The sequence below is a fragment of the Mastigocoleus testarum BC008 genome, from assembly GCF_001456025.1.
Classification (GTDB): Bacteria; Cyanobacteriota; Cyanobacteriia; order Cyanobacteriales; family Nostocaceae; genus Mastigocoleus; species Mastigocoleus testarum.
The window spans coordinates 1-57509 of sequence record NZ_LMTZ01000158.1 but is presented as its reverse complement, the minus strand read 5'-3'; the positions used below and the strand labels follow the sequence as shown (position 1 = coordinate 57509).

Annotated in this window: 34 protein-coding genes; 13 read left to right on the top strand and 21 right to left on the bottom strand. The window is 38.1% G+C overall.

What is annotated here, in order from left to right; genetic code table 11:
* Positions 1 to 49: 49 nt before the first annotated feature.
* Together BC008_RS42560 and alaS are read right to left on the bottom strand one after the other, a co-directional pair.
* A complete protein-coding gene (locus BC008_RS42560) occupies positions 50 to 826 on the bottom strand; it encodes a hypothetical protein (RefSeq protein WP_027846539.1) in 777 nt (258 codons plus the stop codon).
* 508 nt (positions 827 to 1334) lie between these two features.
* Entirely contained in the window at positions 1335 to 3977 is a 2643-nt protein-coding gene (gene alaS, locus BC008_RS42555; RefSeq protein ID WP_027846538.1) for an alanine--tRNA ligase, read from the bottom strand.
* A gap of 543 nt (positions 3978 to 4520) precedes the next feature.
* Here alaS and BC008_RS42550 point away from each other — a divergent pair.
* On the top strand, positions 4521 to 4718 hold the full coding sequence (locus BC008_RS42550) for a heavy-metal-associated domain-containing protein (protein ID WP_027846111.1): 198 nt from the start codon (positions 4521 to 4523) through the stop codon (positions 4716 to 4718).
* Between the two features lie 1883 nt (positions 4719 to 6601).
* A complete protein-coding gene (locus BC008_RS42545) occupies positions 6602 to 7657 on the top strand; it encodes a GGDEF domain-containing protein (RefSeq protein WP_027846110.1) in 1056 nt (351 codons plus the stop codon).
* Positions 7658 to 7801: 144 nt separating this feature from the next.
* Here the strand turns inward: BC008_RS42545 and BC008_RS42540 are convergent, their stop codons facing one another.
* The gene (locus BC008_RS42540; RefSeq protein WP_027846109.1) at positions 7802 to 8470 is read right to left on the bottom strand and encodes a hypothetical protein; all 669 of its coding nucleotides are present in this window, start codon (positions 8468 to 8470) and stop codon (positions 7802 to 7804) included.
* Between the two features lie 1556 nt (positions 8471 to 10026).
* Between BC008_RS42540 and BC008_RS42530 the strand changes: the two genes are divergently transcribed.
* Both BC008_RS42530 and BC008_RS42525 read left to right on the top strand, forming a co-directional pair.
* Positions 10027 to 10977, top strand: coding sequence for an AAA family ATPase (locus BC008_RS42530; RefSeq protein WP_027846107.1), 951 nt, complete (start codon positions 10027 to 10029; stop codon positions 10975 to 10977).
* Positions 10978 to 11311: 334 nt separating this feature from the next.
* The gene (locus BC008_RS42525) at positions 11312 to 12637 is read left to right on the top strand and encodes a DUF58 domain-containing protein (protein WP_027846968.1); all 1326 of its coding nucleotides are present in this window, start codon (positions 11312 to 11314) and stop codon (positions 12635 to 12637) included.
* A gap of 30 nt (positions 12638 to 12667) precedes the next feature.
* On the opposite strand, the gene BC008_RS42520 is transcribed toward BC008_RS42525, so the two are convergent.
* Positions 12668 to 13075, bottom strand: coding sequence for a VanZ family protein (locus tag BC008_RS42520; protein ID WP_321170106.1), 408 nt, complete (start codon positions 13073 to 13075; stop codon positions 12668 to 12670).
* A 202-nt stretch (positions 13076 to 13277) separates the two neighbouring features.
* A complete protein-coding gene (locus BC008_RS42515; RefSeq protein WP_027846633.1) occupies positions 13278 to 13538 on the bottom strand; it encodes a hypothetical protein in 261 nt (86 codons plus the stop codon).
* Between the two features lie 722 nt (positions 13539 to 14260).
* Between BC008_RS42515 and BC008_RS42510 the strand changes: the two genes are divergently transcribed.
* Positions 14261 to 16411 carry a cytochrome-c peroxidase gene (locus BC008_RS42510; protein ID WP_321170107.1) on the top strand — a complete coding sequence of 717 codons (2151 nt, stop codon included), beginning with the start codon at positions 14261 to 14263 and terminating at the stop codon, positions 16409 to 16411.
* Between the two features lie 242 nt (positions 16412 to 16653).
* On the opposite strand, the gene BC008_RS42505 is transcribed toward BC008_RS42510, so the two are convergent.
* The 5 genes from BC008_RS42505 to BC008_RS42490 all read right to left on the bottom strand — a co-directional run bounded on the left by BC008_RS42505 (position 16654) and on the right by BC008_RS42490 (position 22721).
* Positions 16654 to 17334 (bottom strand): HEAT repeat domain-containing protein, encoded by a 681-nt coding sequence (locus BC008_RS42505; protein ID WP_027846632.1) that lies wholly within the window; start codon positions 17332 to 17334, stop codon positions 16654 to 16656.
* Between the two features lie 447 nt (positions 17335 to 17781).
* The gene (locus BC008_RS42500; protein ID WP_027846404.1) at positions 17782 to 19326 is read right to left on the bottom strand and encodes a hydantoinase B/oxoprolinase family protein; all 1545 of its coding nucleotides are present in this window, start codon (positions 19324 to 19326) and stop codon (positions 17782 to 17784) included.
* A gap of 258 nt (positions 19327 to 19584) precedes the next feature.
* On the bottom strand, positions 19585 to 19722 hold the full coding sequence (locus BC008_RS50115) for a hypothetical protein (protein ID WP_161938214.1): 138 nt from the start codon (positions 19720 to 19722) through the stop codon (positions 19585 to 19587).
* Positions 19723 to 19747: 25 nt separating this feature from the next.
* Positions 19748 to 20386 (bottom strand): histidine phosphatase family protein, encoded by a 639-nt coding sequence (locus BC008_RS42495; RefSeq protein ID WP_027846405.1) that lies wholly within the window; start codon positions 20384 to 20386, stop codon positions 19748 to 19750.
* A gap of 226 nt (positions 20387 to 20612) precedes the next feature.
* Positions 20613 to 22721: a hydantoinase/oxoprolinase family protein gene (locus BC008_RS42490; RefSeq protein WP_027846406.1), complete on the bottom strand. Its 2109-nt coding sequence runs from the start codon at positions 22719 to 22721 to the stop codon at positions 20613 to 20615.
* A 1039-nt stretch (positions 22722 to 23760) separates the two neighbouring features.
* On the opposite strand from BC008_RS42490, the gene BC008_RS52880 reads away from it, so the two are divergent.
* Positions 23761 to 24051 carry an acyl carrier protein gene (locus BC008_RS52880; protein ID WP_082650731.1) on the top strand — a complete coding sequence of 97 codons (291 nt, stop codon included), beginning with the start codon at positions 23761 to 23763 and terminating at the stop codon, positions 24049 to 24051.
* Positions 24052 to 24225: 174 nt separating this feature from the next.
* Here BC008_RS52880 and BC008_RS42480 read toward each other — a convergent pair whose 3' ends face one another.
* From BC008_RS42480 to BC008_RS42450, 7 genes are all read right to left on the bottom strand, one after another.
* On the bottom strand, positions 24226 to 24798 hold the full coding sequence (locus tag BC008_RS42480) for a protein-tyrosine phosphatase family protein (RefSeq protein WP_027844315.1): 573 nt from the start codon (positions 24796 to 24798) through the stop codon (positions 24226 to 24228).
* A gap of 26 nt (positions 24799 to 24824) precedes the next feature.
* Positions 24825 to 25343, bottom strand: a complete 519-nt coding sequence (locus tag BC008_RS42475; protein ID WP_027844316.1) for a GNAT family N-acetyltransferase — start codon at positions 25341 to 25343, stop codon at positions 24825 to 24827.
* A 97-nt stretch (positions 25344 to 25440) separates the two neighbouring features.
* Positions 25441 to 25776, bottom strand: a complete 336-nt coding sequence (locus tag BC008_RS42470; RefSeq protein WP_027844317.1) for a XisI protein — start codon at positions 25774 to 25776, stop codon at positions 25441 to 25443.
* Entirely contained in the window at positions 25764 to 26180 is a 417-nt protein-coding gene (locus tag BC008_RS42465) for a XisH family protein (protein WP_027844318.1), read from the bottom strand. The genes BC008_RS42470 and BC008_RS42465 overlap by 13 nt, the downstream gene beginning before the upstream one ends.
* A 150-nt stretch (positions 26181 to 26330) precedes the next feature.
* Positions 26331 to 27200, bottom strand: coding sequence for a DUF4437 domain-containing protein (locus BC008_RS42460; RefSeq protein ID WP_036266221.1), 870 nt, complete (start codon positions 27198 to 27200; stop codon positions 26331 to 26333).
* A 61-nt stretch (positions 27201 to 27261) separates the two neighbouring features.
* Entirely contained in the window at positions 27262 to 27900 is a 639-nt protein-coding gene (locus BC008_RS42455) for a Vat family streptogramin A O-acetyltransferase (protein WP_027844320.1), read from the bottom strand.
* Between the two features lie 193 nt (positions 27901 to 28093).
* A complete protein-coding gene (locus BC008_RS42450) occupies positions 28094 to 33355 on the bottom strand; it encodes an nSTAND1 domain-containing NTPase (RefSeq protein ID WP_027844321.1) in 5262 nt (1753 codons plus the stop codon).
* A gap of 900 nt (positions 33356 to 34255) precedes the next feature.
* Here BC008_RS42450 and BC008_RS52385 point away from each other — a divergent pair.
* On the top strand, positions 34256 to 34384 hold the full coding sequence (locus tag BC008_RS52385; protein WP_268768280.1) for a hypothetical protein: 129 nt from the start codon (positions 34256 to 34258) through the stop codon (positions 34382 to 34384).
* A 106-nt stretch (positions 34385 to 34490) separates the two neighbouring features.
* Here BC008_RS52385 and BC008_RS42445 read toward each other — a convergent pair whose 3' ends face one another.
* Positions 34491 to 39905: an nSTAND1 domain-containing NTPase gene (locus BC008_RS42445; RefSeq protein ID WP_027844322.1), complete on the bottom strand. Its 5415-nt coding sequence runs from the start codon at positions 39903 to 39905 to the stop codon at positions 34491 to 34493.
* Between the two features lie 879 nt (positions 39906 to 40784).
* Between BC008_RS42445 and BC008_RS42440 the strand changes: the two genes are divergently transcribed.
* The 3 genes from BC008_RS42440 to BC008_RS42430 all read left to right on the top strand — a co-directional run bounded on the left by BC008_RS42440 (position 40785) and on the right by BC008_RS42430 (position 44606).
* The gene (locus tag BC008_RS42440) at positions 40785 to 42038 is read left to right on the top strand and encodes a sigma-70 family RNA polymerase sigma factor (protein WP_027846424.1); all 1254 of its coding nucleotides are present in this window, start codon (positions 40785 to 40787) and stop codon (positions 42036 to 42038) included.
* A 499-nt stretch (positions 42039 to 42537) separates the two neighbouring features.
* Positions 42538 to 43716: a DUF1822 family protein gene (locus BC008_RS42435; protein WP_027846423.1), complete on the top strand. Its 1179-nt coding sequence runs from the start codon at positions 42538 to 42540 to the stop codon at positions 43714 to 43716.
* Between the two features lie 425 nt (positions 43717 to 44141).
* Positions 44142 to 44606: a DUF4870 domain-containing protein gene (locus tag BC008_RS42430; RefSeq protein WP_027846422.1), complete on the top strand. Its 465-nt coding sequence runs from the start codon at positions 44142 to 44144 to the stop codon at positions 44604 to 44606.
* Between the two features lie 300 nt (positions 44607 to 44906).
* On the opposite strand, the gene BC008_RS42425 is transcribed toward BC008_RS42430, so the two are convergent.
* Both BC008_RS42425 and corA read right to left on the bottom strand, forming a co-directional pair.
* Positions 44907 to 48653: an nSTAND1 domain-containing NTPase gene (locus BC008_RS42425; RefSeq protein ID WP_058184539.1), complete on the bottom strand. Its 3747-nt coding sequence runs from the start codon at positions 48651 to 48653 to the stop codon at positions 44907 to 44909.
* 1125 nt (positions 48654 to 49778) lie between these two features.
* The gene (corA, locus tag BC008_RS42420) at positions 49779 to 50945 is read right to left on the bottom strand and encodes a magnesium/cobalt transporter CorA (protein ID WP_027845593.1); all 1167 of its coding nucleotides are present in this window, start codon (positions 50943 to 50945) and stop codon (positions 49779 to 49781) included.
* Between the two features lie 149 nt (positions 50946 to 51094).
* On the opposite strand from corA, the gene BC008_RS42415 reads away from it, so the two are divergent.
* The 3 genes from BC008_RS42415 to BC008_RS42400 all read left to right on the top strand — a co-directional run bounded on the left by BC008_RS42415 (position 51095) and on the right by BC008_RS42400 (position 56521).
* Positions 51095 to 52792: a M14 family metallopeptidase gene (locus tag BC008_RS42415; protein WP_027845594.1), complete on the top strand. Its 1698-nt coding sequence runs from the start codon at positions 51095 to 51097 to the stop codon at positions 52790 to 52792.
* 139 nt (positions 52793 to 52931) lie between these two features.
* Positions 52932 to 53645 (top strand): glutathione S-transferase family protein, encoded by a 714-nt coding sequence (locus BC008_RS42410; RefSeq protein ID WP_027845595.1) that lies wholly within the window; start codon positions 52932 to 52934, stop codon positions 53643 to 53645.
* A gap of 743 nt (positions 53646 to 54388) precedes the next feature.
* Positions 54389 to 56521 carry a right-handed parallel beta-helix repeat-containing protein gene (locus BC008_RS42400; protein WP_027845596.1) on the top strand — a complete coding sequence of 711 codons (2133 nt, stop codon included), beginning with the start codon at positions 54389 to 54391 and terminating at the stop codon, positions 56519 to 56521.
* Between the two features lie 429 nt (positions 56522 to 56950).
* Here the strand turns inward: BC008_RS42400 and BC008_RS42390 are convergent.
* On the bottom strand, positions 56951 to 57509 hold a 559-nt coding region (locus BC008_RS42390), incomplete at its 5' end, for a cellulose binding domain-containing protein (protein ID WP_201026234.1).

Below are 57509 nucleotides of genomic sequence, written 5' to 3'. Positions count from 1 at the left end.
AAGTCCTCTTCTAATCCTTTTGGTTGGTCATGGATACCTGAGTAACTCCTTACCCCGGAATTTTGAGGGGATACTCAGGTTGTAAGTAAAAAAATGACACTATCTCATTATTCGCATTTAGAAGTAAAGGGATAAAGTTATCTCTCTTAACGACTTGATAATTTTCGTCAGAATATACAGGATGTTTAAATATAGCTTTATATATAAAATTGTTAGTATATTTCTGAAGAAAATTTCCTATTCCCTCTTTAATCTGAGGTGTAACATTTACTTGTTGACCAGTCTTTTTATTAACTCCCTGTAGAAATGGAAGAAAATCATACAGACTAGAAGTGTGACTGTTTAAATTTTCAGGCCCGTGATATCTTATTGATACAAGATGATATTCAAATTCCTCTGGGGAGGAAGCAAATACAACAATTACTGACTCTTTTTGAAATATATCCTTTAGTTGCTGTACCAGAATATTTGCACAAGGCGGTCTTGGATCAAAAATTGTTGCAGGATAGCTGCTTAAGAAAATTGTTTGTTCGCTTGACTTTGACACCTTTTGATGATGAGACTCGTCATATTTAATTGGTTCTTGTTCTTGTAAATCCACGATTACAATATCGTACTCGTGAAGATTATCTGGAAAATCACAATTTAATAGACAGGGATGCGAAGTATAATAATCTGAATTTGGTACTTCAATCTGAGAACCTAATGTACCAGAAAAACATTGCAACCCTCTCTTCTGTAAAGCTTCAATTATTTCTGGAGCTAAATCAATGGCACAAATTTTTGGTTTTTCCTTTGTTTGAATATCAGGAATTTCCTCAGTCATATTTCACTTGATTAACTGTATTTGTACTCAATGTTAGCGAATTTACCAAAATTCTAGGTGCGGTGAGACACAACAACATTTTATACTGAGAAAATTAATTCATCCTATTGCAAACCAAAATAAATATTGTGTTGCTCATTTAATATGCTAGATTACCCACTATCTAACAACACGGGTAAAGTAAAAGTTTTGGTTTTTATTCAAATTCAAAAAGTACACGAGGAAGACCTGACTGTCTTTTCTGTTTTATTTTTTCTCTTTGATTATTTTAAACAGTAGGGTGCTGTTAGCGACAGCGTAACGCACCACCTGAGATTCAAGGCGCGTGTTAATCTATTCATTGCTAACAATGCATCTTCACCAATTTGATTCTGGGAATCGGAAACAATAAATTAATCAAATAAATTATTCAATATCATTATTTTTGCGGACGGTGTGTTACGGCGCGGTAATAAAGGTAATCTAAAAAATAAATTCTCTTGCGCGCCTAACACACCCTTGTATCAAATCAACCCAAATTGGCTTGCAAATCGGCTTTCGCTTTCTCCAAAGCTTGGGGTAACTTACTTGCATCCCTTCCCCCAGCTTGGGCTAAGTTGGGACGTCCACCACCTCCACCACCGCAGACTTTGGCGATAGCACCGATGAATTTACCTGCTTGCAATCCTTTTTTATTCACTTCAGGGGAAAATGCAGCAACTAAACTGACTTTTCCACCTTCTGGTGTGGAACCGAGTACCACAGCTGCACCTTTACCGATTTTCTGTTGTAAGCGTTCGGCTGCAGTTTTTAAGGATTCGGGGTCTACCCCTTCCATTTTGGCGACGAGGTATTTAAATTCAGCGACGGATTCAACTTTTTCTAGCAAGCTGTCGGATTTTGCGATCGCAAGTTGTCCTTTGAGGTTATCAACTTCTTTTTGGGCGTTTTTGAGTTCGGTTTGCAGAGTTGTAATTCTGTCGGGAATTTCTTCGGGTTTGACTTTAAATCTGTCACTTAAGTCTTTGACTACATTATCCCGCACGTTTAAGTAATCCAAGATTGCAGGTCCGGAGACTGCTTCAATTCTTCTCACACCGGAAGAAATTCCGGCTTCGGAAATAATCTTAAATACGCCGATTTCAGCGGTATTGCTGACATGGGTCCCACCGCATAGTTCCATTGATACGCCAGGAAAGTCAAGAACGCGGACTTCATCGCCGTATTTTTCCCCAAACATTGCAACTGCACCTTTGGCTTTTGCTTGGTCTATGGGCAGAATTTCAATTACAGCAGAATGTGCTTCGGCGATCCAGGTGTTGATAGTTTCTTCCACCTGTTCTAATTCTTCTAGTGTGACAGCACGAGGACAGTTAAAGTCGAAGCGTAAGCGGTCGAAATCTACTAAGGAACCGGCTTGGGATATTCCTTCATCAACAACTTTCTTTAATGCTGCTTGCAGTAGGTGGGTAGCGCTATGGTTTGCTTGAGCGCGACGACGACAACTCCGGTCAATTTGGGCGGTAATCTTATCTTCTACTCGCAGGGTTCCCCGTTCGATTTTACCAAAGTGAACGAAGAAATCCGATTCTTTTTTGACGTCGTTAATTCTAACTAACAAGTCTTCACCGGAAAAATAACCGCGATCGCCAATTTGTCCGCCGGATTCGGCATAAAATGGAGTCTGATCTAAAACGATTTGGACTTCCATCCCTGCTTCTGCTTCTTCTTGGGAAATTCCATTTACCAGCAAAGCTTCAATTTTGGAAGTTGCAGTTGCTTCGGTATAACCCAAAAATTCTGTGGGATGAATGTGTTCTGCAAGTTTATCGAGGGAACCTTGTACGGTTAAATCGATGGTTTCATGGGCGTTCTTAGCGCGATCAACTTGTTTTTGCATTTCCACGCCAAAACCATCAATATCTACGGTCAAACCTTGTTCGGCGGCGATTTCTTCGGTAAGTTCTAAGGGGAAACCAAAGGTATCGTAAAGTTTAAAGGCGTCTTCACCGCTAATAACAGTTGTGTTTGCTTGCTTTAATTTTTCAATCACTTCTGCAAGTAGTTTTTCACCCCGTTCCAATGTATCGAGGAAACGTGACTCTTCCCGTTTTAATTCAGCTTTAATTGCATTTTCTCGATTGCGTAGGTCGGGATAAGCATCTTCAGAAAGGGAAATCGCAGCTTCTGCGACTTGTAGAGTAAATTCCCCTTCAATTCCAATTAGTCTACCATGACGTACCACCCGCCTAATTAAGCGTCGTAATACGTAACCTCTACCGACATTAGAAGCACGGATACCGTCAGTAATCATGTGGACAACAGCACGGATGTGGTCGCCAATAACCTTTAATGAAGTTTTAGTTTTTTCATCGGATCCTGCGTAGTCAATTCCCGCAATTTCCCCTGCTTTTTTAATAATCGGAAAAATCAGATCGGTTTCATAGTTATTGGGAACGCCTTGGAGAATTTGCGCCATTCGTTCCAAACCCATCCCGGTATCAATGTTCTGGTTTGCAAGGGGTGCTAAATTACCATCTGCATCCCGGTTATACTGCATGAACACCAGGTTATAAAATTCAATAAACCGGCTATCATCATCCAAATCGATATTCTCATCGCCCAATTCTGGATGAAAATCGTAAAAAATTTCCGAACAAGGACCGCAAGGACCAGTGGGACCGGAAGCCCAAAAATTATCTTCGTTTAAGCGTAAAATTCTCGCCTCTGGAACGCCAATTTTATCCCGCCAAATCGCGTAGGCTTCATCATCTTCATAGAAAACACTGACAGCGAGGCGTTCTGGAGGTAACCCAAAAACTTCCGTGGATATTTCCCAACCCCAGGCGATCGCTTGTTCTTTAAAGTAATCCCCGAAACTGAAATTACCCAACATTTCAAAAAATGTGTGGTGTCGTTTAGTTACTCCAACATTTTCGATGTCGTTAGTCCGGATGCACTTTTGGGAAGTGGTCGCTCGTTGAAATTCGGCTTTGCGCTGTCCGAGAAATATGGGTTTAAAAGGTAGCATCCCCGCGATCGTCAGCAGTACTGTAGGATCTTCTGGTATCAGGGAAGCACTGGGAAGAAGTTGGTGTTCCCTTTGGGCGTAGAAGCTCAAAAATTTAGAGCGTATTTCGTTACCGCTTAGATGTTGGGGAGTTACAGACATTGGTCGTTACTTATGGTTTATTATCTCAATAATATGAAGAAATTATAATTTTAGTTATCCTTGACAAGGATTAGTGTCTCACAGTTAGCTTTCAGCGTAATTCGAACCTAACAGTTCTTATACTCAATTACTTGTGCAACGTAATACCTAGAGCAGAAGGGCGTCGGCAGATCAGCTGGTAACGGCTCCGGATCCGTAGGTAGAGCAGCTATAGGTAGCGCAGCTATAGTTATAGCGTCTAGCTGTGCTACCTACGATTAAGCCTTACGCTAGAGACAAAGCCTCGTGCTGCGCTAAAGTCGTTAGACGCGTCCAACCCATTACCCTGAGGCGCTTCATTACTCATTACTTATTACTTATTACTTATTACTTATTACTTATTACTCATTACTTACTACTCATTTCCCCTTGGGTAAATTTACTCTTGTGCAGCCACCCTATAGTGGCACAATTACTTAATTTTTATTGTACGGTCAGCCTTACCCTTTTAAAGGGAAAAAACTTTCCGTTCACTCTATCACAAGTCGATCGACAATATTAGTTATGGCATTAAAGTTACAAGTACCGGATATTAACTGTAATGGTTGTGCAAAAGCAATTACTACATCAATCCAAGTTATAGAACCCGATGCCAAAGTAGATGTAGATGTAGAAAATAAAATAGTGATAGTAGAATCAAAGACCTCCTCCGAATTTATCAAACAAGCAATAAATGCAGCCGGCTTTGAGATTATTTCCTAGTTGCAGTAAATCCCAAACACTTTTTGCCGCAGGAATATAGTTACTCACTAGGAAAATTATTGTCCAAACCTATCTCAAAAATTTTCCTAGTGGATAGGTTGGTACCTAATTGCTGTTGATAATAGCGTAGATTGTAATTTATCAGACAAAACATTAAGAAAAAATAAATAATTATCTTTAATAAAAAAATTACTAACAATCAAAACTATTTTTTGTTTTAATATTTTGACGACGACTAAACTATCAGTAAAAGTAAATTTCTGCCTATTTCTGCAGAAAACTTTTATTTGTTCTCGAAACTAAACGGAGATTTTGGCATCAGAAAGATGTAGAGTGCAGATTTAAAAACTGGGTATATATAATTTTTTCAATAAGTAATTAGGACTTACGTACTCATTACTTTAGCACTTAGCGCCTAGCGCAGCGTAACGGGTTGGACGCGTCTAACGACGAATGCACGCGTCTGACGACGTTAGCGCAGCAATGCCGTAAGGCTTAACCGCAAGGTAGCGCAGTTATAGCTATAGGCTAGAGCCTGAGGGGCACCTGCAGTGTTTGTACGCATCACGGAAGCTGCATCTCACGTCACGCCGCAGGCTCTAGCTATAGGTATTACGAGTCCCTTCGGGACTTATTTTCATTAGCGGATCCGTAAGGTAGCGGCTCCGGATCCGTAGGTAGCGCAGCTATAGGTAGCGCAGCTATAGCTATAGCGTGACCGCAAGGTCATTGGTCTGAAATACTGTTTTCTCGCGGAAACACTTTGCTAACCTATCGTCGCAATGACCGTATTTAGTTTATCCATGGTGTAAGTCTTGAAGTAATTTTAAGTAAATAACTTTGCTTATCTACTTGAAGAACAAAAATGTTTTCCAGAATTCACAAATATTTATATTAGTCTTGATAAATTTATTCAAGTACCATTACTGAGCTATGGATGGAACTTTATTTTTTAGCCCTGGTTTTTACTTATTTTCAAGATTCACATCATGAGAAAATGTACTGCTGTAAAGAAGCCAAAAGAACGACTACAGTAGGATTTCAATACAATAGAGCGTAAACACAGCAAATGTTAAAAGAGGTTTTACTTGTAACTGAGAGCAGAGATTTTTTATTTAAATATTTAGTATCAAATCTAACTAAAGTGTGATGACGATATTTTTAACTCAAGATATCTACAAATAATGCAAGCATTCAGATATTACTAAAGTCTAATGACAAAATTATTAAATTGAAATATCAGTCTCATTTGAATAAGTAAGCTAGGAAACACTCATTGCTTAGAAATTCATATAAGATTTTTTTTATGCTCAACGTATATCGGTTTTTACTGATAAGTAAATCTTTTTAAGTGTGCTAAATATGATGAAGAGCAAAACTGATTTTTATTAAATTCAGGGAATGGGAATGTTGTTAAAATCTTGGATTTGCGAAATATTACTCGTTTATATTAAATCATATGCTGATTCATGGCTCCATATGAAATATCAGATTGATGCTATAAAAATCCTTAAATATAAGTATTGAATAGAAAATACATACTATAAATGTTGGTAGCAATTAAACATATTAGTCCCTTGAAAATACTGTTTAGCTGTTTAAATCATATTTAATTTTCAGTATTTTTACTGTTTTAAATAAGTGCTATTTCGACAGAAATTATGTATCAGAAATAAAAATGTCAACAATACTCGTATAGATAAAAATTTTATTAGGAGAAAAATGAAAATACCTGCTGAACCTATAAAGAAAAGAATAAGATATCCGTTAATTCCCTAACCTTAAAAATACGGGCAAACCGAAAAATAACTGTGGATATCAGTGAAATTTACGAATTTTTAAACAGCCTAAGTTGAAGTAATCTGAGAAGCAAAAGTAATAAGATGAACATTTCCATTTTTGTCTTTGGAAATGACAAATTTATAGCTACACTCCCCAAAGAAATTCGTGACACAAACGTTTTCAGTATTGAAATGATTACCAATCTGAACGAGGCGGTGTCGCGGATCCAAAACTTTCCTCCAGACGTCATTCTTGTCCAAGCTAGTCAAGATGGAAGTATGGAATTATGCAACTGGTTAAAAGAACAGACAAAGCTATCGTGGATATATTGTATTTTGCTCGAAGACCGTCCTCGGTTGGTTGATGCTCGTACGGAACAGAGTCGTGAATGGGAGTTGGATGTAACTTGTACAGCCCTCAGACAAGGTGCTGATGCTTATATTTGGTACTCTTTAGAGGAACTCAGGAATTACCCCAACACAAAGAATGTCGAATCTGATATTAGCCATCGTTTATTGCTAGCACAGTTAACTGTAGGTTTCCGTAAAGCACAAAAATATCGAGATTTAATCCGTACCAATGACGTACTTTCCGCAATCGCTTTAGCTGATTCGTTAACGGATTTTAATAATCGTCGTGCTTTGGAATGGGAGTTACCCAAACATATAGACAAAGCACGAACTACTAAAAAACCTCTAAGTCTAATTATTTTAGATGTAGATTATTTTAAGAGAGTTAATGATAATCATGGGCATTTAGTAGGCGATCGATTATTGCAATTATTGTGTACTCGCTTGCGTTACAATCTCCGCTATCAAGATACTCCATTTCGTTATGGAGGTGAGGAGTTTGTCATTCTGTTAAGCGATACTACAAGTCAAGAAGCTTACACCGTTGCTCGTCGTCTAAATCATGTAGTTAGCGACCAACCGTTTGCAATTAATAGCAACTTAAAGATTGACATTACAATTAGTTTGGGAACGGCAAGTTTACGCGCTGAGGATGACCCTGAAGGTATTAATTTATTGGATCGTGCTGACCGATATTTATTACAAGCTAAATCAAATGGGCGTAACTGTGTAATTTCCTGTAATAACAGTAGTACTAGCAGCGTATCCAATTCTCATACTCCACACTTAAGAGTCGTATCGTCTTGACAATCTGCCGTCTCATGAGGGAGATTCTTATACCGATTTTGATGTTGCTACACTTAAAACGCGTCAAGCGAGCGTTTGTAAAAGGGAACGGGGAACATATTCAAAGAATTGATGTGTAGCGGTGTTTTTTGAAATTAGTTGGTATTATTTGGATGCTTTTAAACATTCGCTAACTGATTTTCTCTGATGCATTGCATCAACAAGGTTTTGATAGTTAGACAAATTGTCTTGAATTAAGGTTTTTGCTTGCAAGGTGTAAAAACGTAATTTTTGCTTGTTGTTGTTTGGGGAAAATCCTAAGGAATTGAGAATCGCATTTAGCTTACTTTTATCGTCCGCACCACCCTCGACTTCATCATAAACTAGTTTCTCAGCAGCAATCCCAGCCATTAGTACGGTACAGTAGCGATCCAACATTTGGGCGCTAATATGACCTGCTTCCACTTGCTGTGCTAGTTCTTCATCGTCAAAACTTACCCCACCTTGTCCTAACTGATTTTGTTGTAAAGCCTCCCAAGCACTTAGAGTATAACCTGTAACGGCAACTCCTAATAAAGAAGCAACAAGGAAATGTCCTGCTTCGTGGTGGACAATACGTTCTCTATACTTGGGAGAAAAGCGAGCTATTGAGTCTAATACTAAGTTTCCTCCTTTTCCTTCCCAGGCAAAGTTATCTATACTTGCAATTCCTAATACAGCAAAAGTTACGATCGCAGGAATTGTCTGTGAAATATTCAACAATGGTCCCAACAAGGTGGACATAGTCATTGCAAACACGGAGATAGCGATTAAGTTAATAGCTACTTGGCCCATTTTCAGATTTTATTAATTCAACTTAATATTTCTTAATTATGTAACAAGGTGAGCTTTTCAGAACATATCTTCAGAAATATTTTCCTTGCCATATGCACAAAATTCCCTTCATAGGCAAAATATGCTTTTAAATATCATTACTTTCAATACAGTTAGATAAAGCGTATTGCAGATTTGCTCGGAATTTATTTTTATCTTCCTATCGTAAAACTTCCCGAGCAATAGCATCACCTCACGTAGGATATTAGAAGAACACACAGTAAACTTAGCTAAAATCCACAAAATCAAACTCACACGTATCGCTACATAACCATGCTACTGCCATTCGTTTCCAAGGATATTTGTCAGAGTAATTATTAGAAATATTATTAGAAATTTATCTAAATGCTTTGCTTGTAAACCCAAATACATTTAAGTTACCACAACTACATTTGTTATCCCCGTAAATTAGGCAATATAGCTTATCTAATACTGAGTGACAATAAGTGCTATAATCTACAAGATATGCACAGTAAACTAATCAATTATTGTCTCATTTTGCGAACTTTTTGTAAGTAATATTACAGGAGACAAAACTATTTTTAATAGTTAAGAAACTATAAGTTTTTAGGAAAATGTAGTTTTAGTGTTGATTCCAGTATTAACGAAAAGCCAGTTTATAAACTATAGATGAAGATACGTGTAACTCAATTTCATTTAAATAAATATTATGATTTTCATTGCAAAATGTATCAGATGAATACAGAATTTTCAGTGTTTACGCAGTAATATTTTTATTATTTATTTGATAGAGTAATAAGAAATGAATTAACTGTAAGAAATTTTTGTAAAATAAAAAAATGTATTTAAAATTTAGAGAATTTTCTTTTAAAAGCCAAACTAAGTAAATAATTTGCTCCCATAAGTAGGTGATATTTCTCAATTATAAGTAACGATATATTTAACTTACCATCAAATTAGGAAAAAACATATTATCGATACTGCATAAAAAGCATAAATAAGAACTTTATTTTGATTCAATAGTACAGTTATGATACATTCAATCTTGACTTATATTGGCATATTAGTTTATTTGTTAATGGCTATTTGTTTTTTTAGAGAATGGCTAGATTTTTATCTTGCAGATAAAGACATGAATTCAAATGAGAGGTTTTTCTCTGGTATTGTCCTAGTATTAGGAAGTTTTTTATGGATTGTATTTGTTCCTTTGGCATATTTGGAACTTCTTAAATTCCATAAGAAAAATAAGAAAATCATCGAATTTATGATGGATAACAATAGTATTTACGAAAAGTGAAATTTGGAAGTGAAATTTGGATATAATTTTCAATTTTTATTTAAAATCAGGTGTTGCACCAAAAGTGAATGAAAATTTATTTATGTGGAGATTTTAGAGGCGTAACATTGTTGCGTCTCTATATTATGTGAATTTATAATAACCGTTAATTAACTCTTTTGGCCCTCTTGCTTCAGTATTGTACTGCGATGAACTAAAGTGCTTGTGATTTCAAAAAAGAATCATGCTTTAATTCCTAAATAAACAATCCCGATTTACGATGGATGAAATTAGAGTAATAATAAATCGCCTGAATAAAGGGCTTTCTGATGTAGTAGTGGGACAATCCACCCTGATACATCAGTTTTTGATTGGCTTGTTAGCAAATGGGCATATAATTTTGGAAGGAGTACCAGGAACGGGTAAAACTCTGCTAGTAAAGGTATTTGCGCAACTCATACAAGCTGATTTTCGACGCATTCAGTTAACCCCAGATGTTTTACCTGCGGATATCACCGGTACTAATATTTTTGATTTGAATAGTCGTAGTTTTACTTTAAAAAAGGGTCCAGTTTTTACAGAGGTATTACTCGCAGACGAAATTAACCGCACACCACCTAAAACCCAAGCAGCATTGCTCGAAGCAATGGAGGAAATGCAAGTCACGTTAGATGGGGAAAGTCTTCCATTACCTGAATTGTTTTCTGTGGTGGCGACACAAAATCCATTAGAATTTGAAGGAACTTATCCTTTACCAGAAGCACAATTAGATCGATTTTTATTTAAATTAACAGTAGAGTATCCGGATAAAGCAGCAGAAAAGCAGATGTTACTCAATCGTCAAGCAGGGTTTGCTGCACGACGTCTTGATATTTCCCAAATCCAGCCCATAGCTACAGTAGAAAAAATATTACAAGCAAGGCAAAAAGTTAAAGAAGTAAAAGTATCTGAAGCGATTATAGATTATTTGTTAGCTTTAGTTGAATTATCCCGTAAATATCCTGATTTAGCTTTGGGTGCATCGCCTCGCTGTGCTGCTGCATGGTTAGTAACATCTCAAGCTGCTGCATGGTTAGCAAATCGAGACTTTGTGACTCCGGATGATGTTAAAGCTGTGGGGATACCTTTGTTACGACATCGTCTTATTTTGAAACCAGAAGCAATGTTGGATGGTTTACATATCGATGAAGTAATTACGTCTATTCTCAATCAAGTACCAGTACCGAGGTAAGTATAGCGCAAGTCAGGAGTCACGAGTCACGAGTCACGAGTCAGAAGTCAGGAGTCAGGAGTCAGAAGTCACGAGTCAGGACAGACCGCGCTTACAGCGAGCAGGAGTCAGGAGTCAGAAGTCAGGAGTCAGGAGTCAGAAGTCAGGAGTCAGGAGTCAGAAGTCAGGAGTCAGAAGTCAGGACAGACCGCGCTTACAGCGAGCAGGAGTCAGGAGTCAGAAGTCAGGAGTCAGAAGTCAGGAGTCAGGGATTAAGAGTAATAAATTACTTATTACTTATTACTTATTACTTGTTACTTGTTACTTGTTACTCATTACCCCCCCATTAATTGTTATGTTACCTTCCAAAAAAGTTTATCTCTTACTATTACTGGCTGTTTTTATTGCGATCCCATTAGCTATCTTGTTTGGAGTTGGGGTGAGTATTAGCTTGATACTATTATTTGATGGAATTGTATTGGGTTTAATGGCGATCGATGGGTTAATGACACGACGCAATCGAGTTGATGTAACGAGAAAGTTAGAACCGCGACTGTCAATTGGTAGGGATAATCCAGTATTACTTAGTGTAAAATCTTCAAGTGCTAATGCCATCATTCAAGTTTGCGATCGCTACCCCAGTAACTTTAATGTTTCTAAACCAGTCTTACGTGCTGTTGTTCCAGCTAATAGTACGAAGGAATTAACTTATACAGTCCACCCTAAGGAGCGAGGAGAATTCAATTGGGGAGATATTCAAGTCAGACAACTTGGTGCTTGGGGATTTGCATGGGACGATTGGAAAATTCCTCAAACCTTGAAAACTAAAGTTTATCCCGATTTAGTTGGATTGCGATCGCTTTCGGTTCGTTTAACTTTGCAGTCTTCTGGAACGATACGTCAATTAAGACAAAAAGGTATAGGTACTGAGTTTGCAGAATTACGCAACTATCGAACGGGTGACGACCTAAGGTTAGTTGATTGGAAAGCTACTGCTCGTCGTTTGGGTGCAAATGGAAATGCAACTCCTTTGGTGCGGGTATTGGAACCAGAACACGAACAAACTTTACTAATATTGTTGGACCGAGGTCGACTAATGACTTCCCAAGTTTCTGGTTTACAACGCTTTGACTGGGGTTTAAATGCAACTTTGTCCTTAGCACTTGCAGGTTTAAATCGTGGCGATCGCGTGGGGGTGGGTGTATTTGACCGACAAATACATACATGGATTCCTCCGGAACGAGGACAACAACATTTAAATCGTTTAATTGACCGTCTGACACCAATTCAACCTGTTTTATTAGAGTCGGATTATTTAAGTGCTGTTACTAAGGTGGTACAACAGCAAACTCGACGTTGTTTAGTGGTGATTATTACGGATATTGTCGATGTGACTGCTTCAGGGGAGTTATTAACTGCTCTTTCCCGACTCGCACCGCGCTATCTTCCATTTTGTGTGACATTGCGCGATCGTAAAGTTGATGACCTAGCAAATACTTTTACAAAAAATATTACCGGAAGTTACGAGCGTGCTGTAGCTTTAGATTTATTAGCACAACGAAAAGTTGCATTTGCTCAACTCAAACAAAAAGGTGTATTGGTTCTTGATGCACCCGCAGATGGAATCACTGAACAGTTAGTAGATAGATATTTGTTGATTAAAGCACGCAATCAATTGTGAGATTATTTTTATTTCTAAGGATTTACAATATTAATTCCTAGAAGTATTTTCGTTATTAATTTTAGTTATTTCAGCCAGCCAAGTAAATAAAATAATCCCAAAAAAATCAGCGGCTAAATCGACTAAATCAAAACTGCGGTTTGGTGAAAATATTTGTAAACACTCTTCAATTAAAATAAAAATACTAATAATTATTGGTGTCAGAGGAAGAGAAAATTTTAGGGTGTTGAGACTTATTTTGACTTTGCGTTTGTTAAAAGCTAAGTGTCCCAAAAAAGCTGAGAATCCCATCAATAGAAAATGCAGAATAGTATCGTAGTAGGGGAAATGCTTAATTTCATTAGGGATAATTTTTAAATATGCTGAAATAGATATTGCTAAAATTATTCCAATGTAAATATAAAACGCAATCTTCCAAAAACGATGGGATTTCATCATTAAGTTATATTTAAGTATATTTATGTCAAGTCTGTTGTAACATTTTTTAGGTAATTGGTAATTGGTAATTGGTCATTGGTAATTGGTAATTGGTAATTGGTAATTGGTAATTGGTAATTGGTAATTGGTAATGAGTAAATTTTTGCTCCTGACTCCTGATTTCTGACTTCTGACTTCTGATTTCTGACTTCTGACTTCTAAATTAAGTTTCCAAATTAGCTTGTTCCAATAACCAAGGATCTACAGGTTGTCCATCCTTGCGTTTTAAGTCAATTTCAATTGCAATTATTTTCCCCGAACCCGGAGGTGCAGGTTTTTTATGGAAAGTAATTTCATAATCATGGGGATTTTGACCTTTTTCTTTTAACCAATCTTGCACTTTTGTTGTTGCAAAGAAAGATTGTCCTTGGTCAAACATTTGGGTAATTTGCATTTGCAATGAGTAAGGATTTAAACGACCCATCTTTCACCTTCTTTGTAAAGTAGTTTATAGTTAATTGGCTTTCTGACTCTAATTTACTATAATTATTTTTGTACGGCAGGGAGTGCCGGAATTAACGCTTGAGGAGCTAGTTGAGAGACTAGGATAACACAGATCCCGGATATGTTCTGTGTGCCCAAGAAACTTAAACTTTTGTTTAATGTACTCCACAATTTTATATGTGAAAAAAGGCAGACAAAATGTCTGCCTTCACAAATTTTTGTACAAAAGAATAGATAATAGGTTTGGATAAAGAGTGCATATTAGTGCATACCAACAAATTGTAAATTTTGGTATGAATTATTTTTTGGGAAGCTTCTAAACCTCTTAGCTGATATTTTGTCACATTCTTACCCTTGATAAGTAAGTATTCTGAGTCTCGAAAAATTGGTTACAGGCGATCGCAAGCCTTAATGTCTTCCTGAAAATTGAATTTGCATAAGTCCCAGGAAACCTCACTTAGTACTAAGAATAACGATCGGTAAGCATCAGGGTAATGCTCAAATCTTCATGAGTCTATTTATCATTTTTTATTTTTTGATAGATAAATAAGACCGCACGGAGAATTTTTCGTAAAACTGTTAACAAAAACTGAATCACTGGTATTGAGGCAAACCAAGTGTTTTTCTCACCTGAAGTTAAAAATAGTACTCTATTTACTTTATCTCTCACTTTCAATGTTCATAAAAATACAAAAATTAGCCGTGACAGTAGTCCAACGGCTTAATAAACAGATCGAGCGGAGAATATTCAAAACATCTCGCAGCTTAAAAAAGACGACTGCGATTACCGCTTTAGTAATGGTAATGATATTAGCTGGAAATTCTGTTTCAGCACAAATTTCCTCTATCAAACCCCTAGGTGAGATAGGGATTCCCAAACCAGATAATATTAATCGATTCATTAAAGATAAAACAGCTGCAATTGCTCTAGGGAAAACCCTATTTTGGGATATGCAACTTGGTAGTGATGGGGTTCAATCCTGTGCTAGTTGTCACTTCCATGCTGGGGCTGATAATAGGTCGAAAAACCAAATTAATCCAGGTCCGGGGAATAAATTTGATATTGCATCTGCACCAAATTATCAGTTAAAACCATCAGATTTCCCGTTTCATAAATTAGAGAATCCAAATGATGCTTCCTCTAAAGTGATATCTGATGTCAATGATGTTGCTGGTTCTCAAGGAGTGTCTCGAGCGAGATTCATTGATGTTCAACCCGGTAGTGACAAGGATAAAACTACTCCTGTTCGAGACGAAGTTTTCAATGTTGGTGGTGTTAACGTGCGTAGGGTAACAGATCGCGATACACCAACTGTCATCAATTCAGTCTTCAATTTTCGTAATTTTTGGGACGGACGAGCGCAAAATATTTTCAATGGAGTAAATCCTTCTGGTTTAAGAGACAGTAATGCTTTTGTTTTGGAAGCTCAAAACAGAAGACGACTTAGAGATGTTCGAGTCAGAATTAACAATTCATCTTTAGCTTCCCAAGCTGTGGGACCACCAGCAAGTTCTTTTGAACTGAGTGCAGAAGTGGAACCTATTATTTCGCCATCTACTGTGGAATTATCTGATTCAGAGGATCGAATTGAAGTACGAGATAGTCAAGGTCGAACTATTAATCGTGGTTCTGCAACAGAGGGAGTAGAAGCAGCACCAGATGTTGACGAACAGAGACGTTCTCGAAGACCTAGAAGACAAAGACCTCCCCGAAGACCCAGACGAAAATTTAGAAGCGTGGGGAGAAAACTAGGTAAGAAAATGCTTGCTGTTAATCCTCTTAATAAACAGGTCGTTGCTAGTGACGACAGCGTATTAGGCAGCTTCAGCAAATTTCCCCAGTCCGGGATTAACAAGTCCTACGAGGAAATGATTCAACAAGCTTTTCAACGACAATGGTGGGACTCGAATATTGTTGTCCGGGTCGATCCAAAAACTGGAAGGCGAAGATTTAGACGCAATCCGAGAAATAGACCGCTCTCAACTAATGAGTTTACCCTTGCAGAATATAATTTTGCTTTGTTTTTTGGGTTAGCGGTGCAAGAATATGAATCTACTCTAGTTTCTGACCAAACACCCTTCGATCAATTTCTCAGTGGGGATAAAAATGCTTTAACTCCAGAGCAGCAAAGAGGATGGGATATTTTTCAAAATAAGGGGTTATGTATCAGTTGTCATGTCGGTTCAGAATTGACTGCTGCTTCTGTTAGTAATGTAGCTCGTCAGCAACGGATTCTACGTCCACCCGCTCCTGCTCCTAATCCTGTGGTGGGAGATACTGGTTTTATTAATATTGGTGTTCGACCTGTTGCAGAAGACCTTGGAGTTGGAGGTAAAGACGAATTTGATAATCCTCTTTCAGAAGCAAGACTTGCTTTACAAGGTACATTTGAACGACTTTTGGGTGAAAAACCACCAATTATTCCCAAAAATGAACAAGATATCGCTGCAGATGGGGCTTTTAAAACCTCTGGACTTCGCAATGTGGAACTGACTGCTCCTTATTTCCATAATGGTGGTCAGTTGACCTTGGAACAGGTGATTGAATTCTATAACCGGGGTGGAGACTTTGGAAGAAATCTTCCTCCGCTTAATCTTTCTGCAGATGAGAAGAAATCACTGGTTGCTTTTATGAAGGGTTTGACTGATGAGCGAGTTAGATTGCAAAAAGCACCTTTCGACCATCCACAGCTATTTGTTCCTAATGGACATCCAAACGACGAACAAAATGTGATTCCAGATCCGGATATTCAGGGAGAGGATGGAACTAAACAAGCGAAAGATGACCTTCTGGAAATACCTGCTGTTGGTCGTGGTGGTGGTAAACCTTTACCAAACTTTTTAGGAGGTTAATTTTTTATTGGTAATTGGTAATTGATAATTGGTAATTGTTAACTGTAGCCCGTAAGGACGTGGCGTTAGCCATAAACTGTTAGCGCCTAGCGGTTAGCGTACCGGATCCGCAAGGTAGCGCAGCTATAGGTATTGCGTGCGCGACCTAGCGCAAGCGTACTGTAAGTATTGCGCATTAACTGTTAACTGTTAACTGATAACTGATTTTCCCATTAGCTATTACCCATTACCAATTGTCAAAATTATTTTTCTCCCCAGTCAGATGCAACTTCCAAAGCTGCTGCTACTACCCGATAATTCTCATCTTGTTGCAGTTTGGCAATTAAACCCCTAGCTTGCAAGTCCTGGGAATTTTGCAGTGCATAAGCCACTTTCCAGCGCGATCGCCAGTTTTCATCCCCTGCAAGTTGCGCCAATAAATCTAAGGCTCGATCTTTTACAGACGATTTTAGCAGTTGACCTAAAGCAGAAATACCTGTTTGTTTAACTGTTTCTGTTTCATCCTGGAGTGCAAGTGTTGCGACTGATAATAATATCTCATAGCAATCGGTTTCCACAAGCAGAGAAATAACCGTTTGACGAACTAACCAGTTGTTAGAAACTTCAAATAATTTTTGTAAGATTGGAATTGCGCGATCGCCAAACTCAAACAAAGAATTAGCAGCTTCCGCCAAAACATTGGGGTCTTTTTCTTGTTCTATAATCTGTTTGAGTGTTTGAAACGAAGCTTCGGTGGTATAGTTACCAAAACCCATTACAGCCAGACGGCGCAAGCCAAAATCTCTTTCTGAAACTAACCTTTGTAAAACTGGAACAGCAATCTCTGCAGGAAACTCTGCTAATTCATCCAAAGCTTCTTTGCGTTGGTTAAGTGTTTCTGCACGCAGGTTAATCTCAATTTGCTCAATGGGATCTTGGTTCATTTTGCTAGCTAAATTCGGAGTATAATAAGAGCGATTTAATGGTCGTCTAATTACCCAATATAGAGCTGCCTCTATCAAACTTTATCCCTTATGAAATGGGAATTATCAGAGACAAGGTAAGTGAGAACGAAAGAGAATTATGGGTAAATTAGAGAACACACCTTCGATCTCAAGCTCTAAAAATTAACATAGCAGAGATTGGCCATTGGGGATTAGGGATTGGGGATTAGGTAATGAGTAATGTTAGCGCCTAGCGGTAGCGTACCGGATCCGTAGGTAGCGCAGCTATAGGTATTGCGGGGCGCGACAGCGCACAGTAATGAGTAATGGGTAATGAGTATGGGTGATGGGTTATTTGTAACTTTTTACTGTTACTCCTGAATCCTGTACAGACGTAGCATGCTACGTCTTTACCACTTTTGAATTTTGACTTTTGACTTTTGACTTCTACCCAAACCCTCCTCCCCCTGGAGTTTCAATAATAAAAATATCTCCTGCTTCCATTTCGACTGTAGCTGTGGGGTCTAAGTCTTCTTGTTTTCCATTTTGACGCTGGATGCTGTTGTGTCCTATGAGTCCCGGTTCTCCACCGTTTAAGCCAAAGGGAGGGGTGTTTCTATGTCCGGAAAGAATGTTTGCTGTCATGGGTTCGAGGAACTTAATACGGCGAATAACGCCATTACCACCGGAATGCTTTCCTTTCCCACCGCTATTTGGACGCAAACTAAAGTTTTCTAGGAGTACGGGATATCTAGTTTCTAAAACTTCTGGGTCGGTTAAGCGTGAATTCGTCATGTGGGTTTGGACTGCGTCTGTACCGTCAAAGTCTGCACCTGCACCGGAACCACCACAGATTGTTTCATAGTACTGATATTTTTCATTCCCAAAGGTAAAGTTATTCATGGTTCCTTGGGATGCAGCCATAATTCCCAAAGCGCCGTATAAAGCATCGACAATTGCTTGTGAGGTTTCGACGTTACCTGCAACTACTGCTGCTGGGTAGGCTGGATTAAGCATGCAACCTTGGGGAATGATAATTTCTAAAGGTTTCAAACATCCAGCATTGAGGGGAATATTATCATTTACTAGGGTGCGAAAGACGTATAATACTGCTGCTTGGGTTACTGCTTTGGGGGTATTAAAGTTACTATTTAGTTGATTTGATGTATCTGTGAAATCAATTTTGGCGCTACGATTTTCTTTATTGATTATGACTTTAACTTGAATTTTGGCTCCGTTGTCCATTTCATAGCAAAATAAGCCATCTTTTAAAACATCAATTGCTTTTCTTACTGCTAATTCGGCATTATCTTGCACAAATTGCATGTAAGCTTGGACTGTTTCAAGTCCGTATTGTGCGACCATTTTATGGAGTTCTTGAACTCCCCTTTCATTGGCGGCGATTTGGGCTTTGAAGTCGGCGATATTTTGGTTGGGGTTACGAGCGGGATATTGATGATTTAAGAGTTTTTCCCTAACTAAAGTTTCTTGGAAATTCCCTTCTTCAACTAGGAGAAAATTATCAAATAAAATTCCTTCTTCTTCTACTGTGGTACTGTGGGGAGGCATAGAACCGGGAGTGATTCCGCCAATGTCTGCTTGGTGTCCGCGAGAAGCGAGGTAGAAGATGGGGGGATGGGAGATGGGGGAAGAAAATACTGGGGTAGTTACTGTGACGTCAGGAAGATGTGTTCCTCCGTTGTAGGGATTGTTGGATAAATATACGTTTCCTGGTTTGATGCTGTCGCCTTTGTCTTGAATTAAACTACGGACGCTTTCGCTCATTGACCCTAAGTGTACGGGTATATGGGGGGCGTTTGCTACTAGTAAACCGGAAGTGTCGAAGATTGCGCAGGAGAAATCTAGGCGTTCTTTTATGTTTACTGATGCTGCTGTGTTTTGCAGCACGATTCCCATTTGTTCGGCGATGAATTGATAGAGGTTTTTGAATATTTCTAGGCGAACGGGGTCGGGTTTTGATGTTATTTTCATTTTTTGTTTATAAATTAAAATAGTTTAGTCAATAGCTATTGTTGCCAAAATAGTACTCCAGAGACGTAGCATGCTACGTCTCTACAAATTTTGTGGATTTACCATTTAATTGAAATTGGTAGTTCTACGTTGACCTTCTGTGAATCCAAAATTTTTGAGAACTGCAGCTTCTGGTGCTAATGGTTCAACGCAAACAAAAATATGATCTAATTCAAGTTGCATATTCTCATCATCCCTCCAGATAATCAATTATCCGATTTATTGTAGGGTGCTGTTAGGCGCAAGCCGTAACGCACCGTTATCTATCCCCACATGGATCGCAAGCCGTAACGCTGTTGTCAAAGAAACCGTAGAACTTGAAGAAGGGCTGTCGCCCTCATATGATGAAAATTCCACGGGATAATTTATTATTTGAAGTCCCTTATGTTCCCCGACGAGAGCGAAGACCATCGGGTATATGATGGCGATCGCCTAATGTTTCTAACAAGGGACCATTGACGTCAAACTTAACCATACTTACTGACGCGACCAAAATATTTACCCGGTAGCGATAGCGTCCCAAATCGATTCCTAGTAAACTGCAAAGCATAATCCGAATCGTGGCTTTATGGGAAACTACTAAAACGTTACCTTGGGGATGTTTTTCTTGAATTTCAGCAATTACAGGCATAGAGCGGTTAGCAATATCTACCGCAGTTTCTCCACCTAGCGGTGCATTCCAAGCCGGTTCTGTCAACCATTTTACATAGCTTTGTGGGTAATTCTCTTGGGCAAAGGATTTACTGTGGGTTTCCCATTCGCCGTAACTACCTTCTCTAAGTCCGTCACGTAACTGCATATCCATACCAATAGCATCACAAAATGGCTTGGCAGTTGCAATTGTGCGCTTCATCGGGCTAACATAGACTGCTTCCCACTTCAATTTTTGGTAGACATTGGCAAAACTAGATGCCATCTGCATTCCTTCAGAGGTCAACTCCGCATCAGTTTCACCGCAGAAATTACCACTCTGACTAAAAGTCGTTTCTCCATGTCTGAGTAGATATAAATTGAGTGTCATAGCTTGTATGGCGATTAGGATAAAGGAGATTGTGCAAAAATAAAATATCATCAATCGCGTTCTCGAGTGTGTACCTTTGGTACAGACTGAGGTTGAACTTTTTAGGGAATGGCTAGTGACATTTTACCCGTGGTTGTATCAGTAGGATAGGACTTTTCTAACTCAATGTGTGTATTAACAGAAGCTGAGTTTCGGGGTGAAGCGGGACATTCATAAACAAATGGTATTAAGCAATACGCTCTAATATCAAATGATTGCGTTCGGTTAACTTTGCTTCCCATTCCGGCTCAACTACAATGGTGCTAATTTTTTCTACAATAATTGCAGAACCTTTAATAGCATCCCCCGGTTGCAAGTCTTCCCGTCGATAAACCGGAGTATCGTACCATCGATCCACACTAAACATCTTTACTATTTCAACTGGTGTAGGAATTTCATCTACTCCACGGGTACGACTAATTAAAGGTTCTGCGGGAGTATCCATTTTCTGAATCACTTCGACTGAGCCTGATTCTACTATTAATGCTTTTTCCGATTGCACGAAACCGTACCTTAATTTATGCTCTTTCTCAAAATCAAGACGCATCGTTTCCACATTTTCAACAAAATCAACGCTTAAAGTTGAACTTGTCCCCTCATACTTCAGATTAAGCTTTCTAATTATTTCCCGTTCGTATATCTCTGCGCTAACTTCCCCGTTACTCAATTCCTCCTTCCCTCGTTTCTCCAAAATTTTCATTAACTGCTGTAGCTCAGGAGCTAATTCTTTATCTAAAACCTTTTCTACTCCTGCTTCTCTCATCGCCCTGATATCTGCTAGACCCATTCCATAAGCAGAGAGAACCCCAGCATAAGGATGCAAAAATATCTTGGTCATTCCTAAAGTATCAGCTATTAAGCAAGTTACCTGCGCTCCAGCACCACCAAAACAGCAAAGGACGTATTGAGTGACATCATAACCCCGTTGCAAACTGATTTTTTTGATTGCATTTGCCATATTTTCGACTGCGATCGCAATAAATCCAGCTGCTACTTGTTCGGGTGTAGAAGTGTTTCCGGTTGTTGCTGCAATATCTTGAGCTAGTTGAGCAAATTTCTCAGTGACGATATCTTTATCTAAAGGTAAATTACCATCAACTCCAAAAACAGCTGGAAAATATTGGGGATGAATTTTTCCTAACATCACATTAGCATCGGTTACTGTTAATGGTCCCCCACGTCGGTAAGAAGCAGGTCCGGGATTTGAACCTGCAGATTCTGGTCCCACGCGATAACTAGAACCATCGAAAAATAAAATTGAACCGCCACCTGCTGCAATGGTATTAATTGCTAAGACGGGAACTCGCATCCGCGCTCCGGCGATTTCCGATTCTAGTTGACGTTCGTATTCTCCTTTGAAGTGGGCGACATCTGTACTGGTTCCACCCATATCAAAAGTGATTATCTTCTCAAAACCCGCCCTTTTACTAGTTTGTACTGCGCCGACAATCCCCCCAGCTGGACCGCTTAAAATACTATCTTTTCCTTGGAATTGTTCCGCTGCAACTAAACCCCCGTCAGACTTCATAAACATGAGTTTGACTCCGGGTAATTTACTAGCGACTTGGTTAACATAGCGACGCAGTATTGGAGTTAAGTATGCATCGACAACTGTTGTATCTCCCCTGCTAACCAATTTCATCAGAGGACTGACTTGATGGGACACAGATATCTGCGTAAATCCGATTTCTTGGGCGATTTGGGCTACCTGTTGTTCGTGGGAAGGATAGCGATCGCTATGCATGAAAACTATAGCACAACTACGAATTCCCCCATCGTAAACCGCTTGTAAGTTTTTCCTTACTCGTTCAACATTGAGTGGAATTAATTCATTACCTCGAGCATCATACCTTTGTTCGACCTCGATTACCTCCTCGTAAAGCATTGTAGGTAAAATTATTTGACGAGCAAAGATATCAGGACGATTTTGGTAACCAATTCGCAAAGCATCTTTGAAACCTTTGGTAATTAAAAGCGCAACCCGGTCTCCTTTTCTTTCTAAGAGTGCATTGGTTGCGACTGTAGTTCCCATTTTTACTACTTCAATTGCTGCGGTGGGAATGGCTTCGTTCCTTGAAAGTCCGAGAATATCGTGAATACCTTGAATCGCAGCATCTTGATATTGTTCGGGATTTTCTGAAAGTAATTTATAAACGATTACCCATTGTTGGTTAGGAAGAGGAACAATTAAAAAACGTTGGGGATGGGTTACAAGTCGATCGATAATCCCTTGGTCATTAGTAGCAGCAACAATATCTGTGAATGTTCCACCCCTATCAGCAAATACTTTTAACATTGTTTGATTAGTCATCATCTGACAGTAGACTAACAAGAGATTTGGGGTGTTGAGAACAGGGCAAACGTATCTAAAATTAACAAAAATAAATGGACAAAAACTTTGATTTATGCAATTGACGTAAAAATAAGATTTTTCGTTAGTCTCATTGTTTTAACCGTGTATGGAAGGTAAAAAATTTCAGACCATAGATTCTCAATTAATAGGATTTAATGCGGAAAAATACGGTTTTATTGAGAAAATGGCATTTTTATTGACAAGATGCGTTCGCCCTGGTGTTGAGAACTAATATTCAAGGCAAGCTAAAATTCAAGCATATAATCTTATTAAGTACGTTAGTAAGAAAAATCATAACTTGTTTGTAATAGCGCTTTAGCGCTAAAGCGCTACTACTAGAAAAATACAGATATTTTATATTTATTTACATAGTTTACTTTTTTCTCGCCTACTTACTTAAGATCGGATTAAATTATTTTTTAGTACTTGATCTTAAGCACAAATGCAATGGATCAAATAACTCATTACCGCACTTTAATCTGAAGTTCCTCTCAAGGAAAAAGCATTCAACTGAAGTAGATTGTTATACTAATTTTAGAGTTGCTTAAATTTGATTTAGTTATGCAGCTTAGGAGAAGTTCAAATGAGTATGGATGATAAAGCCTATGAGCTAGACATCCTGAAACAAGTAATCAGTACTTATCTAAATGATACTGTACCATTTACAGAGGAGGGGTTGAACTCTCTTACTTCCAAACGTGATGAGATTGTTTATAAGATTGCGACAAAAATTTATCACGAGAGTGGGCACAAGCTTGAATTCTCTTTTGCATGCGATACTATTAACTCTCACATCGAAGTATTGAAAACGCGTATCGCAAAGGAGAAAGCCATTGCTTACAAGCGTTTACAGTCTCAAAAAGCTGAGGAAGCTCTACAAAGCGTACAAGAAAATCAAAAAAGAGCACAAGCAGAAAAGCAAAAGCAAAATCGCTTGATTGAGTTGGCTAGAAAACTTAACGAGTCTAAAAGAGATACAAGCATGTCCGATCTCTTTTTTAAAGTCCAAAATATAATCAGCGAGCAGTTATCCGTAGATTTAGATGTAATTAAGTTAAATGCTCATATCTCAAATGATTTGGGAGCTGATGAACTTGATACTTTTGAGCTTGCGATGGCGTTGGAAGAAGAATTTGACATTGAAATACCAGATAATATATTGGGGTCGGTTAAGAGATATCCCCCGTCGTTTAGCAATAGTTTCGGTGATTCAGATCCTGTGGCTTGTACTGTTGGAGAACTCTTGGATTTCATTCACAATTCAATAAAGTAGCTTTGGTTAAGTAAAATTACTTGGGTTAATCAGCAACAACACGCTGCATTTAATTAGGGCTTGCTGAAGAAGTAATGGAAAAACAATATGAAGATTGGTTAGTTATTCGAACAAGAATTAAATATAAGTTTTTGTTGTCTTAGATGAGCTAAATCATAATTTTGAATAATTGTTTCATTGTCCATCCGCAATAAATTTTGGGCTGTAAGTTTCCGTAGCATCACGACAATAATCTAGAAGTGCGTTTAATTCTGCCATAACTTTCTTTGGATTTCGACCTTTAAGGAGAGCAAAAGATACCGCTTCATAGGGATCTCTTCCAGTTTTTCTCACAGTTTCAATTGCAGTTTTATTAGAAAATCCCCGTTGCGCGACTAACCATGCGGCTAAAACATGTCCCGTGCGTCCGATTCCCCCAGAGCAGTGAACTACTACTTTTTCATTTTGGCGATAATCGCAGTTCGGCAAAAACGGTAATATTTCTTGGGTTAACGTTTGGCGATCAGCGAGTTGAAAATCCTCAATCGGTGACCAGCAAACCCGGTCCGTTCCAAATTTCTGTCGGTAAATTCCAAGCAAATCTGAATAGCGATCGAGTTGAGTCTGGGAAAGTAAACAGCAAACATGTTTAATATTTTGACCTTGCATAAACTTAATCCACTCATTCACCCGGTCACTACTGTATCCAGGTCTTGCAGAACCAAACACAATAGTTTCCTTTGGGGAAGCTGCAGCAAATTTGTACATACTATTGAGTTATTGTGTGAAAAATATTAGCTGAAATTGGGGTTTTGATACCTATACAAAATATGTGGGATGTCAGCGTGCATAATATTTTTCTCAAATACAAACCCAATTTTTTGCATTACTCTTTCAGATTTTTTGTTCGTAACTAAGGTATAAGCAACCACGCTTGGATAAAAAAATTCATCAAATGCAATTGATAAGGCTTTTTCCCCTATTTCTACCGCCAAACCTTTTCCCCAAAATTCTGGCATCAGTGCGTAACCAAGTTCAACTTCTTTCCGATTATTTACGACGACCCTCCTGATACCACCACGTCCGACAAAGACTTCAGTTTCCTTATCACAGAATATCCATTGACCATGTCCATAATTTTCCCATTGTTCGCAATTATATTTCATTTTTGCTTTTACTTTTTCTTTGCTCAAAGTTCCTCCCAATGTCGCCATCACTTCTAAATTAGAAGTCATTTCAAGCAATAATTTCCAATGCTCATTGCATATTCTTTCACCTTTTAATCTATCGGTTTCAATTCGCTCAAATTGCATATTCTCAAACTTATTTGTGACTAAGACTATTATTCTTCCGGTCAAGTAGTCTTCTCATTATCTCCCTAGAAAATAATCAATATTATTCTAAAGATTTTTAACCAACCGCATAAGGGGAAAATTGGCGCTTAAAAGAGGAATGAAAACCCAAAACTATATCTGAATTCGGCACACCCATATTTACCAATCTTTTAGCTATAGATTCTTCTGTACCATTATATTGAATCCAAATTTTACCATCTTGAATATCAAAGTGCATTACAGGACCAAATACTCGTTTATCTCCTTGCCAACCAACATAGGCTAGTTGATAATGGTCATGTTCGGAATCAAATATTAACTCCGCTTTTACGGAATCAGTAGTAGTTGAAATTTGGGCGTGTTCTGTCAAGATTTCCTTGATAAATTGTCGATATTGTTCTATCTTATCCATTTCTTTATTTCCTCCAATTTAGGATCGTAAATCATTAATTTGACTTGGTAACGTTTCAGAGAACGTTGGATAAAAGAAAGCTGAAAAAAATCCTGATAAGTTTCAATGGGAATAGCTAAATAAACAATTCGCTCTGGTTCTTGCTCTTCTAGTGCTTGAAAATAATTAAGATATTGACCCAAAGCTGTATGAAATGCACTAATATCTGAATCTCCTATAAAGCTTTTTATTTCTACAGCAATTTTTTCGGAGTCTCGTTCTGCTGCGATCGCACTTTCTGCTGCTAAGTCAATTTGTAATTTGACTGCTTCACTTATGCGGATCGTAAGGGGATCGTGGGTTATCTTCCATCCATCTTTGATTAACGCACTTTTAACTTGTTGATGGAAAACGTCTTTTGCCATTTTGGATGCTCTTCATCCTGATTATGCTTTACTTTATTATTTAATATCAACTTCAAAAAACACTGCTATGTATCAATTTTTTGAATATGTTCGCTGTTACACTCAATTTAGTTTTTTTGGTAATGTAGTGATTGCACGAATCGGTTGCGGCTACTTCTTGGGCTGCGTCGAAATGACGTCAAACTTGCCTTTCATGCGCACGTACATGATGCACTCCTCTCCCCTTTCGCACGAGACCTGATGCACTGACTCTCCTTTGGAACTGAAATAACTTCCCGGCTCCATGGTCTTGACATCGATCTTGCCCGGAACCCGGTGCTTGGGTCGACCCTGGATCGCCACAGCACGAAATGTCGAGCCGTGGCTGCGTATTTTTCCAGTAAATTCAGCTGGTAGTTTGACAAGGGTCCCATTCAACTGATTGTCCTGCGGGTTACCCCAAAGAAAAGCTACCTTTGGTCCATCGGCTGAGGCTTGCATTCCGGGCTGATCGATCCAAACGATGTTCGATGCGTCCACGTTAATCGGCTTGTCTTTACTATAAAATGCCTCCTCAGGGGGAAGAACTCCAAATGCATCCTCAACTTCTATGTATGCTATGGTGTTACTACCTTTTGCTGCAGTAATGTGCACACCTCCGGCTGGCTGCGTCCAGAAAGAACCCGTCGGCATATACATTTCCTCGGCATTAGGATCGTCATTGTGGATGGTGCCACTAATGACCACTCCGCGGTAAATAGTATTGTGAATATGAGGTGGCGACTTGAAGCCGTCCACTGGCTTAAGGAGAAATCCTGATGGTCCAGGACCGGTGCGATCGCCCCAGAGAGTGCCAGCCATCGGGCTTTTGTCACCGCGGGCGGGGTTGAGCGGCTCCCAATTGACTTCGGACGTCAAGACAACCTTGAAGTTTGGCTCGGCTGCTGGTTTCGGAGCGCTACTACTGAATGCGACCTGCAAGCTAATGCAGGCAGATACGCCGAGTGCAAGTGCGAGTGATAGAAACGTTCTTATATTCATTCTTCACAAATGTAGTACGATATACTCGGTGATGGAGTGTTAATAACTGCAAATAATTATTTCAAATATCAGCGACGGATTTGAGAACATCAATATCAGCAGCGACGATTTTCTCTAAATTCTGGGAAATTTTCTCTATATTCCAGTCCCACCAAGCAATTTCTAGTAATGTTTTGATAACGTCGTCATTAAACCGTTTTCTGATTGCTTTGGCTGGATTTCCCCCAACAACAGTGTAGGGTGGAACATCACTTACAACTACTGATTTAGCAGCAACAATTGCTCCATCGCCAATTTTTATACCGGGCATAATTACCGACTCATAACCGATCCAAACATCGTTACCAACTACGGTATCACCTTTAAAAGGATATTCATGGGGTTGAGGGGTTACTTTTTCCCAACCATTACCAAAAATTTGAAAGGGATAGGTAGAGAATCCAGATATTTTATGATTAGCACCGTTCATGATAAATTTTACGCCTCTAGCTAAAGCGCAAAATTTGCCGATGATTAATTTGTCTTCGCTGAAGGGATAATGATAAAGAACGTTGCGCTCAAAGTTTTCTGAATCTTCGGGGTCGTCGTAATAAGTGTAATCACCAATAATAATCTTAGGATTAGATACAGTATTTTTGATGAAGCAGATTTGGGGAAATCCCTTCATTGGATGTTTGTCTGTGGGGTCTGCTCCGTACATAATTACAAGTCAAAAGTTAAAAGTTAAAAGTTAAACATGTCCTAACCTTATTACCTGTGCTACACCATTCGATAGTACCTTAGAGGCTCAAATGGTTATCGGTTATGGGTGAAATATAATCGTACGTCTAACACACCTTACAATAATTTTTTATTTATTTTTTGTTTACTTCATTCCTTATCAATCTCATCCGTTACTGGCAAATTTCTCGATCTTCGGGGGTAATATTCGGATTATTCTCGAGGTAATTTTTTATCGTCAAACATCCCTTTTCTAGAAGTTTATCCCGTTGCTCTGCAGAATTTTCGATAATTGATGCTAAATTCCACAATTTGATAGTGCGATCGCTACTTCCGGAAATCAAAATTTTACTGTTGGGACTAAAGTTAATTCCCCGGACGTTTCCGCTATGTCCGGTAATGGTTTTGAGTAAGTGACCTGTGGGATAATCCCAAATTTTGATCGTATCATCGTCACTTGCTGAAGCAAGCATTTTACCATCTGGGGAAAAATCGATGGTATTTATTAAACCTTGGTGTCCTTTGAGAGTTTTAATAATTTTACCGTTGCGATCCCAGAAAATAATGTTTTGGTCTTGTCCTGCGGAGGCGATAATATCGGTTTGGGGATGGAAAATTAATGACCAAACACTACTTTTATGACCTTTTAAGGTTTTCAGTAATTTTCCTTCTTTACTCCACAATTTAATAATTTTATCGGCTCCAGCCGAAGCAATCATATCTCCTTGGGGACTAAATTTAACTTGGGTTACCCAACCTGTATGTCCTTTCAGGGTATGTAATAGGCGACCTTCAACATCCCAAATTTTAACTGTACCGTCACCTGCTGCGGAAGCAAAGGTTTTACCGTCGGGGCTAAAGTTAATGTTAATAACCGGGTCTTGGTGTGCTGTTAAGGTTTTTAATTGGCTTTTACCATCATTTTTCTGGATTGCGATCGCACCGTTAGCTCTTCCAATCACAGATAATTTCCGATCTGGGCTGAAGGCAAAACTGCTAATATCAGGGATGGAAGATGTTAATGTTTGCAATAGTTTTCCTTGACGATTCCAAATTCTAGCGGTGCGATCGTCTCCGGTGGAGATGATTTGTTTGTTGTCTGGGGTAAAACTGACGTTGTTAACTTCACCTGTATGTCCCCGTAAGGTTCTTATCAGTAGGTTATCAATTTCCCAAATTCTGACTGTGTGGTCGTCGCTGACGGTAGCTAAAGTTTTACCGTTGGGATGCAAACTTAAGTTGTTAACTTCATGGGTATGTCCTTTTAAGGTTTCGATTAAAGAACCTTTTAAATCCCATAATTTAATGGTTTTATCGGCGCTCACAGAAATTATTGCTTGACCGTCGGGGGTAAAAATTGCATTGCTGACACCACCTTGATGTCCTGTAATTGTTGTTAGCAGTTGACCTGCAAGATTCCATATTTTAATAGTTTTGTCGTTACTGCTCGATACAATATTTTTACTGTTAGGACTAAAGTTAACACTAATGACTCCGCTGGTATGTCCTGTAAATGTTTGCAGTAATTTACCGTTTAAATCCCACAGTTTAACGGTTCCATCATCACTAGCAGATGCAATGGTTTTACCGTCTGGTGAAAATATTGCTGCGTTTACTCCTTGGGTATGTCCGGATATAGTCTCAAGCAAAATTCCATCTCGATTCCAAATTTTGATGGTGCGGTCACTGCTTGCAGAAATCAGGGTTTTATTATCGGAAGAAAATTGAATGCTATTTACTGTTTTCTGGTGACCTGTAAATGTTTGCAATAATTTACCGTTAATATCCCACAATTTAATGGTTCCATCGGCACCCGCAGAGGCTACGATTTTACCATCTGGGGAAAAAGTAATATTAATTGTGGCAACATCGTCAGCAACAAAGCTACGAATTAACTTACCGTTACTTTGCCATAATTTGATAGTTCTATCGGCACCAGAAGAAGCGATAATTTGACCATCTGGGGAAAAACTTACCCCACTAACCCAAGATTCATGTCCTTCTAAACGATTGCGTTCTTGAAGATAAGCTAGTGCTCTACTTAAATTATTTTCGCTGGTTTGACGTAATTTTTCTGGAATAAAACTCAGTTCTTGCTGATGTTGATTAGCTTTGACGCTGGTTAATAATGCTTCTAAGGACTTATCTGAGAGTACAAAGTTTTCCGACAAAGAATTTAAAGCTGTAATTTCTTGGAGACGAATTTTTTGGGATTGTTGGTAAGCGACACCACCAAATATACAAGCAACTATTCCCAATGTCCCGATCGCACCTGCGGTAATTTTGACGATTCTTTGACGACGCTGGATTTGTAATTGTTGCGATCGTCGAGCTTCTAAACAGGTTTCGATAAATTCCTGAATATCACCGGATAATTCATCGGTATATTTGATGTAAATTTCTTCTGCTTCTGCTAAACGTACCCCTTGTAATAAAAAATCAGGTTGCTGAGAATTATTTTTCCATAATTGGGCTGCTTGTTCGATTTGTCTTTGTAAACGCAACCGCGATCGATTTTCTTCTAACCACCATTTTAGGGTTGACCAGCGACGAATTAATACTTCGTGGGCGACTTCTACTGTTACCTGCTGTTTTATATCCTGTAAAGACGTTGCATGCAACGTCTCTACATTTTTATCATGTTGTGTTTCTGCATCTGGATCCTGGTGGATTTCTAGATTTTTATCATGTTGTGTCTCTACATCTGGATCCTGGTGGATTTCTGTATTTTCACTGCTATCGCTTTGTGGAGCTGTACCGCGACTTTCACCGATGAAACCGTTATTTTCCAGATTCACCACAATTAATTTAGCTGCGGTCAATGTCTGTAGGGTCTTTTCGACTAGTTTGGGTGGATATTTTTTCGCTTTCAAATCTGATTTTAAGACCCGTCTCCTGGTGTCTTCGGTTCCTTCTCCTAGTTGGGTTAATGTTAAAAAGATCCATTTTGCACAAGCTTGTCCTTCTGGGTCTAAACTGTCATATACTGCTTGAGCTTTACGTTCTAAGGCTCCAGAAATTCCACCAACTTGTTTTTGATAAGCTGATAAAGTAAGTTTTCCGTTACTGCGATATTCCCACAATTGTTCTAAAACAAATTCTAATAGGGGTAAATCGCCAGCTGAATGTTGCAAATCTTGCAATAAAACTTCTACTAATTCCGGTTCCACTTGCAAACCAACTTGTTCTGCGGGTTTAACAATTACCTGACGGTAATCATCTTCATGCATTTGCGGCGGAACCAAAATATGAGATTGTTGTAGTAATGTTGCTAACTTGGGTATTTCTAAACCCGCAGCCATAAAGTCTGCTCGTAATGTTACTACTAACTTAAATTTGTCAGCAGCATATTCCAACGCTCCCAATAATAGTTCTAAAAACTTCTCCCGTTCTAGGTCTGCTGTTAAAGTAAATAATTCTTCAAACTGATCTACGACCAGAACTACCATTGGTTCGGGACGACTGCGTAACCAATAAACAAAACTTTCTACTCCAAGGTATTGGATTCCTTCCAGTAAAAGATGTGGTGGAGATATAGAATTTTTTTCCTCTTGGAGTACCCGTGCTAAATTTTCTAAGGGTTTGATACCGGGAATTAAAGTTCTAACCCACCAATTTTCACTATTTGGAATTTGTTTTCCTAAGCGTAATTGGGCGATTAATCCAGCACGAGCAACTGAAGATTTACCACTTCCGGATGCTCCAACTACTGCTAAAAATGATTGTTGGTTTAATTGATTAATGATTTTTTGGGTAAGGGTTTCTCGTCCAAAGAAATATTGAGCGTCGGTTTCTGTAAATGCTCTTAAACCTTTATAGGGACAAATTCCTAAATCAAAACCTTCTGATTCTTCCCATCCCGATAAATCCCTACTTGCGGGGATAATTTCAATTACTCCCCTAACTCCAGATAACCAAATATGTAAAGGTAAGGAATTAACCAGAGATATTTGCAGCTGAGCGATCCAAGCTGCTACAGATAAACCATTGGGGTCTGATGTTGCACTTAAAGTATCTAATAAAGTTCGAGCAAACTGTTCTGGGTCATCTTTTTTGGAAGCAGCAGCAATTAAACATTGTCCTTGGAGTGGGGTTAACTCTAAATCTTCTACCCAATTCTTTAAATCTTCTGCTTCGGGACAGTCCAAAAGGATAATTTGTTGTCTGAAGGGGGAATGTCTTAGTTGTTGTCTTAACCAAGAACGACTTAGAGTTATATTATTTTCTCGATCTCCTAACAATAATACTGTTTCTCCATCAGGAGTTTGGATTATTTTTCCCCGTAAATATAGTAATACTGTTTCTCCTGCTTCTAATTGCCTAGATCTTAATTTATAATTGTTTTCGATCCGATTGTGTTCTACTTGATTTATTTGTAAATAATCTTGAATAGATTCGCGGAAATCTGCTGCATTATCTCCATTACAGGTTAAATAATGTAATTCAAAATCAGCGATACCACTAAGTAACTTGGTGAGGGATAATATACTTTTACTTCCAGGTAAACCATCGACAATTACTGCTTGTCGTTGACGATTTTTTTTTACTTCTGATTGTTTGTAACCAAGAATTAACTCTCCCACACCTTCAACTATTCTTTTGGGAGTTTGTAAGGAATATTCCGAAAATAGTTCGGTTTCACCTTTTCCTCTTTTTTGTTGATTAATCAGCCGTAGAAATTGATTTGTTTTATCAATATATTGTAATGTTCGATGATAAACATATCGATAAAGTGTATCAATATCAATTGCTCCTTGAATATCTGCAGCTTCCCCTTGCAATCCTCGAATTAAATAATATGTAAAGACACCATGTCCTAACTCGGGAAATTCCCAAGACTGTTGTCCGCGATCGCAGGAAAGTAAAGCATAAAAACCTTTACTTTTTTCTGCACGTCGTCGTAATACTTGGATAAACTGCGGTGTGGGATTCGATTGGGATATCAAGTTGATGCTACCGCTATGACAAGCATCTAACCAGACTAACTGCTGATGAGCCGCACTACTAGTTAATGATTGTAATAATTTTTCTAAGGGTAAACCCGTTGTTAATAAATTATCTTTTTTAGTATCTGTCAAACATAAAATTGCTTGATTTGTTTCCAGGTCAAGAATTCCATGGCCGGAAAAATAGAATAGGATGGTATCCTGGGGTTGAACTAAGGCGGTAATTTTTTCCAGACAAGCAACTGTATTACCGAGAGTAGGTTTCTCCGGAGCGGAATCGTGATAGATATTAACTTCCTTGGCTGTAAATCTACCTTCAGTAGCAGCTAAGGCTTCAGCTAAACCCTGACAATCAACTGCGGAATAACTTAGTTTTGGTAATTTCTCATCCTGGTATGCATTTACTCCCACCAACAGTATCCAAAGTTTACCTTGGTCTGTGCGCGAGGTGTGAGTCGAAGAACTGGTTGCAATACCGAGTGGTGACATTTTACTTCATAAATGAACGATAATTTTCACATAAAATTGGTAATAAGTTCCAATCAATTAAAGATGTAATCGTAGGGTGTGTTGGGACGTAAGTCTGTAACGCACCGTCTTATATTTATTAATTTACGGACTACGAGTCCTTTGTAGATATAACGATTTTCTCCAATAAAGTATGTTATTTTGCTGTATTATCTACCAAAAGGAATAGGTATCCACAAAGCATAGCAAAATGCGTTTGGATATGGCGTCTGAGCCTAACTACCTTTATTTCGTATTTTCATCTTTGTATGGTGTTTTTACGGATAAAAAAGACAGGTTTTAAGTTGTCACACTTGACTATAAAAAATATCGCTATTTGATTGACATATTTATTCGCATAGATGTGGACGAATTTAAAATTGTCACACCTGGATAAATTTGATGATTACATATTGAAATTTCGGAACTAATGAATATATTCTTTTGTCATCAAAGTCTGAAGAATAATTTTGCATTACAACATTTTAAAGTTATGTGTTTCGATAATTTACTATTTGCTATTTTTACTGAAAGTCTTGCTCCATATGGATTTGAAAACCAGTAAAGAGTTATTTGTGCCAAAAAAATAGTAAGTATGGATAATTTTCAGAAATACGGTTTCCCGACCCTGAAGTATAAAATATCCTACAAAAAATGCACCGCTGCATAAAAAAGTAGAACTACACCTATAGAGCTAATGAAAGGTTACTTCACAGTTATACATCAGTAGTTACTGAGTATATACAAACAAGTATTTACCTTAGTTTTATCTATCTATTATTTTTTACTTATTAATCGGATTGCAGACATGGAGTCGGCATTCGATCAGTTCGTCAAAGATTAAATTTTTCAAACATTTATTGCAAGGATTAGGGAAAAACAATGACAAACTCAAACACAAACAAAAATAAAAACACAAACCACAAAGATTTACAATCTGAAATTCAACAATTAGGATTTAAAGGTCAACGTAAACCATCTGAACCACCATCCAACCCTCCAAACCCATAAAAAACCGAGAATGGTGCGAATTCACAAGTAATGAGGAATGTTAACTAATTCAAGCTTCACGAGCACTTAGATTCAATTTTAAAGAATTTTGATTTATCATTACTCATTATTTCTTTACTTTAGGAATATCAGAACAAACACCTTTTTCATCTTTTAATTCAGAGTTAGTCTTTAGATAATTCTTCAGCAAACCGCAACTGCGAACTAAAAGACGATCTAAATCTAAAGTTTGCAGTTGTTTGCTGTCTAAACTCCAAATTCTAACCTCACCATTGGAACCGCTAGAAGCAATAGTTTTACTGTCAGGACTAAAACTTACGTCATATATGGAAATTTCATGTCCCGTAATGGTTTTAAGTTTTCTACCCTGGGGATTCCATATTCCTATAGTGCGATCGTTACTTGCTGAAGCAATCAATTTACTGTCAGGACTAAAAGTTACACTAAAAATTGAATTTGTATGTCCCCTCAAGGTTTCCAATAAACTACCTTTCTCCACTTCCCAAAGTTTGATAGTTTGATCCAAGCTTGCAGATGCAAGAATTTTACCGTCAGGACTGAAGCTTACTGCATTAACTGCACTTTTATGTCCTTTGAGAGTTCTGAGTAATACCACTTCTAATTTTTGAGGTAATTTTTCTTCTTGAAGACCTATTGTAGGAACATTTATCTGCCAAATTTTAATGGTCTTATCTCTGCTCGCTGTTGCAAAGATATTACGATTGGGACTGAAAGTTATTCCCAAAACTTCATCTTCATGTCTTTTAATGATGTCAAGTAAAGATAGTTTGTCCGTATTCCAAATTTTTACAGTTTTATCAGCACTAGCTGAAGCAAAAATCTTACCATCTGGGCTAAAACTCAGACTATTAACTTGATGTCTGTGTCCTTCCAGGTTCTTTATTCCATAACCTTCGCGAGTTTGCCAAAGTTTCACAGTTTTGTCACCACCAGCAGATGCTAAAACCTCACCATCTGGACTAAAACTCATAGTATAAACGCCAAAAAAATGACCAAATCTCGAAGAATTACTATAACCTGGTAAAGTTTTGTGCAGATTTCCCTTTGGTAAATTCCAAACCTTGATATCATTATCTTCACCTGCAGAAGCTATGAGATTTCCTTGAGGATGAAATTTTACACTGTAGATCGCACCACCATGTCCTCGTAAAGTTTTTAGCAGATTATTCTGGCGATGCCAAATCCTTAAAGTTTTATCTGCACCTGCAGAGACTAAAGTTTGATTGTCTCGATTTAAAGCTACGCTGTAGACGCCATTATTGTGTCCTTTGAAGGTTTCTACTAAACTTAAATTTCCATTCTCGGGATTCCAAAGTTTAATTGTGCCATCAATGCTGCTTGAAGCTAAAGTTTTACCATCAACGCTAAATTTTACACTTAAGACTGCAGCCCTATGTGCTCCGGAAGTTGTTTCGAGTAAAGTCCCATCTTCACCCCATAACTTAATGGTTTTGTCCGCGCTTCCTGAAGCTAGAACCTGATTTTTCGGACTAAAAGCTACACTGTAAACTTCAGCTTTATGCTCAAGGCTTCTAAGCAAGCTAGCATCACTAATTTGCCAAAGTTTGATAGTTTTATCTTTACTTGCTGAAGCCAGGATTTTACCATCGGCACTTAAAGCTAGGCTATTGATTCTATTATCATGTCCTTTAAGAATATCTAATAAGCTACCGTCACTCACTCGCCAAATTCTAATTGTTGGATCTTGTCCCGCTCCAGATGAAGCAATTTTATCACCTGTCGGAAACCACACTAAACTCCAGACTTCAGCTGAATGTCCTTTCAAAGTCCTGATATTTTTTCCGTCGCTAGTTCTCCACAATTTGACAGTTTTATCAAAACTAGCAGTTGCGATCGTCTTACCATCAGGGCTAAAACTAACACTGTTAACAGCGTCTTCGTGTCCTTCTAAAGTTTTTAACAATCCACCATCGGCACTCCAAAGCTTGACTGTTCCATCGTCACTAGCTGAAGCAATTATCTGATTGTCAGGACTATAGGTAACATTGGTAATTGTATCAGTGTGTCCCTCAAAGCGATTACGTTCTTGAATTGATAAAGCTTGTTGTAGTGTATTTTCTGTTTTTGTCCGGATATTTTTTGGTACAGCAATTATTTTTTTCAGCCGTTCTCCAGCTTTAACGCTAGTAATTAATGCTTCTAATTGCTGATTCGACATTAAATTTGCCTGGGAAGAAAAATTTAAAGCTTCAACTTCTCGTAACTGAGCTTTTCTACTCGTCCAATAAGTTAAACCAGCAAAACCACAAGCTGTTATCCCCAATATTGTCATTCCGATCGCAACCCTGCGGGCTTTTTTTAGTCTGTTTTTTGCTTGCTGCTGTAGTCGTTTTCTTTCTTCTAAACAAGCTTCGATAAATCTTTGGACATCAAGGGATAATTCTGAGGTGTACTTAATATAAATATCTTCTGCTTCTGCTAATCGCACTCCCTGTAACAAAAAATCATCTTGTTTGTTATTATCTTTCCACAGATGGGCTGCTTGTTCGATTTGACGTTGCGATCGCAATCTACTGCGGTTTTCTTCTAACCACCATCGCAAGGTTGACCAGTGACGTATTAAAATTTCATGGGCTACTTCTACGGTTATTTCCTGTTTCATATCCCGTAGAGACGTTCCATGGAACGTCTCTACATTTAAATTATGGTGTGTTCCTTTATTATTTTGTTTAATATTATTTTGTTTAATATTTTGCGCTTCTAAATTACTTCCTCGACTCGCACCAAGGGTATTTTGGTCTTCTTCTAAATTTACAACGATTAATTTGGCATCTGTTAATGCTTTTAAAGTTGTTTCTACTAATGCTGCGGGATATTTTTCAACTATTAATTCTGATTTGAAAACCCTTCTGCGAGTATCTTCTGTACCTTCACCTAATTGGGTGAGGGAAAGAAAAATCCATTGAGCGCATTCCTTGGCTTGGGGTTCTAATCTATCGTAAACTCCTTGACAGGAACGTTCTAATGCTCCTTGAATTCCGCCGAGTTTTTTTTGATAAGCTTGTAAAGTTAATTTTCCGTTAACTCGATTTTGCCATAGTTGTTCCAAAACGAATTCTAACAGAGGTAAATCACCTGCAGAGCGATCCAATTCCCGCAACAAAACTTCTACAAGTTCCGGTTCAATGTTTAAACCTACCTGTTGCGCTGGTTGAGTAATTACGCGACGATAATCTTCTTCTGTTAGGTTGGGGGGAACTAATACACTGGAATTCTGTAATAATTCTGCTAATACTGAATTTTCCAAACAGGAAGTAATAAAGTCTGCTCGTAAAGTAATAACTAATTTGAAGCGATCGCTAGCATATTCAATCGCTCCTAGTAATAAATTTAAAAACTGTTCTGTTTCTGTAGGTGCAGCTAGAGAAAATAATTCTTCAAATTGGTCTATCACCAAAACTACCATTGGTTCGGGTCGATTACGCAACCAATAAACAAATCCTTCTACCCCGAGATACTGCATTCCTTCCAGCAGAAGATTGGGGGATTGAGATTTAAGCTCGCGCTCCAATACGAATCCTGCAAATGCTTGTGCTAAAGCTGTTAAAGGGTTTACACCAGGACGCAAATATTTAATTAACCATTGCTCGCTATTGGGTATTTGTTTTCCTTGTTGCAATGCAGGAATTAAACCTGCTCTGACAACTGAAGATTTTCCGCTTCCAGATGCACCCACCACCCCCAGAAAGGCAGATCTGTTAATTTGATTAATTAATTGTTGAGTTAAAGCTTCTCTACCATAAAAATATTGATGGTCGAGTTCGGAGAAAGCATTTAACCCCATATAAGGACAAAATCCTAAATCTAAAGCAGATGGGGTTTTATTTTTATTTCCATCACTAGTTGCAGGAATAAATTCAATAATTCCTTGGGTTCCTGTAAGCCATACTTGTAGAGGATTTTCACTACCCGCTAGTTCTAATTGCAGTTTTGCGATCGCTCCAGCAGCAGATAAACCTGTGGGTAAGGTATTTGTTAAAGTTTTGACTACGCTTCGAGCAAAGCGTTCTGGTTCTGAAACCGGAGAAACATAACCAATTAAACACTGTCCTTGCTGGGAATCCATCTGTAAAATTTCAACCCATTCCTGCAGACATCCACGCAAATTCTGTACAGACGTTCCATCATGAATATTTTGCACAGACGCGCCATCATATATCTTTTTTAGAGACGTTGCAGAGCCTGCGGCGTCGGCGTTAAGCCTCTGCAAAGTATCTACATGGGTTTTTAAACAATCCAGAATTACAATCTGCTTACTATGACAATCGCGCAAGATTTGCTTTAACCAGGAACACTCAAGACGAATCTTTTCTCCTAACAGCAGACATCCCCCAGCTTCATTTTTCTCAATTTTCCCCTGGAGATACAGCAAAGTTGTATCTGTTTGTGGTGCTTGCAAATGACGCTTAATTGCGCTTCGAATTTCCGCTGGAGAGGTTTTCGCTGCTTGGAGATATTCAACCTCAAATTCCCCTTTCTTCCCAATTAACTTACTAATATCCAAAGCTGTCTGGGAAGCTGAGATTCCTTCAATAACTAAAGCAATACGTCGAGAGACATTTTCAATAAGTTTACTTTGACTTTTTCCAAAAACTAGTTCCCCAACTCCTTCTACGATTCGCTTTGGTGTTTGTAGGGTATATTCATGAAATAAATGAGTTTCACCTTTACTTTTTTTCTGTTGATTGATCAATCGTAATTGTTGATTTTTCTTATCTATATATTGCAGCGTTTTGTGGTATACATATCGATACAAACTATCTGCACAAATCAGACCCTGGGAATCAGCAGCTTCACCCTGCAAACCTTGCATTAAGTAGTAAGTGAATACTCCATGACCTAATTCACTAAATTCCCAAGATTGTTGATTTGTATCGCAGGAAAGTAATGCATAAAATCCTTTACTACGAGCGGCTTGTTGTTGTAATACCTCTACTAGTGTTCGTGTGGGATTAATTAGGGTTTCAGTTGTTGCTCCCCTCAGTGTCATTCCACCACTATGACAAGCATCAAGCCACACTAATTGATTTTGAGCTGCACAATTTGCTAATAAATGTAAAAGTTCTTTTATGCCAAAAGCCGTATCTACTAGGTTTGATTTTTGGGTTTGTGACAAACATAAAAATGCTTGTTGAGTTGAGGATTCTACTACACCATGTCCTGAAAAGTAAAATAGAACGGTATCTGTTGATTTAGCTTGTTGAGAAATGATTTTGATTGACTTACGCACATTTTCTAAACAAGGACCGTGGGGTGCTAAATCGTGATAAATCTTTATCTCTTTATGATTAAATTCTCCTGTAAGATTTGTAAGGGAATTTGCTAAACCCTGACAATCTATTGCTGGGTAATTAAGGTTGGGTAGTTGCTCATCCTGATAGTTATTTACTCCCACTAGTAACAGCCAAAGTGTACCTCGGTTATTTGATGAGGTAGAGTTAATAGTAGAAGAACTTGTTGCTATACCTAATGGTGACATTTAATTTGAATTGTGCAGCCTGGTTTTTATGTTTTGCCGGATACTTTTTATCTAAGACGTAGATTTANAAATTAAGAGCTAGGAACTAAATTAAGAGCTAGGAACTAAATTAAGAGCTAGGAACTAAATTAAGAGCTAGGAACTAAATGTTGATAATTTTTACGGATTTTCCTGGGAAATCATAGGATTTGCTTTTTCTTTTTATATTACAGCAATATTTTTTATCTGGTAATATAATATATTGTTGCGTTAATAATACATGTTAAACAATACATGCTGAACAATATTGCAGTTTTGGATTATGAGTATTGGTGAGATAACTTAGAATGGAAGAAAATAAAATTGATATTTTATGGACTTTGTATTTCATTTTTATGAAATCATATAGCTCAAACTATAGATATAAAAATAGGACTTATGCAACCGGTATATTCTAGAGTTTGTAGTCAGGGATTTTTCCCGCTCATTAGGGTACTAAAGTACCTACTAAAAGCTCAAATTTAGTCTTTTATTGTGACAATTGCATAAGTCCTGTTTTTTGACATGGGAGCTTTTAATTGAACTTTTATTTAATTATCTTGACAATTTAAACTTCCAATAGTTCTTTGTCATTGTTAGCCATTGCTATATAATTCGGGTCGTAAAAATCTTTCTAGCTTTTCCTGTCAAGAAAAGAAGAAAAGAGGTTTTTTTGATGTCAGGAATGGAGCTAAAAAAGATTGATGACGTTGAATATTACTAGAGTTATCCATCGTTATCACTGCGGGAGTAGATTTTTTTTGCGAACCGAAACATATGTATAGCTGCTTGTAGTAAAGTTTGGAACAAAGATTCTTATTGATTCTTGCTATTGTTCTTTAGATCGGCTTGCGTATTTTTATGCATCCTAGAAACAGTATTGTTAAAATTTTTTCTACTTTCTTACAATTTGATGCTGATTCTTTTAGCGGTTGGGCAACTGATGCTAGACTGCGTCGAAGTATACAAAATTGTATCGATAAAAATTCTCAGATTATAAATAGAAGTGACGAATTAGCCGAACAAGAAAATTTTTGGGCGAACTATTGGTATAAAATTTGGCTGAAAAAATCTGCAAGATTAGCACAATCCCATCTGAGTGCGTATTTACAAGAAACTTGTTACTGGATTGCTCATAAAACGGTTCAAAGTTTTGCTAGTAACCAATATAAACTTTCAGATTGCTTTCAAGTTGCGATCGCGAGTATTGATAAAGTGCTCAAGGGGTTTAATCCCGAGCGAAGTTCTGGTTTTAAAGCTTATGCGAAAGCGATTTTTAGTAGTGCGATTCGCGATACCCTACGTCAACGTCACGAAGTTGATATATGTTCTACTTGGGGATTACTGCGTAAAGTTAGTCAAAAACGTTTATCAGAGTCTTTAATCAATTCTGGTTTGTCACCAGAGGTAGTTAATAATTATATTATTGCTTGGAATAGTTTTAAAAAGTTATATGTTCCCCAACCGGGTAAACCTACCCGTCAGTTACAAAAACCAGATCCAGAAACTTTGAAAGCGATCGCTGAGAATTACAATTTACAGGTTCAATCTTTACAGGTTCAATCTTTACAGGTTCAATCTTTACAGACTCAAGCTTCACAGATCCAATCTCAGATCGACCCCCAAACTCTGGAAAATTGGTTGTTAAGGTCTGCTGTATCAGTTCGTAACTATCTTTATCCCAACATAACTTCCGCTAATACACCTACCGGTGAAGGAGATACAACTGAATACCTGGACTATATTCGAGATGAAAAGGATTCATTCATCAGTCAGATGATTGATAAAGAAGAAGAAGAAAACCGTAAATCTCAACAATCGGAAGTTAGTGGGGTTTTAAAAGCTGCTATTGAAAGTTTAAATCAGCAAACACAAGAAATATTAGTACTGTATTATTCCCAAGGATTAACCCAACAGCAAATTGCTCAAGAATTGCAAATTAAACAATACACTATCTCTCGCCGACTAACAAAAGCAAAGGAGGTATTAATACGTTCTTTAAGTCAATGGAGTCAAGAAAATTTGCATATTTCCGTTAATTCAGATCTATTGAAGACTAACAGTACAGTAATTGAGGAGTGGTTAGAACAACATTATCAGCAATCTCGTAATTAAATACTTATGGGAAAATTTGCATTGAAAAAAAATTGGGAAAATCTTGAAGAGATAATTGGAAACAATTATTTGAGAGAGGTATTCTGACTGACTAAGTTTCACTCGAAATTTTCCCTAAAATTCGGTTAAATCAAACATTTGGTTAAAATATTTTGTTAAAACATTCAACTAATATGTAGTGATGAATTTTCCCTAATATTTAGGAATCTTTCGCTGATTTTGCGATAACCATGCCTGTCTACGTTGCGCTTTGCTTAACTTTATACTTTTTGTTTTGTATGTTGTATGTGCATGAGTGATTATAGTCACATTATGCAAGGTAACATAAATTAAACTGGATTCCTATATGTCTAAAGTTCAGTTAAATGTGGATTTTAGAGAATTTAGATCGATTTTATATCAGCTTTATATCAGCAAAAAAATAAACATTTTCTGCTGGGGAAAAAATTTCCCTTGCGCATACTGAATAAGGGTTAAAACATCCCCGGGAGTACTAAAAATGATTACTAACTTAAATTTATTTAATTTTGCTCGCACGACGGAATTGATACTAGAAATACCGGAAAAGGTTAAAAATCCTGCAGATTTTACGAGTGGATTTTTTTCCAATCCTAATTCATGTTATCAAGCCTATATCAATAAGCTTTGCCTTGCAGCTGTATTACCTTGGATTCGGGAGGATATCAGCGTAAATGCAAAACCTTGTCCAAATACCAAAGCTTTGTCTAGTTTTTGGGAGGTGGTAAATGGAAGTGCGGTCGATCTATTGGACGGAACCAAGTTAATATTAGTTCCCACGGAAGCGATAGATTCTGAAGAAATACGCGTACCCCAAGAATGGATTGATATTCCTTCCTGGGTTGGGGATTATTATTTGGGTATCCAAGTTGAACCTGAAGCTAATTATGTCAGGGTTTGGGGCTATTGTACCCATGCTCAACTTAAAGATTGTGGTACTTACGATCCCAGCAGTCGTACTTATGCTGTAGATGATAAACAAATCATTGATGATATTAGTGCTTTGGCTACAGCTATAGAATTTTGTAGTGAGGAAAATACCCGTACAACGGTTGCTCCCGTACCTCATATGTCCGTACAACACGCACAAAATCTGATTGAGCGGTTGGGAGATTCTCAAATAATTGAACCCAGATTAGAAGTTCCATTTTCCATTTGGTCGGGATTAGTGGAACATGGTGGGTGGAGAAAAAGCTTGTACCATAGGCGTTTGGGCTGTCCCGAACCATACAGTGTTATGCGATGGTTGCAGGAGGGAATGTCTCAATTTGTGGAACAAATTGGTTGGCAAAGTTTTAATCTGGAACTAAGTGCAGCAACTGCGAGAAATATTGAAGAAACACCCGTACAAGTAGCATTTTCTCGTCAGTTAATAATTGCTGGTCAATCCTATGAATTGTGTGTGACCCCGAAAGGTGAATATACGGAAAATATCTGGCGTTTTGAGCTTCGTAATAATAACGTTGGTGCAGTAATTCCTGGTGGTTTTAAGTTAAGGTTACTCAGCGAAGATTTACAACCGTTTCCTAATAATGAAGATATCGCAACTACTGCTGTGGAACAATTATTTGTGGAAGTTGCTTTGGAAACCGGTGAAGGTATTGTGTGGGAAATTGAACCTTTACCTGAAAATTACGATTGCGAAATCCTGCGATTTTAACTTCAATTTCTATTTTCAGTTAGACTCTCAATGCTAAACCAATTTCAAAAAAATAATGCTACATGTGAGTTCTCTGTTTCCTGTTTTCTGCTCCCTGTTCTCTTTTATCGCGCTACGAAGGCACCTTGGGACATATATTAACCCGCTTAAGCCATATACACTAGGCTTTTTACTTTTAATTTTTTACTCGCGCGTAGCGCTATATATCGCAGCAATCTTAAAATAAATTGGTATTAATTAAAATTTCAATGTTAATTAAATTCTTGCTTTGAATTAAATATTTACTTGAAATTAAATATTTATCTAGAGTTTAATTCTCCCATTGATATGAATTTTTACTTTATATTTGGATTTGTATGTTTGGCTTTGATATATATATTTCGGTGGATACTTTTCTTATGCATCCACCTTAAGCTTAGGAAGCCATGAAACAAACGAGTCAACAACAAATGCGTGTATGGGGGATGTCATGTCATCTCTCGGCTGTAGGTGCATGGGTATTGATTATTTATTTGGTAATTATAGGTATTCCGTTATTTCTACCACTAAATATTATTGCCCCTTTAATTGTTTGGAAATATAAAAGAGCGCAATATCCTTGGATTGATTTTCAAGGTAAGGAATCGATAAATTTCCAAATGTCTTTGACTTTATATACTTTAATTTTTATTATTATTTCTTTGTGTATAGTTTTTATAACTGGTGGGTTAGCATTAATTAGTAATTCTATTATTTTATTAAAATTAGTACTAGATAGTTTATTAACGGGTTTATTTTTGTTAACTTTATTTGCTTTATTACTACAATTATTTGTCGTCAATTTTGCGGCGATGAAAGCTTATAAGGGGGAACATTATCGTTATCCTTTTACGATTAGGTTTTTGAGGTGAGGGTTGGGGATTGGCGATTGGGCATTGGGCATGGGGGATGGGGCATTGGTAAATTCTTACTTTTGACTTATGTCCTACGGACACGCTATAGCTAGAGCCTGCGGCGACGGCGGAGCCTCTAGCTGCGCTACCTACGGAGCCGCTACCTTACGGATCCGCTAATGACTTTTTACTGGCTTGTTCCTTGTCTCCGGCAAGGAACACAGTATTGGAGGCTCCGCCTCCGGTATAATTAAGAAGCGGAGGCTCTTGTTACCGGTTCCTAGGCTGAGCCTTGGAACAAAGTACACCCCTTACTCCTTACTTCTTACTCCTTCCTTCTTCCTTTAAACTTATCGCTTTTGCTTTTGACTCCGGATTAAAATCTAATTTCGGATTCCATTTTTTTGCTTGACGAAACTTCTCCACCGCATCTTCAAAATCACCATTTTTCGCTAAATCCTCACCTTGTCTTATAAAATTAGAAGCAACTGCGGCTAGTACTTGCGGAGTTTGACAAACCTTAAGCTCTTCAAGTTTATCTGGATAACTAACTAAATAACCTTCAAGCCTATTACAACCCCGCGTTAGTAAATTATCAAAATCCCAATTCCACAACTTCACTGTTTTATCCCATGAAGCGGAAGCAATAGTTTTTCCATCCGGGCTAAATCCCACGTGATAAACCGAGTTTTGATGTCCAGTTAAGGTGTGGAGTAATTTACCATTTGTGGACCACAACTTCACTGTTTTATCCCCTGAAGCGGAAGCAATAGTTTTTCCATCCGGGCTAAATCCCACCTGATAAACCCAGTCTTGATGTCCAGTTAAGGTGTGTTGTTCTAATTCAACAGAGTCATGAATAGCATTATGTAGGGCGATTTTAATTTGCTGTTGAGTATCTGTTGGTATCCGTGTCCTCCACCAGCTTTTTGCTAATAACTCATTACCTTTAATAGCTTCAATCAATGCATCTTCATAGTTTTTCAAGCCAAAAAGGTATTCCGATCTAGTGCTCAAACTATTAATTTCGCTGGCGATCGCGCTTGTTTTCGCTTCTACCCAATTCCAACCAGCAAACCCAGTAGCTAATGAAGCTGCTAGCAAACCACCAGAAAGCCATTTGATTGCGCGTTTTTGCAACCGTGTTTTTTCCTGTTGTTGACTAACTTTTTCTTGTTCTTTGCGATCGCGCTCTTGTAAACTCTCCCGAATAAACTTACTTTGAGAATCGCTCAAATACTCCCGATATTTCTCATCATTGAACCAACCTTCTGCTTCACCTAAATTTCCACCACTTAACAAATATTCCGAATCCCGCCCCTTATCTTCCCATTTAACTACTGTAAACTGTAAACGTTCTTGCCAAACCCGGAACTGACGATTACTTTTGATCCATTCCCGGAGCATTCCCCATTCTCGAATCAGCGCTTCATGGATAATTTCTACCGTCTTCTCTTGAGTGGTTTCATCCCAACCCGTTACCAGCAAACGTTGATTTGCGAAAAATTCTACCCAATCCCAATTTTCTTTCCCCACTTCAGCACGGGTTGCTTTGCGCTTGGTATCTTCCGTACCTTCCCCTGGACTAACCAACTGAATAAATATCCGTTCAGCTTTTTCTTTATTGCGAGCAGATAAGGGACTTAATATTGAATCTGCATATTTTGCTAAAGCTTGTTTTAAACCACCAATTTCTTTATAAGCTTGGTGGTTAAGATACCATTTATCGTGTTTTTCCCACAGTTGGAATAAGGTAAACTCTAATAAAGGTAAACTTCCCGCTTGATTTCCAAGTTCGTCAATTAATTTATCTGTTAAACCCGGTTCTAACTCCACCTTCATCTTTGCTGCTGGTTGTTCGATCGCAGCACGCAATTCTGATTGATTCATGGGAGAGGAATTATAAATTCCCTGCTGTAAAAGATCGCTAAAATCACGGTTAGAAATCGCGTGTCCATAAAAATCAGCCCGTAGAGTCAGTACTAAACTAAAATTTGGTGCGGATTTGACCGCGTGGAGCAATAAATTTAAGAAGGGTTGCTGTTGTGATTCCGGGGTTAAGGTGTAAAGTTCTTCAAATTGATCTGCGATTAATATAAACCTTTGGGATGATGTTTGTCCTTTATACATCCCCGCAACAGAATTATCATCCCCCGTAGAGACGTTGCATGCAACGTCTCTACATGATTGTGATGCATTTGTAGATGATTTTGGGGGAATTTCGCTAGAAGCAACAATATTTTCAATTAACCGACATAAAGCTTGCTTGTCATGAAGCAAGTTTATTTGTGTAGGAATTGCGCACTCGTTACTAGTTTCTAATGGTTGGGGATTGCTTCCTTGCGTCGCAATGACAGATGGGTTGGGATTGCTTTGTTGATTCGCAATGACAGGTGGATTGAGATTGTTTCCTTTCGTCCCAATAACGGTTGTGTTGGAATTGTTTCCCCTTATCCCAATGACAGGTGGATTGAGATTGTTTCCCCTTGTCCCAATAACAGGTGGGTTGGGATTGCTTTCTTGCGTCCCAATGACAGATTGAATATGGGAACTCAAAGCAACAGCTAAAGCATCAAAAGGATTATTCCCCGGACGAAAAGACACAATTTGTATACCATCTTCCCGTAACCGAGGAACCAACCCCGCAAACACCACCGAAGATTTTCCGCTTCCAGAAGCACCAACCACCGGAACCAAAGGTTTACTTTTTGCTGCTTCGAATAAATCTGCAATAAACTTCTCTCTTCCAAAAAAGTATTCTGCATCTTCTTCTTGGAATGCAGATAATCCCTTATAAGGAGAATGAGGAAGTTTACCTGTGAGTCCTCCTAAATCTTTCCAAGTCGGAGGTGGAACGCTAGTATTTTTACAGATTATTGGTAACCAGTTTAATCCTGGTATTTGCTTTTCCCTTTCTTCTTGAGATGTTAATTCTACAAGCTTAAGTCTTGCATTTCGCACCGAGGTAAATAAAGATTCCCCCTGAGCATAAGAACTAAGAAAATATTCAATAAACCCGATCGCGGTTTTATCTGGTACCGGTTCGCGCCAAACTATGATGTAGGGTAAATGCAAATCTGCTAATTGTTTTGCTAAACCCAAACCGTCACAGGAATTAAATATTGCTAACTTTAAACCTTTTTTAACAGCTTCCCCTAAGGTATTTCTGATTTCCTGCAAACTTAAATTATCAGTAGAATTAATTTGCAGCGATCCAACAGTCCCATCTTCAAAAGTTTCGCTATGACCGCTATAAAATAAGATATTGCAAGGTTCATCCCATAACTTGCTAAAATCTTGGCGTTGTGGTTGCTCCAGATTAATTAACTCTGCTCCGCGCTTCTCTAGCTTTGCAATTAATTCTTTATCCCTTTTAACGTTTATATCCTTACTATCACCAAAAATACTTGTAATTCTAACCCTTCTAAATATCCCATCATCCTTAACTTTTGGCGCAGGGGAATTGGATTCACTCAAACACAAAATAACTTCTAGACCCGAACATTCTTGAAAATAATCCCATTCCCGCCAAGGCAAACGATGTAAAATATCCTTCGTTTGCTGCAATGTAATATTTTGAGTATGAATCTCCAACAAAATTTGAGAATTTGGATCTAACTCCAATCGTGCTTCCAATTTGGACTTTACTTTTTCCAACCACTGATTAACCTCAGTGCGTAACTCTGAAGCATAGCGTTCTGCTTTTTGCAGCAGCGCTTCGCTATCGCACTCTTGCTTAGACTTTTCAAATTCCTGCTTTTGCTTCTCAGGTGACCAATTAGTCGCTATATTTTTATTGAAACCTCTGGTGATATTCTCATGTTCTAGATCTAAACTTGTAGCGACAGATCTAGGAATTAAAATTCTAATTCCAAGATTTTTAAATAAATTAATATATTTTTTTTGCCAATTTTGATATGACTTACGAATTTCAGGTGCAGGAGGTAATTGAATTTCTATTTCTTGAGAGTGCTGACTACCAACTTTACTTGTGAATATAGAGATTTCAGGAAATCCATTAGTAAAGTCACCATCGCCAAACTTTAAACTTACCAGTACCTGCATGAATACCGTTCCTAACTCTCACAAACTACCTTGGTGTTTTTGACCCTTTGATATAAATACATTTGCTGTTTTTTGTTTTACATAATTCTATTATTCATTCCTTGTTATTCGAGTTAAAGATTTATCTTTTGAAATAAAATATTTTAGAAAATAAATCTGCAGACAGATGAATTAAATTTAGAATGCATTAATGGACTAACAAGCAAAAATAGATATTCAATAACTCACAACTATTTATAGGTACGAAGAGAATTTACTGATGCAAGATAAACACGATCAAAACCAACGCGATCAAGACTAAACACGATCAAGACTAAATAATAAGGGCGCAATGCCTTGCACCCCTACCAAATTATTATTAGTAATAATATTTTTCCAATTGCAATGCACTTTTTAATTGCAACTAAAAATTGTATATCACAAAATTGTTTTAGCGTGATATACTAATTTTATTCATACAAACCCATCCCCGTATTTAATGCTTTCACGGGGCTTTTTCTTGTCAGATCACATATTTGAGCAAGTCTTTTAGTTGATAACAAAATCCTGCAAAAACATGCGATCGCATCATACACAAGAAATTTTATGAGTTATGAATTATTAAAATCATAACTTTTTCTATTTGCTGCTAGCGAATAAAGATGTTCGTAAATGCTTCAAGATGAATGCATTACCACTATACTTATGATGACAAATCTAATGATAAATCTCACGTATAGCGTTAACCTTAAACCTAGCGCACTTTTAGTGTAGCACAATAATCAAAGTCAAAAGTACTTAAACCCCATATGGCGCTGTCGCGTCACGCAATACCTAGAGCCTGCGGCGACGGCAGATCCAAAGGTAACGTAGTTATAGCCTCTAGCTGCGCTACCTTGCGGATCCGGTACGCTTACGCTAGGCGCTAACGCTAATCCCCAGTCAAAAATCAATCGCTATATGGGTAACGCCACGCCCCAAAGGACTACAATTATCAGTTGTAACCGATAAAATTACTCCTAACTCCTGACTTCTTACTCATTACTCCTGACTCCTGACTCCTGACTCCTGACTCCTGACTTCTTACTCATTACTCATTACTCATTACTTATTACTTATTACTCATTACTCCTGACTCCCTACCCCTCACCCATCCCGCTTAACTTCTGAAACATTGTTAAACCAACCTTTGCGCCAGAAGAAGATAATCAAACTCGAAGCTACAATAATCATAATTGCCCAACAAACAGGATAACCCCAATACCAATTCAGTTCTGGCATATTAAATGGTGAAGCCTGGGGATTAAAGTTCATTCCATACACCCCAGCAATAAAGGTTAAGGGAATAAAAATTGTGGAGATCACAGTTAACAACTTCATGATTTCGTTCATTTTGTTGCTCAGAGCAGATAGGTACACATCCATCAAACCTGTTGTTAATTCCCTGTATGTCTCCACTACGTCGATAATCTGGACAGTATGGTCGTAACAATCTCGTAGATAAACGATTACGTCTTCACTTAATAAAGGACTTTTGTCTCTGATTAAAGCATTAATTGCATCCCGTTGGGGCCATATTGCACGACGCAATGTAAGTAAATCTCGTTTAACTTGATAGATTTTCCCTAAGGTTTGTTCGTTGGGTTTATGTACTACTTCATCTTCTAAATCTTCAATTCGTTCGCCAAAATCTTCTAATACTGGGAAAAAACCATCAATGATTGCATCCCACAACGCATATGCTAAAAAATCCGGTCCCCGTTGACGAATTGAACCTTTGTTTCCCCTTAGGCGATCGCGAACCGGATTGAAACAGTCCATGCTTGATTCTTCTTGCAATGTGAGTAAATAATGTTCACCCAAAATCAAGCTCACTTGTTCGCTACGAAATCCTTTTCCATCTGAATCGGGTATAACCATTCTGGTAATAATTACCAACTGATTTTTGTAGTCTTCTATTTTGGGACGCTGGGGAATGTTGACTACATCTTCTAAAACTAGTTGATGTAAGTTAAAAACTTGACCTAACTTTATTAATATATCCTCGCTGCCTAAGCCCCTAACATCTACCCAAGATACTGATTCTGTATCCAAGTAATACACGCATTGCTCTGGTGATATTTGCTGCACTCGGACAGCATTTTCTTGGTTGTAATCAATTAAAACTAACTCTGATGGTGCTGCATCTGGATCGATGTCTAGGGTTCCTGGGACGCTACCAGGTTCGCCATAATAGTAGGGAAATAAATCTTCTTCTAATTTTTCCTCGTTTTGTGGTGGTTTATTTGGTAGCTGTAATCGTTTTTCGTTCACTTAAATTGTCCCAAACTACTAATTTTTGTTAACTTTTGTTTGTTTATAATTTCGACTCCTTGCAATTCAAAGCTTATTTATCGAACTCTATTTTAAACTTATTGGGTATTTGGGAAAAATTCTAGAGACGCATCATATTTGCAGTCATCATGAAGGTAAATAAATTTGACTTCAGTCACTACTATACTTACGCTGAACTGGTAGATTACCTTACTCAGATGGCGGAGGATTATCCGAAGTTAATCGATTTACAAGTACTGGGTAAGAGTTATGCTGGACGGGATATTTGGCTTGTTACCCTCACTAATCAAGTAACTGGAAGTCCCCTTACTAAACCGGGTTACTGGATTGACGCTAATACCCATGCTGCGGAAGTCACTGGCTCGGCTGTTGCTTGCTATACTATCTATTACCTATTGACCCAATACCACCGAGATCCTCAAGCAACTAATCTTCTCGATAATTATACTGTCTATGTATTACCCCGTTTGGCAATTGATGGGGCGGAAAAATACCTAACTACTCCTTACTGGTTGCGTTCTAGTGTCCGTCCTTATCCCTACCCTGAAAAGCAAGATGGGCTCCATTGGGAAGATATTAATGGAGATGGATTAATCTTATTGATGCGAATTCAGGATGAATGTGGTGCTTGGAAGGTCTCGGAAGAAGACCCGCGTTTAATGGTCGATCGCGAACCGGAAGAATTTGGTGGTACTTACTATACTTTACTACCGGAGGGATTCATTCATAATTATGATGGTAAGAATATCAAGGTAGCTCCCCGGTTAGAAGGTATGGATTTTAACCGCAATTACCCCTACCTCTGGATGCCAGAAGGGGTGCAAAAAGGTGCAGGAGATTTGCCTTTGTCTGAGTCAGAAACCCGTTCTGAAGCTGAGTTTTGGCAGTCCCATCGTAATATTAATGGTTTTATTAGTTACCACACTCACTGTGCTTTAATTTTGCGTCCCTATAGTACCCACCCCGACGAGCATTTCCCGGTTGAGGATTTGGAAATTTATAAATTGATTGGGGAAAAAGGAAGCAAACTAACTGGTTATGAATGCGTTTCTGTATACCACGACTTTCGTCGTCATCCTCAACAAGTAACTAACGGGGGAATGGATGACTATGGTTACGACCACTTCGGCTGGTTCGGTTTTACCATCGAACTGTGGGATGCACCGACCGCAGCTGGGGTAAATAAAGGAAAACACATTGACTGGAGTCGCCGACATCCGGTAGCAGATGACCTAAAATTGTTGCAGTGGAACGATCAAAAGCTTGCGGGTAAAGGGTTTATCAACTGGGAGCCTTTTAATCATCCTCAATTAGGAGAAGTGGAAATTGGCGGTTGGGACGACAAACTGGTATGGGATAACGCACCACCGGAATATTTACCCGATATATGCAATCGACAATGTCGTTTTGCGATTGCTCATGCTTTAATGTCTCCCCGTTTGGTGTTGGGTCGTGCTGATGCGATCTACCAAGGAAGTGATATTTATCATGTCATGATTCAATTGGAAAACCAAGGTTTTTTACCGACCTACACTAGTCAAAAAGCTTTAGAACGAGGAGCAGTGAAACCGATTGAAGTTAATCTATCTTTACCTTCTGGGGTGAGTCTAGTTAGCGGTCAACTCAAACAAAATATTAACCATCTGGAAGGACGTTCTAACAAGGTGACAAAGCTTTGGGCTAAGCAGGGTACTGACTACCGTTGTCATGTCGAGTGGGTAATTAAGGGAGCATCGGGTAGTGAAATTGAGATTACTGCTGTGGGGGAGCGATCGGGAATGGTTTCTTGTCGTTTGCGGCTTGAACCATCTAAGGTGAAGTTATAAAACACTTATAAAACACTTGGGAAGTATGAAACTCAGACCTTTTCAGAACCGTTAATTAAACCTTGAGAAATAAAGAAAGTTACTACTCACTGTTATTATATGGGGTTGTTGTCAAGCATAAAATTAGTCGATTGAAATTATGAATAATCCTATTTTGTTTTATTACAATGACGGAAAAGGTAGAGCAGAGCTTTCACGTCTTATCTTTATTTATGGTGATATTTCTTTTGAAGATAAAGGAATTTCTTTTCAGGAATACTTTCAGATGCGGGACAGTGGACAATTACCGTTTGAACAGCTGCCTATTTTACAAGTTGACGGGACAACGATAAGTCAATCATGTGCTATTGCTCGCTATGCTGCCAAAAAAGCTGGCTTATATCCTAATGATAATGTACAAGCAGCTCAAACAGATATGATAGTTGATGCCTGGAGAGACATACTAGATATTTTTTATGGGTGTTATGTAGATCGAGTTGTGGATAATGGTCGGTTAGTCATGAAAATGAGGGAACCAAAAGTGAAGCTAGAGAAACTCAATGAGTTTTTCGACACAACTTGGTCAATGCATTTGAGAAGATTTGAGAAAATGATTTCATCTTCCTCTAATTCTCCATTTCTTGTGGGAGACTCTTTGACTTGGGCTGATTTAGCATTGTTCGATCTTCTATGTACTTTTGATGAAAATGCTAACTTATGGAAGACTGAATCTACATTTTTCTATATACCAGATCCCTATGGACCTTATCGACCTTCTGCCGAAATACTTAAATTACCATTAGTTAATGAGTTGTCAAAAATAATCAAACAAACACCAAGTATTAAGACTTGGCTTACTTCTCATCCATATTGAAAAATTAGTGACAGATTTTTGTGAAATCAATATTATTGCTGTGGAGAAGTGATCGAGCACAGTTTTTTGCTGTTAGAGCCTTGATTTACCTGGTACCTAAGCACATATACTTTCAATGATATTCGGTTTGCCATAGTACTTACCTTTGATTATTAATTTATACTCTCGGCAGCTTGCATTGTAAGCTTAAAACCCCAAAATTATTTCAAAATAAAACTGAGTTATTGTAGTTTGTCCCGACTTTGTCACTTTTTATTTTGTAATGTATATATTAAGTGGTCGAAAACTTAGTTTTGAGATTTAAAGTGTACGAAATAAAGATTATTGATTGAATACAAGATAGGTTTGGAGAACTAGCATCTTAATCTCTCTAAATTTGTTTGATTCTAAGCTTGTGATTCTCAAAATCTATGCTACTCAAATCTAAGATTTATCCAGTTGTTATGTTGGCAAAACCAAAATCAAAGGTAATTGTTTCTAATCATTTGGGATTGTTACTACTTCGCATAGATATACTACCTAATGTCATAGTCTCTCAGATCCTACAAACAACTGTTAAGTTTAAGGTTTTCATGAGTGTAATTACTTGATTACAATGTTATTTTTCAGACTAGTTAACCTATATTTATGCTTCTAGATAGATCTAAGGCTTGTATCTAATTGATTTTTTACTGAATTACACTCGAAGGTAAATACATTTACGGAATTATTAATTTTTTTGGTGTTGACAAGGAGATTGAAAAATGGCGGTAAATATTCGAGAAGTCAAAGAAGCGGGAATATCGCAGCGAGCCGTAGATTATATATATAACGTTATAGATCCAGAGCAAAAGAAGTCTGTTATAGAGGACGAAACCTTTAAAGATACCATCAACGCCATCAAAGCAACAGATTCAGTACCAAAAAATGCAATCGAAATAACAAGAGCAGATAATAATTCGATTTCTCAAATTGAAAATGGCAAAGGAAAAACCTTTGTTCTGCGAGGAAATCTCAATTTTGGTCGAACCCTCAATATACCCAGCGATACTACCATTTATGTTGATGGTACCATTACCAGAAATGGTAACCACAGTGCGGATTCCTACGATGATGAAAATACAGGAAATTCTGTAGATGCTGTATTTCGAGTAGATGACAAATCTAACGTTAAACTTATTGGTGTTAATAATGCCAAATTACGTAGTAATCAGCGAGGTACAGGTGTCTATATAGAAGGCTCTGACAACGTCGAAGTACGCGGTTTTGATATCGGTAATGTGTGGGAAGGTGTGGTATCTCACTGGGGTAATAGTGATGTAAAAATTCTCAACAACTACATTCACGATACTGGTAAGCGTGCCATTTGGAGTTTAGGTTCAGAGCGGACTCAAGCTGCTCATAATTTTATTGAGAACGCTGGTGGAGATGGTTTTGATTGGGATGCATACTCAACAGGTAGCCTTGCTTATGAAAATGTAGTTGTCGGTTGGCGACGTTGGGCTGGGTTTGTAGAAGAGGGAGCACAGAACAGCTACTTTGCGAAAAACATCGGGGTTATGGCAGAGTTTGAGTATAAGCATCCCGATCCTAACAAGATACCCGATAAGGGATATACGATGGGTTGGGCGGATAATGGTACTACAGCAAAGATTTCCCGTCTAACTCAGAATAATTACTTCATTGGTAATTCGATGTTTAAACCTTCAAGCTACAACCGAAAAGCCAGTGGTGGGGGTTATTTCGCCAAAAGAAATCAAAAAGGTAAGGGACAAACATATTTCTGGGGTAATACTGGGAATGTAGGATTTGCAAACAATGGTAATGGTAATATCCCTGATACAAACGAAAATCCTAAAGATACTTGGTACAAAGCGAATATAGAGCCCACCGTTGCTCCCGGACAAAGTACCCTTGACAAATTTGAAGCTTTATTTCCTACAGTTCCTGGGAGTGTACCTGGAAATAATGGAGGTCAAACTCCTACTAATCCTAAACCTCCTACCGGTAGCAACCCTATGGTAATTCAAGCAGAAGATATGCAACTCGGGGGAGAATATCGAGTTGAGAAAATTGGTGCTGCTTCTGGAGGAGAAGTTATAAGCTTACGCGGTGGAAATAATAATGATAGCGGTACCGCAAGCTTTAACTTTACAGGAGGCACAGGAATATATAACGTCAAAATTAACTACTTCGATGAAAATGATGGCGTTGCTCAATTAAAACTAAACAAAGGAAATCAGCAGCTAACATCTTTTAAGTTGGACAAGCAACTAGGCAGTCCTGCTGCCAACCAACAAACCATGACTTCTATGGAAATTAAAAATGTTTCCATATCATCTGGCGATCGCTTCCAAATTGAAGGAATCGAACAAGGTTCTCCTCAAACTGCAGAGCATGCAAGAGTTGATTCTGTCGAATTTATTCGTACTGCTACAAATCCTAAACCTCTCAAACCTGTGTTCCTTGAAGCAGAGGATATGCAGCTTGGGGGAGAATATCGAGTTGAAAAAATTGGTGCTGCGTCTGGAGGAGAAGTTATAAGCTTACGCGGTGGAAATAATAATGATAGCGGTACCGCAAGCTTTGATTTTACAGGAAGTACGGGTACCTACGACCTCAAGATTAATTATTTTGATGAGAACGATGGTGTCGGTCAACTGAAAATAGACCAAGGAAGCGATCGACTAATATCTTTCCAGCTAAATAAGGATTTAGGTAGTCCCTTGGCTAACGAACAAACCATGACATCCATGGAAATTTCAGATATTTTTGTATCTAAAGGTGATAATTTCCGGATTGAAGGAATCGAACAAGGTTTACTCAATACTGCCGAACATGTGAGAATTGATTCCATTCAATTTATCCCCACTGATTCTAGTTCTACTCTCATTTGAGAATGAACCGAAAAATATCCTGATCGCAGTTAGTGAGAAAAATAAATTTAAACTAGCCTAATACCAATTTGGAAAAATAATCAGACAGATAGATTTCTTAGGAGACGTTCCAATGATTTATCGAATTGGTATTAGCTCCAGTTTTGGCTATAAGTGTATAACTCCCTATCTAACTAATCTCTATAGTTTTCTGATTATGCTCTACAGCAAATTTGGTAAGACCATCATTGTTGATTGTGCAGAAAACTTAATTGTTTTGGAAGTTAATACTAGAACCTATCCCACTATTCTAAAAATGCTTATTTGTGTGAGTGAAATTTGCCTGAAAAGCTTTATTTCTTCATTTTTAGCTTTTAAAACATTTAAGCTTTTTAGCAAAAATCTTACTAGTGGGATAAGTTCCAAAATCCATAAAGTTTAAAACATGGATTAAATAATACTACTGCTTGCAGCTAAGGTCTGGTCTACTGCTCCGATCGCGACATCATTTAGCTCCACATTACTCAAAGTCAGTGCCGTATTATCAGAATTACTACCATTAAAGCCAAGTTCGATCGAACTTCCTGGCGCAAGAGATCCATTCCAGTCAGCATTACTAATTTCATAACGGTTCCCTTCGTGGCTCAGAATCTCAGCACCCCAGATGTTTTTCATTTCAAAAGGAGCATCAAATTCTAGCTTCCAACCATTGATAGCCTTATCACCGGTATTAGTAATTTCCAGATTTCCCGTAAAGCCATTTTTCCATTCACTTTTCACGGAAAAATCTACATCACCAATGAGCGGGTCGTGACCTGTGTCATCGCCATTACCGCCACCATTATCGCCGCTACTACTACCCCCTGATGAATCAGTTGTTGGTGTTGAATTTGGTTGTGAGTATCCAGTATGGTTGTTATCGAGTGCGTAAAAAGTAGCTTGAGCATAGTCCTTTGAATCGCCCGTATTATTTTGGTTGTACACGCCTGCTTTAAAGTACATGTACTGA

What these genes read in the sequence shown, in the direction of transcription:
- BC008_RS42480 (WP_027844315.1), bottom strand. Translation starts at nt 24,798, where the DNA reads ATGTACAAATTTGCTGCAGCTTCCCCAAAGGAAACTATTGTGTTTGGT.
- BC008_RS42410 (WP_027845595.1), top strand. Translation starts at nt 52,932, where the DNA reads ATGAATAATCCTATTTTGTTTTATTACAATGACGGAAAAGGTAGAGCA.
- BC008_RS42525 (WP_027846968.1), top strand. Translation starts at nt 11,312, where the DNA reads ATGTTACCTTCCAAAAAAGTTTATCTCTTACTATTACTGGCTGTTTTT.
- BC008_RS42400 (WP_027845596.1), top strand. Translation starts at nt 54,389, where the DNA reads ATGGCGGTAAATATTCGAGAAGTCAAAGAAGCGGGAATATCGCAGCGA.
- BC008_RS42560 (WP_027846539.1), bottom strand. Translation starts at nt 826, where the DNA reads ATGACTGAGGAAATTCCTGATATTCAAACAAAGGAAAAACCAAAAATT.
- BC008_RS42415 (WP_027845594.1), top strand. Translation starts at nt 51,095, where the DNA reads ATGAAGGTAAATAAATTTGACTTCAGTCACTACTATACTTACGCTGAA.
- BC008_RS42505 (WP_027846632.1), bottom strand. Translation starts at nt 17,334, where the DNA reads ATGAACCAAGATCCCATTGAGCAAATTGAGATTAACCTGCGTGCAGAA.
- BC008_RS42435 (WP_027846423.1), top strand. Translation starts at nt 42,538, where the DNA reads ATGATTACTAACTTAAATTTATTTAATTTTGCTCGCACGACGGAATTG.
- BC008_RS42460 (WP_036266221.1), bottom strand. Translation starts at nt 27,200, where the DNA reads ATGAATATAAGAACGTTTCTATCACTCGCACTTGCACTCGGCGTATCT.
- BC008_RS42445 (WP_027844322.1), bottom strand. Translation starts at nt 39,905, where the DNA reads ATGTCACCATTAGGTATAGCAACAAGTTCTTCTACTATTAACTCTACC.
- BC008_RS42545 (WP_027846110.1), top strand. Translation starts at nt 6,602, where the DNA reads ATGAACATTTCCATTTTTGTCTTTGGAAATGACAAATTTATAGCTACA.
- BC008_RS42520 (WP_321170106.1), bottom strand. Translation starts at nt 13,075, where the DNA reads ATGATGAAATCCCATCGTTTTTGGAAGATTGCGTTTTATATTTACATT.
- BC008_RS42450 (WP_027844321.1), bottom strand. Translation starts at nt 33,355, where the DNA reads ATGTCACCACTCGGTATTGCAACCAGTTCTTCGACTCACACCTCGCGC.
- BC008_RS52880 (WP_082650731.1), top strand. Translation starts at nt 23,761, where the DNA reads ATGTCCGATCTCTTTTTTAAAGTCCAAAATATAATCAGCGAGCAGTTA.
- BC008_RS42495 (WP_027846405.1), bottom strand. Translation starts at nt 20,386, where the DNA reads ATGACACTCAATTTATATCTACTCAGACATGGAGAAACGACTTTTAGT.
- BC008_RS42515 (WP_027846633.1), bottom strand. Translation starts at nt 13,538, where the DNA reads ATGGGTCGTTTAAATCCTTACTCATTGCAAATGCAAATTACCCAAATG.
- BC008_RS42455 (WP_027844320.1), bottom strand. Translation starts at nt 27,900, where the DNA reads ATGTACGGAGCAGACCCCACAGACAAACATCCAATGAAGGGATTTCCC.
- BC008_RS52385 (WP_268768280.1), top strand. Translation starts at nt 34,256, where the DNA reads ATGACAAACTCAAACACAAACAAAAATAAAAACACAAACCACAAAGAT.
- BC008_RS42490 (WP_027846406.1), bottom strand. Translation starts at nt 22,721, where the DNA reads ATGTTAAAAGTATTTGCTGATAGGGGTGGAACATTCACAGATATTGTT.
- BC008_RS42530 (WP_027846107.1), top strand. Translation starts at nt 10,027, where the DNA reads ATGGATGAAATTAGAGTAATAATAAATCGCCTGAATAAAGGGCTTTCT.
- BC008_RS42430 (WP_027846422.1), top strand. Translation starts at nt 44,142, where the DNA reads ATGAAACAAACGAGTCAACAACAAATGCGTGTATGGGGGATGTCATGT.
- BC008_RS42550 (WP_027846111.1), top strand. Translation starts at nt 4,521, where the DNA reads ATGGCATTAAAGTTACAAGTACCGGATATTAACTGTAATGGTTGTGCA.
- alaS (WP_027846538.1), bottom strand. Translation starts at nt 3,977, where the DNA reads ATGTCTGTAACTCCCCAACATCTAAGCGGTAACGAAATACGCTCTAAA.
- BC008_RS42540 (WP_027846109.1), bottom strand. Translation starts at nt 8,470, where the DNA reads ATGGGCCAAGTAGCTATTAACTTAATCGCTATCTCCGTGTTTGCAATG.
- BC008_RS42425 (WP_058184539.1), bottom strand. Translation starts at nt 48,653, where the DNA reads ATGCAGGTACTGGTAAGTTTAAAGTTTGGCGATGGTGACTTTACTAAT.
- BC008_RS42470 (WP_027844317.1), bottom strand. Translation starts at nt 25,776, where the DNA reads ATGGATAAGATAGAACAATATCGACAATTTATCAAGGAAATCTTGACA.
- BC008_RS42465 (WP_027844318.1), bottom strand. Translation starts at nt 26,180, where the DNA reads ATGGCAAAAGACGTTTTCCATCAACAAGTTAAAAGTGCGTTAATCAAA.
- BC008_RS42500 (WP_027846404.1), bottom strand. Translation starts at nt 19,326, where the DNA reads ATGAAAATAACATCAAAACCCGACCCCGTTCGCCTAGAAATATTCAAA.
- BC008_RS42440 (WP_027846424.1), top strand. Translation starts at nt 40,785, where the DNA reads ATGCATCCTAGAAACAGTATTGTTAAAATTTTTTCTACTTTCTTACAA.
- BC008_RS42475 (WP_027844316.1), bottom strand. Translation starts at nt 25,343, where the DNA reads ATGCAATTTGAGCGAATTGAAACCGATAGATTAAAAGGTGAAAGAATA.